Raw genomic sequence first — 57,671 nt, 5'->3', positions numbered from 1 at the left:
TTTCTTCCAAAGGTCAACTTTTCAACGTCAAGTGATTTAGCCCGTTCGTTTAATAAGGGTTCGTCACCGTCATAGACAAACACCCCATCTGGCCTAAGTCCATGGGTAATCTCCATTTTGGCATCCGCAATCTTAGCACGGGTTCCGAAAAACTCAATGTGAGCTTCCCCAATCATGGTAATGACGGCGATGTCAGGCTTAACTAGCTTACTTAAAAAGTCAAGTTGGCCGGGTCGATCCATCCCCATCTCTACCACCAAATATTCTGTGTTAGATTCCATGGAAAGGATCGTAATCGGGACTCCAATCTCATTATTAAAGTTAGCGTGCGTCTTAGTAACATTAAACTGAGTGGCAAGAATTGAAGCAATCATGTCTTTAGTAGTGGTCTTGCCATTACTTCCGGTAATTGCCACCACTTTAGGGTTAATCTTATTTAAATAGTGTCGACTGAGATCCTGTAGGGCCTTTAGTGTGTCATCGACTAAAATAACCGGAAAATCCTTCGGAACATCACTAATTCGACTTTGACTCCAAAACGTTGCGTTAGCCCCGTTTTTGATGGCACTAGCAATGAAATCGTGCCCATCATGATTCCCAGTGAGTGGAACAAAAAGATCATGCGGTTTTAATTTCCGACTATCAAACGAAACTCCCGTTATTTCAACGTTTTCGTATTTTTTTGAATTCAAGTCACCATTAACGGATTTTGCAACCTCTAAAAGGTTCATTTTCATAACAAAAACTCCTCTTAATTCGATGTAAATGCATTTAAAGTATATCAGAAAAAAATCAATAAAAAAGCGACTCAGCTGGTTTAAACCAAATCGTTTAATTCTCCCTCATCATCAACGTCTCTTTGAAGTTCCCACGTTTTAGTGGAAATATCATAAGTAATTTGACCAACTTTAAAGGCTCCACTTTTCAACTGGTCATAAGAGTTCCAAATTACCTTTGGAGATCGTTTTTTGTGTCTCATTAAGGGAATCTCAAGCTTTGGTCTCTTCATAACTATCATATCACACGGAATAATAACTCCCGTAATTCCCAGTTTTAACAACTTGGTCATGGTACGTTCGTCGATATCCCTAAACGGCACTGACTTTACGAACATTCGTCTACTGTTCCACTGCTTTTTTAGATGCCGTTTAATGCAGACAGCTAAAATTTGATTAATGGCACTAAAATGACGCATGTATACCTTTGTAAAGCCAGTGGATTCACCCAAAAACACAAATTGATTCTTCAATTTAACCGAAAATGGACTCGTTTGATTGAGTGGGATACCCATGTGACTCAAGTACAATAAATCTGCGATTTCATCCTCATTTAAAGAATCCAGATCCTCCCGGTTTCTAAAATCAACCCATTTCTTGGTACTAATTTTATTGTTAATCATGTACTCTCTAATTTCATTTTGACCGGTAATTAAATCAAATTTAGTGGACATATTGAAATCATTTGCGTAACGATAATCATCATTTAATAAAATAATATTTTGGGGATCGTTCTTAATTCCGTTTAAAAAATCCAACGGAAGAATTCCCCAACTGTAGGCAAAATTCTTAACTGGATTAACCTGAAAATACACTGTGTTAATTAACATATTTGTCTTGCTCCAATCCTTATTACCCCTTTCACCATAAAATAAGATTTTAATAACCATTTTTCCAACTCACGTCATTTTCTTACGTTATAATTAGCATTCATTTTTATATATATGAAGTTCAATTACTGTTAATATAGTAATAACGATTTAAATTTCGGGAGTGTGGATTATGAAAAAAACTAACGTTTTATTTGTCTGCTTGGGGAACATATGTCGATCTCCCATGGCAGAAGCAATGTTTAAAAAAATGCTTATAAATAAAGGACTTTCAAATCATTATTCAGTAAGTTCAGCTGCCACCGAAAACGATGAAGCGGGTAGTCGTCCTCATCCTGGTGCTCAAAAAACCATGGACGCTCATCACTTAGATTATAGTGGGAAACAATCCCACCCAATCACCGCTTACGACATCGATCATGCTGATTACATTATTACCATGGATGACTACAATATCAGTGATCTTAAAAAGATGATCCCCAAAAGTCAATGGAATAAGCTTCATTTATGCATGGACATTGTTCCCGGTAAAAAGGGAGTCAACATCGTTGATCCTTGGTATACCCATCGATTTGAGGATACCTATCAAATGCTGGATCAATCTTTGCCCTTGTGGCTAAAGTACATGCAAGAACATCATAACAGCAAACAGGAAGGAAGCGAATCATTTGAATCAGAATAAAGCCCCAATCTCTGATCCGGTTCCTTCAGAAATATGGCACAAAAACCTAGTAGCACTATGGTTTGGGATGTTCATGAATGGATTAGGTTTTAGTGAAGTCATGCCTTTTCTCTCCTTGTTCATCGCTACCCTAGGCCACTATAATTCTAGTCAACTAAGTATCTATAGTGGGCTTGCTTTCTCAGCCTCTTTCATTGTTACCGCCGTCGTCTCTCCCATTTGGGGATCTTTGGCTGACAGATACGGACGAAAAGTGATGCTTTTACGAGCATCACTTGGAATGGCAATCTGTCTAATATTGATGGGCTTTGTTACTGCTGTTTGGCAGTTAATTGCCCTTCGATTTATTCAAGGAATCTTCTCTGGATACATGAGCAATGCCAACGCCTTACTTGCGACTCAGGTACCAAAGCGAGAAAGTGGGAAAGCCCTTGGAATTTTAACCACCGGCAACGTCTCAGGAACCCTTTTTGGTCCCTTCATTGGCGGAATCTTAGCTTCTGTCTTTAGTTATCGTCTTACCTTCTTCATTACTGGTGGTTTACTCATTTCCGTCTTTTTTGTCACGCTATTTTTCGTTAAAGAACACTTTAAACCGGTTGCAAAAGAAGATAACCTATCTACCAAACAGGTTATTTTCGAACTTTCAAACGTCAAACTGATTTTTGGAATGTTCTTGACCACCCTGATTATTCAAGCCTCTAATTTCTCCATTTCACCCATTCTGTCACTGTACGTCAAAGAAATCATGCACAATAGTCCTCAAGTCACCTTCTACAGTGGAATTGTTGCCGCAGTTCCGGGGATTGCCACGCTTTTTGCCGCCCCCAAACTGGGAGCATTAGGCGATCGAATCGGGACCTCCAAGATTATGCTAGGCGGTTTCATCTTTGCCATCTTGGTCTACATCCCCATGGCGTTTGTAACCAACGTCTGGGAATTAATGGGACTCAGATTCCTAATTGGAATCTCCAACGCCTGTATGTTACCTGCCGTTCAAACCATTTTGGCTAAAAACACCCCATCTAACGTTACTGGTCGGATTTTTAGCTGGAACCAGTCCATGCAAGCAGCTGGAAACTGTATCGGACCCATCATCGGCTCCATTGTTTCTTCTTTGTTTGATTACTCAAGTGTGTTCATTTCAACCGCGATCCTTGTCTTCATTAACTTCTTGTTAGTATTAAACGAAACCAGAAACGAACAGAAGACCGTAAACTAAATTTAGACAAAAAAAGAGCCAACTAAAAGTTGGCTCTTTTTATTTATTATTATTTGTCGGCAAGACCATATTTCTTGTTGAAACGATCGACCGCACCATCTGCTTGGTTGAACTTTTGCTTACCAGTGTAGAATGGATGTGAATCAGATGAAATTTCAACTCGGATTAATGGGTAAGTGTTGCCGTCGTCCATTTTGACGGTTTCATCAGAGGTTGCAGTTGAACCAGTAATGAACTTAAATCCAGTACTTGAATCTTGAAAAACAACTTGATGAAAATCTGGATGAATTCCTTTTTTCATAATATTTCGCTCCTTTTGCCCTAAACACAGTTCAGAGATTGATTATCGAATATAACATCAACCATAATAGCTTAACATTATTTTTTGACGTACGCAATAGGACCCAGGCGTTAGTCGTCCTGGTCAATCATCTGGACGTTAGCGTGTAGATTGGTTAATTTATTAGTAATATTATCATATCCGCGTAAAATATTGTCCGCATTTTCAATGACGGTCTTACCACTAGCCATCAGCCCAGCAATGACCAAGGATGCCCCAGCGCGGATCTCTCCGGCTTGAACGGTTGTCCCATGGAGGTTCTCACTCTTACTGATAATAATTGAATTATCAGTTGGATTGACCTTGATATTAGCCCCCATCTTCTGGAGCTGGGCAATGTGATTCTGACGTTCCGGATAAATCGTATCGTGAATCACACTATCCTCGTCTGCTTTAAACAGCATGGGGGTAATTGGTTGTTGTAAATCCGTTGCAAATCCTGGAAATGGTGCCGTTTTAATCTCGATACCATTTAATTTCCCAGTCTTTGGAACATAAATACTGTCTTCGCCAACTTCTAATTGAACGCCGGCTTCAATCAACTTAGCTGTGTAGGCTTGTAAATGCTCAGGAATTACGTTCTTAACGTTAATTCCCTTCCCAACAGCGGCGGCTAACGTCAAGTATGTCCCCGCTTCAATTCGATCAGGGATAATCGTATGCGTCGCCTTGGCCTGGAGATGATCAACGCCTTGAATCCTGATGACGTCGGTCCCAGCTCCTCTGATCTTAGCTCCCATACTATTCAAAAACGATGCAATATCAATGATTTCCGGTTCTTTAGCGGCATTACTAATGGTAGTAACCCCATCAGCCTTTACCGCTGCTAGAATCGTGTTGATCGTCGCTCCAACCGAGACCATGTCAAAGAAAATTGAAGCCCCATGAAGTCCATTTTCCGTTGCATTAATATCGACCGAATCATCACTTTCATTGACTTCTGCACCCAAGGCCTTAAAGGCGCGAATGTGCTGGTCAATTGGCCGTGGTCCAATATTGTCTCCACCAGGGAAACTAATCGTGGCACGATGAAACTTGCCAAGAAGCGCTCCCATAAAATAATAGGAAGCACGTAGACTTTTAATTGCTTTACCGGGCAACTCACCCTCAAGTATATTAGTTGGATCAATGTTTAAGACACCATCTGAAAAATCAGATGTTACGTTCATCGACTGGAGGATTAGCATGAGATTATGCACATCCAGGATATCGGGAACCATGTCAAGTTCCACTGGACTATCCGCCAAAATAGCGGCCGGTATCAAAGCGACCGTACTATTCTTAGCTCCGCCAACGGTAACGTCGCCATATAGAGGATGTCCTCCTGATATTTTTAGTATCGTCATAATTGGTAATCCTCACTTATATCATATCTTTTAATAATAATCATAGGAAAGTTTTCACCAAAACACAATACAAAATCAGAAATTATTTTATTAAGATTATAAAGAAGCCTGGTTACTTCTTGTGATTATGCATGTGTTCTTTGTCGGAAGCGGCGACAAACGCCTTGAATAATCCCTCGGGACGATTTGGACGTGATAAAAATTCGGGATGGTATTGTGCTGCAACGTAGAAGTGATTATCAGGAACTTCGACCACTTCAACCAAGTGATCATCTGGTGAGGTCCCAGAAATAACTAAGCCAGCATCTTCCAGGTCTTTTCTAAATTTATTATTGAATTCATAACGATGACGATGACGCTCTGAGATTTCCCTTTTGTTGTCGTATGCACCGGCGGCTTTACTCCCTGCTTTTAACTTAGTCTTATAAGCACCCAAGCGTTGAGTTCCACCAGCATCAGTAACATCATTTTGATCGGCCATGAGATCAATCACATTGTGCTTAGTTTGCGGATCAAATTCAGTTGAGTTGGCATCCTTATAACCCACAACGTCTCTAGCATATTCGATGGTAGCAATCTGCATTCCAAGGCAAACACCTAAATAAGGAACATCATTTTCTCTAGCATATCGAGCGGCTTGAATCATTCCTTCGACCCCTCGATTACCAAATCCACCAGGAACCAAGATTCCGTCCATTCCCTTTAACTTCTTAGAAACGTTGTCTCTGTTAATCGTACCCGCATCAACCATGTGAATGTTAACTTTATCGTCAGCAGCATAACCGGCATGTTTTAAAGCTTCATTGACGGACAAATAAGCATCGTTTAGATCAACATACTTACCAACAATGGCAATGTTAACCTCACCCTTGAGATTTCTGATGTGCTTCTCCATCTTCTTCCAGTCTTTCATGTCAGCCTCTGGAGCTTTAACGTTAAAGTGCTTTAAAATCTCATCGTCCATGTCCTGTTTTTGAAAACTAAGCGGGATTTGGTACAAGTTAGGAGCATCGATGGACTCGATGATATCCTTAACCGGAACATCACAGAACATGGCAATTTTTTTCTTCATCTCATCACTAACTGGCTTCTCAGCACGAAGAACCAACATATCGGGTTGAATGCCAATTCCCCTCAATTCTTTAACACTGTGCTGGGTTGGTTTGGTTTTCATTTCCTTTGCGGCGTGCAGGTACGGAACAAGCGTAACGTGAATATAAAAAGTATTCTCATCACCGACTTCATGTTTCATCTGACGGATGGCTTCCAAAAACGGTAGGGACTCGATGTCTCCAACCGTTCCACCAATTTCTGAAATAACGATATCAGCGTCCGTGCTTTGAGCGGCACTCATAATCTTTTGTTTAATCATTCCAGTAATGTGAGGGATGACCTGAACGGTTCTCCCAAGATAATCTCCGTGACGTTCTTTTCTTAAAACTTCTTCATAGATTTTACCGGTCGTAAAGTTAGAGTACTTGTTTAAATTGTTATCAATAAAACGTTCGTAATGACCTAAATCAAGATCAGTTTCAGCACCATCATCGGTAACAAAGACTTCTCCGTGTTGATAAGGATTCATTGTTCCCGGATCAATGTTGATATATGGATCAAATTTTTGGATCGTAACGTTAAAGCCACGATTCTTCAATAATCTTCCGATTGAAGCCGAAACAATTCCCTTTCCTAAGGAAGAAACTACTCCACCGGTTACAAAAATATACTTAGTCATGCTTAACTCCTCCATCAAATTTAGGTTACAATATAAAAAAGCTCCCCATTCATTGAATAGGGAGCGGTTACTTATTCGAAATACTTCACATGTCTGTAAAGTGCCCAAATAGTATGTTAAGTGATTCTACATAATTAGTCAAGTTTAATCATTGTCGTCGTCATCATCTTTTTTATCGTCATCGTCATCTGGATTGACCTCTGAGAGGTCGCCTTCAACACCATCATCATCGTCAATGGCGTCATCATCAGTATCAGGATTTTCTTCATCAAGATCCTTATGATACTTATCCTTGTCGTCAGGGGTATCATCAAAATCATCCTGATCTTCTGGATCATCGTTATCATAGTCGATCACGTCATCATCGTCAGCTGCATCAGCCATAAAAGCATTCACCTTACGATGCTTTTTGGGAGTATTACCGTTGTCTTCTTCACCTTCATTGATGGTGGCTTCGTTAATGGATTCATATGGATACCAAGTACGAAGACCCCAAACGTTATTGCCAAGGGAAATAAAACTCCCATCAACATTAAGGTCTGTATAGAATTGAGGTAAACGATCACGAATTACTTGGTTGCTGTCCCCCAAGTATTTTTGTACTTCGTTGGTTAAATCAACGAATGACATGGTTTTACCAGCATCAGCTAAAATTGCATGAGCCACTTCAACCATTGATAATTCGCTTTTATCTTGCTTGTCTAATTCTTTAAGTTCCAATTCGACCACGCCTTTCTAGATTCCTAACAGACTAATAATACTAGTTTAACATTTAAATTGCAATTTGACTCGATAGTCGCCGACTTTCTGTCCGTCGGTGTACAACTCATAGTTAATCTCAATCATTTGCCATCCGTTTTTATCATCTCTAGATTGCTTAATGCTAGTGGTATGTGCCCCAATTTTCAAATTACCAAATGGCGTTCGGTACAAGTCCTCGATTGTTTCGTTCGGTTTAAAATGAAGTTCAAGATGATTTTTGCCAGCACGAGTTAACCGAATCGCATTTTTTCCAATCCGGTAGGTGACAGGAACGTCCGGTTGTCCGTCAACGTGTTCAACGTAACGTAAATAACGATAGCCGTTGAGCATAACTAGTTGCCCATTTTCTTTAAAATGATGGTGTTCGACGTTTTCGTCCTGTTTTATTTCGATTGCAATCTCAACTTGAACTTTTTCGATCTTTTCGTTTTCTGTCAAAAATATCACCTCACAAATTTGATTTTACGCCGTTAGCAATGGAAATGCACTAACTTTGAGTTTGTCATGACGTTTATTTTTATTTCAGTTATAATGAAGAGAGATTAGTATAAGTGGAGGTCTTTTATTGAAGTATTACAATCAACCATTGAAATATGACAAAGTTTTTCGTGACCCAGTTCTGGGTCACGTTTACGTTGAACACCAAGTAATTCTTGATCTCATTAATACGCCTGAATTTCAACGTCTAAGACGAATCAAGCAGTTAGGAACTACTTCATTAACCTTTCACGGAGCAGAACACACCCGATTTAGCCACTCTTTAGGAGTGTATGAAATTACTAGACGAATTTGTGATAATTTTAAGCGAAATTATCCGTCTAAAAAAGCGGGTGATGGCTTATGGGACGATTCAGAACGAATTGTGGCCCTGTGTGCCGCTCTACTTCACGACGTTGGTCATGGAGCTTATTCACATACGTTTGAACACATTTTTCACACCAATCACGAACAGATTACCCAGCAAATCATCACTTCAAACGAAACGGAAATTAACCACGTCTTAAGTGAGGTCGGTCCCGATTTTCCCGAACGCGTCGCCAGTGTCATTAACAAGACCTATGACAATCCGCAAGTCGTCCAAATGATTTCAAGTCAAGTTGATGCCGATCGGATGGACTACCTTCTAAGCGATTCATATTACACCGGAGCACAATACGGTAATTTTGATTTGGATCGGATTCTTCAGGTGATGCGTCCGTACTCTGGTGGGATTTGTTTTTGGGCAAGTGGTTTACATGCGATTGAGTACTACATTGTTTGTCGTTTTCAAATGTATCAACAAGTATACTTCCATCCCGTCTCACGTTCGATGGAGGTTATTTTAAGTCACCTACTGATGCGGGCAAAAGAATTAGCGTTACAACCTAAGAGCACCTTTAAGCCTAGTCTTTTAATGCCAATCTTTTCTAATAACTACTCCCTAGATGATTATTTACAAATTGACGATGGGGTGCTTAACACCTACTTCGTCATGTGGCGAAAGTCGGAAGATCCGATTCTATCTGACCTCGCCAAACGTTTCTTAAATCGGCGTCCCTTTAAATCCGCTAAATACAATGATCAGACGGAATTTTTAATCCCTAAGCTACAAAAGATCATTGAAAAAGCCGGATTTAATCCAAAGTACTACACTGCCACTGACAACAGTTTTGATCAGCCCTATGATGTCTACAATCCCAAAAGTAAACATCAAAACGCCCAGATTGAACTGATGGAAAATGATGGTAATTTGGTAGAACTCTCTCAAACTAGTGACCTAGTTCGTGCCATTACCGGAAAACTAATTGGTGACAAGCGTTTTTTCTTTCCACGTGAAATGCTTAAGCCAACAAAAAACGTTGAACTTTTTCAACCTTTATACGATGAATTTCAAAAATACATTGATAATGACAACCTTATAATTCCAAAGGAGAACTAACATGGATATCAAATTAATTGCCATCGATATCGACGGCACCCTATTAAACGAAAAAAATCAATTAGCAAAAGCAACCATCGAAGCTATTACTAAAGCCTGCAATCAAGGCATAAAAGTGGTTCTTTGTACTGGTCGCCCCATTACTGGCGTAAAGCCATACCTTGATAAGCTCGGAATTGACGGAGACGATGAATACGCCATCACTTATAATGGTGCCCTAGTCGAAACGGTTAGTGGCAAAGTGTTAATCAAAGAAACGGTTAAGTATGATGACTTTTTAGAAATTGAAATGATGTCACGAGAAATGGGAGTTCACTTCCAAATCGAAACGGTTGATTCCATTACCACTACCGATCGTGATATTAGTCCCTTTTCCGTTGAAGAAAGCCATCTTGTTTCGATGCCCATCAAATATCGAACTCCTGGCGAAATCACCCGTGACGTCAACATTTACAAACTGATGTACGTCGATTATCCGGACAAGATTACCAAAGCAAAGGGCAATCTACCAAAATCAATCTACGACCGAATGAGTGTCGTTCAGAGTTCACCGGTCTTTCTTGAGTTTATGAACTCAAATTCAAGCAAAGGCAATGCCTTACAGGATCTTTCCGAAAAGCTTGGTTTAAAGCCAGATAACGTCATGGCCATTGGCGATCAAGGGAATGATATTTCGATGATCAAGTTTGCGGGACTGGGAGTGTCCATGGGTAACGGAATCGATGAAGTTAAAAAGAACGCCCAATTTGTTACTAAACCTAATTCAGAAGATGGGGTAGCATACGCCATCAATAAGTACGTTAATCAATAACAAACGAGCGCAAAAAAATAATCTTAGCATTTTAAGCTAAGATTATTTTTTTATCCATTACTTTTTTTCATCATCCTTACCATAGTCAAACCGATGACTAAACAGCGGACTAACGGGACGATTTTCGTTAATTCTAGTAATTGCGTCTCCAATTAATGGTGCAACTGAAATTTGTTTGATCTTGTCAATTTTTTTATAATCGGGTAACTGAATGGAATCAGTCACAACCAGTTTCTTAATTGGCGAAGCTTCGATTCTTTCGGTTGCTGGCCCTGATAAGACGGGATGGGTACAACATGCATAAACTTCTGAAGCACCAGCATCCATTAAGGCTTGCGCACCTTTCGTAATGGTTCCAGCTGTATCAATCATATCGTCAATCATAATACAACGCTTCCCCTTTACATCCCCAATGATGTTCATAACTTGAGCAACGTTGGCTTTTGGGCGACGCTTATCAATAATAGCAATTGGAGCCTTTAAAAACTCAGCCATGGCACGAGCTCGACTCACCCCACCATGATCAGGCGAAACAACTACCGCGTCTTTTGCGAGTCCGTTCTTGATGAAGTAGTCAGCAAGGAGCGGTGCCCCCATCAAATGATCAACGGGAACATCAAAGAATCCTTGAATTTGAGCAGCATGTAAATCAAGGGCTACCAAACGTGTGATTCCATCTTTTTCCAGCATGTCTGCCACTAACTTAGCGGTAATTGGTTCACGACTTCGTGCTTTTCGATCTTGTCTAGCGTAACCATAGTATGGAATAACCACGTTAATGGTTTTGGCACTTGCTCTTCTTAAAGCATCGATCATGATTAATAATTCCATTAAATTATCATTAACGGGATCAGAAGTTGATTGGATAATATAAACGTTATCGCCACGAATGCTTTCTTCAATATTAATTTGAATCTCACCATCGCTAAAGCGACTGACGGAAGCTTTTCCCAAGGGAACTCCCACTCGTTTAGCAATCTTTTCTGCAAGCGGACGATTTGAATTTAAAGAAAAAATCTTTAATTTTGGATCAGCATACTTTTCAGCCATTATAACCCCCACATTTTTTTCCTACCTAATCAATTCCATTATATTATTTTCAGAAAACAATTTCACTATTTAGCTCAAATTAATTAGCGCCTTTAAAGGGAAGTTTTTTATAATAACCCGGCTTGTTAGTCTGGCGCTCTCTAGCAATTCCCATGTCGTACTGATCCATGTCGTCGGTAATGGTCGAACCAGCCGCAATAAAGGTATGATCAGCGATGTGGACTGGGGCAATCAAGTTGGAATTACTTCCAATAAAAGAATCATCACCAACCGTTGTGGTGTGCTTATGGGCTCCATCGTAATTCGCAAAAATCACTCCGCAACCAATATTAATGTGTTTACCAAGTTTAGCATTGCCAACATAAGTCAGATGACCCATCTTGGTTCCCTCACCAATGGTGGCACTTTTAACCTCACAGAAGTTACCAATGTGAACATTCTTTTCAATCTTAGCGCCTGGTCTTAAATGACTATCGGGTCCGATATCAGAGCCGGACATCATCTCAGAATCTTCAATTACCGAAGAGAAGACCTTAACGTTATCATGAATTTTACTACCAGAAATTTTAGAGTGGGCACCAATGATACAGTTACTACCGATTTCCGTCCCATTTTGAAGTTGAACTCCTGGTTCAATAATGGTATCCTGACCAATTTTAATGTCACTATCAATATAGGTATCATCGGGATTAACAATCGTAACACCATTTTGCATGTGCTGACGATTAATCCGGGCTTGCATAATTTGAGTGGCACGGGCCTGAGCGACCCGATCGTTTACACCCATCGATTCATTAAAGTTCGCCATCTTGTAGGCAGCAATTGTGTGACCTTCATTTTTTAAAACTTCAATGGCATCAGTTAAATAATATTCACCCTGAGCGTTATCGTTATTAATCTTGTGCAAAGCCTCAAATAACGAATGATTATCAAACACGTAAACCCCAGTGTTAATCTCATGAATGCCCTGCTCTTCCGGCGTAGCATCCTTTTGCTCCACGATCTTTTCTACAATCCCAATGTCATTTCTAACAATCCGGCCATAACCAGTCGGATCAGGAGCTTTAGACGTCAAAATGGTTGCGGTGGCCTTTTTTTGTTCGTGATACTCAAAGAGTTGCTTAAGAGTAGAGGAGGTAAATAATGGAGTATCACCACTAATAACTAACGTCTCACCATCTGAGTTCTTTAAAAGTCCTTCAGCTCGTGCAACGGCATCGCCAGTCCCAAGTTGTTTATCTTGGACGACGTACTCACAACGATTGCCAAGTTCGTTTTCCACATCTTCAGCACCGTAACCAACAATCGTGATGATGTTATCCATATCTAACTTGGATACCTGCGTCAAAACATGGTCAACCATTGATTTCCCACAAATTCGGTGGAGAACTTTATATAACTTGGACTTCATCCGGGTGCCCTTACCAGCCGCTAAAATAATCGTATTCTTTGAACTCATTTTTGTTCCCCTTGTAATTAATTTTTAATTTGTACTCCCAAAAATTTTTTGGGCATAATTGCCAGGTTTAATCTCAATCTGATCATCTTTAATATCCATTTTAAGTAATGAAGTAAAATCAGTAACCTTTCTGTGACCTGGGTCATCGGTTTCAACGAAAACCGTACTGCCCACTAGATGACAATCGAACTCATCAATCAGGGACGTCAGACCAGAAATCGTTCCACCACCACGCAAAAAATCATCAACAATCAAAACGTTAGAACCTGGCTTCAGGCTTCTTTTTGAGATGGTCATTCGTTTAACTTCTTGACTAGATGCGGAAACGTAGTTAACACTCACGGTTGACCCCTCAGTAATTTGAGAGTCGTGCCTAGCAATTACCAGTGGCACATTTAAATACGTGGCAGAAGCTTCGGCAACTGGAATTCCTCTCGTTGCCACCGTTAGTACTGCGTCAACTTTCTGAAACAGGTATTGGGTGGCAATGATCCGCCCAATGGTTTTCAACTTCTCCGGTTGGCCTAAAATATCGGACATATAAACATAACCACCGGGAAGATAACGATCGTTATCATTTAGGATGTCAGAGACCTCTTTAATAAACTGATCAGCCGCCTCTTTTAAAATGTATGGCGTAAATTTGGCGCCCCCAGAAGCTCCGGGAACGGTCTCAACCAGACCAATCCCACGTTGTTGAAATGCTTGCTTCACAATGGCTAAGTCCTCACTAATGGAAGATTTAGCAGAATTGTAGCGCTTAGCGAAAAAAGTTAATGGTACTAATGTATGAGGACGGTTTAATAGATAGTTTGTCATATCTACTAATCGTTCACTTCTTTTAAATTTCATGCTTTCACCTCGTCATAAATTGGCACACAAGGAAATTTTAGCATAAATGTTCGTGTTTTACTTCACTTTATCGAAAAAAGAGTAAAAAAAGAGGAACTAAATCAAATTAGCCCTCCCTAAAGTGATTATAAATCAGTGATCCAAAGTAAATGGCAACCTCAATAACAGCAATAAAGAAACTGACCGGCCAGTTCGTGTAGTATCCAAGCGTTAATCCAGCCCAAACTCCGATCAAACCAAAAACAATGGCCAGTCCAATCATTTTTCCGACTGAATGGGCAAAGTATTTAGCACTCGCAGCTGGCAAAGTCAAAAGGATAAAAATCAAAAGTGCCCCGACAATTTGAGCAGCCACGGAGACACTTAAGGCCAGCATCACTAGGAAAATCAATGAGAGGATTCCACTTGGAATTTTCTGGGCTCTGGCTCCCACTGCATCAAACGAATCAAACTTTAAGTCCCGATAAATACATAGGGTCACGATTAACACAATCACCGATAACCAAATCATCTGATGGACTTCAGAAGCACTGATTCCAACAATACTTCCGAATAGGATATTAGTGGCGTAACTAGCACTACTGTTTGAAAGGGCTAGAAATAAGACTCCTAGTCCAATAAAGAGGGCCGAAACAGCACTGATGGTATCTTCTCGTCTTTCGGCAACGGAACCAGCACTCATTCTCCCAACTAGAACCGAACTAATGGTGGTAAAGAGTAGCATCCCGTTTAACGGACTAATTCCCACAAACATTCCAAAGGAAGCTCCAGCAAACCCAATCTCAGATAAAGTGTGGGTCAGAAACGGCATGTTTCTTGAAACGACAAACACCCCGATGACCCCACAGACCACCGCAATGATGGTACTGGCTAAAAAGGCATTACGCATAAATTCAAAACTAAACATCGGCTTGCCCCTTCCAAAATTCTTCAACATTTAAGTTCTTAATTGGTCCAAATTCATAATTATCAGGACGCAAAAACAAGTATTCGTTAGCGAACTTCTTTGCTAGCGGAATGTCATGCGTAACAAAAATTACGGTTAACCCTCTTTTTACGTTTAGGTCGGAAACCACATTAAGCAGGTTCTCCTTGGCCTCTGGGTCAAGACTTGCCGTCGATTCATCCAAAATCAAAAGATCGGGTTTCACTACCAGCGCCTGTGCCAGATAAGCTCGCTGTTTTTCCCCACCGGAAGTTCTTCCTAATGGTTCTTTGGCAATATCAGTTAGGTTAGTCTCAGTTAGGACCTGATTTAACGTTTCACGATCTTTTCTTGAAAGCCATGGTAGTTTAAACCCACTAAAAGCTAGAGCAACAAAATCTTTTACCGACAACGGATATTCGGTATCAATATTTCTAAACTGGGGCACATACCCAATCTTGACCTGAGAACGATCCGGGATAAACTGAACCTTTCCACTGGTGGGCTTCAATTGACCAAGAATCACTTTGATCAAGGTGGTCTTCCCTACTCCATTCTGGCCTACAATGCTTAAAAAACTACCACGTTTCACGTTAAAGCTCAAATCACTTAAAACGTGTTTATCCGCAAAATTAACGGTTAAATTTTCTATCTTTAAAACTAAGTCATCCATCTTTAAACTCCTACCATTTCGAGCTTCAATAGTACTAACGAAGCTTACTAACTAATCAATAGTTCTCAACTAATATAACACTGTTATCTTAAGACATGCAACTAACAGCTCGGGGAAATCATGGATTATCTTGACTAATTTAAATACCCACATCATCTTACTAACTACTAATAATATAAAGCAAAAAAAAAGACCTTTCGGTCAATTCATTAAACAAAGTTAATCTCGATGTTCTTGGTTAAAATATCAGTATAACTGTATGATACTTGTCCTAACTTCTCGTCTGGATCAAGTGTAATTAAAAATACAGCGGGAAATGTCTCAGCCAGAACCCCATCATATTCGTTAGTTCGTTTTCTTCCGGCTTGTGCAGTTACATGGATTTCCTGTCCAATGTGATTATCTAGAAATAATTTAATCTTAGATAGACTAGTTGGCATTATCAATCACCTCGCGTATTACTATTATACATTAAAATCAATATAATGTAAAGGTAATGGATGAATAGCCTGTTATGCCAGCAATCCACTTATGTGAAACTGATTTGCCATTTTCACAAATTGATCAACCGATAACTGTTCGGGACGGTCTGACTTATTAATGCCTAACCGTTTTAAATCCTGTTCAATTTGTTCTTTTACCTCAGGTTTCTTTCCAAAAATACCCTGCAAATTATTCCAGAGTGTCTTTCTTCGGTGCATGAAACATCCATGCGCAAAGCCAAAGAAAGCTTTTTCATCGTAAGAAATCACCTTTTTATCTGTTTTCGGGGTTAACTTGACCACCGCAGAATCAACTTTTGGTGAGGGAATAAAGGACTTGGCCGATACGTTAATTGCAATCTCAACATTTTCTAGATACTGAGTGATAACCGTCAAAGCCCCATAGTCGCGATTGCCCGGCTTTGCGCTAATTCGTTCTGCCACTTCTTTTTGCATCATCAACACCGTTGAATCAAATTTAACGTTGCCCTTTAAAATATCCATCAAGATTGGTTTGGTGACATAGTAAGGTAAATTAGCCACAACTTTTAGGTGGTGTTTTCCATCAAAGTTTTCTTTAATTAATTTTGGCAGATTAGCCTTCAAGAAGTCTTCATTAATAATTTTAATGTTGTCATAGGGACTGAGAGTCTCATCTAAGATTGGGAGAAGATTCTCGTCAATTTCAAAGGCCATTACGGCGTGAGCTGATTGAGCAATTTGTTCAGTTAACGCCCCAATGCCAGGTCCAATTTCAATTACATCATCGGCTTCTGATATTTGGGCAACTGCAACGATTTCTTTTAAAACTCCGAGATCATTCAAGAAATTTTGCCCCAAGCTTTTTTTCGCGTTTAAACGGTATCGGTTCAAGATGGCCTGGGTCCGAGCTGGACTGCCGATTGCGGGAACTTTACTCATCTAATCCCTCCTTATCATCAACTTGTTTTAGTGCATCGTTAAACTGTTTTTTGGTAATCCCAAACATTCGCAATCTTTTTTGCATTTGTTTAGCGTTAACATACCCCAAATGAAGCAATTCACCAAGTTCCAGTCGGCGTTCCTTAGCTTCTTTCGTTCCTACTAAACCAGCTTGAATCAAATCCTGCTTGCTAATGACTTCTGGATTCTCATCGCTTTCGGTGTACACTTCAGACAAGGCATTCCGAATTGCTTCTGGACTAGCATGCTCAACCCCAAGGGATCCCTTCTGTGTATCAGGAACTGCTTCCGACTTTTTCAAAAAGGCATGCTTTGCTTCTGGAATCTCATCTGAAATTATTTTTCTGATTTTTTCCCCAGAAAAATCTGGATCAGTAAAAACGATGATTCCACGAGTTTGTGCCAACCGATCAATTAGATCGAGGGTCTCATCCGAAATCGCAGAGCCCCGGGTTTCAATCGTATCAGCATCAACCGCCCGTTGAATTTGTTTGGTGTCATCTTTTCCTTCAACCACAATTACTTCTTTAATTCTTTTCATTTTAATTATCCAATCCAAATAATCGATTCGTATTTTCGTACGTCGCCTTTGCGACCACATCAGGATCAATGTCTTTAAATCTGGCAACTGCTTCTAGGGTATACAAAGAATAAGCCGGTTCATTTTGTCGTCCGCGAAACGGCTCAGGTGTCAAATATGGGGCATCCGTCTCCACTAGAATCTTATCCAGCGGAGTTAAACGAGCGGCTTCATGAACCTCTTTGGTTTTCTTGAAGCTCACGACCCCACTGTATGAAACCACCATCCCTAAATCAACGAATTTCTTCATCCATTCACTATCTCCGTTAAAACTGTGGATAATGCCACCGACTTCACCAATATTTTCATCTTTTAAAATCCGATAAACATCCTCAAAGGCATCCCGGTTATGAACTGAGATTGGTAAATGCATGTTTTTGGCAATTTCAATTTGTCGCCGAAAGACTCGTTCTTGCACGTCTTTCGGTGTGACATCTTGAAAATAATCCATTCCAATCTCACCCACAGCGACAACTTGCGGATTTTCTAGTTGCTTTTCGAGCAGTTCTTCCTGCTCGTGATTGTAATTCATAGCGTCTTCTGGATGCCATCCAATAATTGAATACAGATTGTCGTACTGAGCTGAAAGCTCCAAGGAACGCTCATTTAGCTCAGTATTGGACCCGACGTTAGCCATTCTAACAACACCAAGTCTTTTGGCGTGTCGAACGTAGCCCTCAATATCATTTTGGAATGGTTGATCGTTTAAATGAGTGTGGGAATCAAATATTTTCATTGACTATTCCTTTCATAATCGAAAAAGTTTCACTAATCATTGACTAGTGAAACTTTTTTACTACTCTAAAGTACTGCCATTATCTAAAGTTTGGTCAACAGTTGCTACTTTAATTGAACCGTCTTTTTGTTCAACGGACAAAATCATTCCCTGACTTAACTCACCACGAAGTTTCTTTGGCTTTAAGTTAGCGACAATGATCACTTTTTTACCAATTAATTGTTTAAAATCTGGATACCACTTGGCAATTCCAGAAACAATCTGACGGTCACCGTCATCGCCAGCATCAAGTTGAAACTTAAGTAATTTATCAGCATTTTCAACTTTAGATACATTTTTAATTTCTGCGACCTTTAATTCAACTTTTTCAAAATCACTAAAATCCAAATTCTTTTTCTCTGATTTTAAAATTGTCTTTTCTGGGTCAAAGGTATTTTTTTGGTCAGCACGTTTCATTGCTGAACGACCCTTGGTTTTGTCAGATTGAGTCATCTGATCCTTAATGAATTTAACTTCAACGTCGCGATCTAAACGAGGGAAAATTGGTTCACCATTCTCAATTACCTTTTGTTTTTCAGGAAGTCCAGAAAGAGCGGCATTTTTTATGTCAAACCCATCCATCTGATCAAGACCTAACTGACGATACATCTCATTCGCCGCATTTGGCATAATTGGACTTACTAAGATCGCAATCAAGCGCAGACTGGCAACCAAATGACTCATGACGTTTGCTAATTTAGCTTGGTCATCTGCGTCATCCTTGTTCTTAGCCAAGGTCCATGGCTCAGTCTGATCGATGTACTTGTTGGTTTGAGAAACTAATTTCCAAATCTCAGCCAAGGCATCAGATAAATGAGTGTCATTCATTAACCGTTTAAATTCTGAAACGGTTGTTTTAGCAATTTTTTGTAAATCAACACTCGGTTGATCATTGGAATCGTGATATGAAGGTGTTACGCCATCTTCGTATTTATTGACCATTGCAATCGTTCGGTTCAACAAGTTACCAAGGTCGTTAGCTAGGTCATAGTTAACCCGATCAACAAAGTCTTCAGGAGTAAAAATCCCGTCACTTGCAAACGGAATCGCTCTAATCAGATAGTATCTGGTAGCGTCTAATCCATAACGATCGATTAACGTCTCAGGATAAATTACGTTGCCCTTTGACTTGGACATCTTTCCGTCTTTCATGGTCAGCCAGCCGTGGCCATAAATTTTCTTTGGCAGTGGGAGACCAAGGGCGTGAAGAATAATTGGCCAATAAATGGTATGGAAACGAACGATTTCTTTCCCAACCATCTGTAGATCAGCTGGCCAAAATTTCTTAAACAACTCGTCATTATCACTGTCATAACCAAGGGCAGTGATATAGTTTGACAAAGCATCAATCCATACGTAAACCACGTGCTTAGGATTTGACTTAACGGGAACTCCCCACTTAAAGGTGGTTCTCGAAACCGCTAAGTCATCCAAACCTGGTTTTAAGAAGTTGTTAACCATTTCGTTCATTCTAGAATGCGGCTCAATGAAGTCAGGATGCTCTTTGTAGTAATTCATTAACCAATCAGAATATTTACTCATCTTAAAGAAGTAACACTCTTCGTTAACAAGTTGAACTTCGTGTCCAGATGGGGCTTTTCCGCCAATCACGTTGCCTTCAGCATCACGATAAACCTCTGCTAATTGTGATTCGGTAAAGTATTCTTCGTCTGAAACCGAGTACCACCCCGAATACTGTCCAAGATAGATGTCGCCTTGGTCTTGTAACGTTTGAAATATTTTTTGCACGGCTTTTACGTGCTTATCATCAGTGGTTCTAATGAAATCGTCGTTAGAAATATCTAAATTAGCCCACAAGTCAGATATTTGAGTAGCCATCTTATCAACGTAACTTTTAGGATCAACACCCAACTTTTCTGCTTTTTGTTCAATTTTTAGTCCGTGTTCATCGGTTCCGGTTAAATAAAACACGTCGTAGCCAGATTCCCGCTTAAAACGAGCCAGTGCGTCACAGGCAACCGTCGTATAAGCGTTCCCGATGTGTAACCTTCCTGATGGATAATAAATTGGTGTTGTAATGTAATATGTTGGTTTTTCAGCCATCCCAATTCGCTCCTTTATTCCTATCGTACAAATTAAATCGTACCAATATTATACTACTTTTGCCCCTTAAAACAGATCGAGTTGCATGGGAGCTAACCCACCAAAGTTCAATCCTAAAATCTTTTTTAACTGAAGGGCATTGTCAGCCGCATCATGACCGGAATTGTTGTTAAAAATGACGCAAACTACCTTAGCTTTTTGGCGTAGATCATCAACAACTTCGGCAAAATGCTTTAATTCATCTTCGTTATAACGGTACAGAGTCCGTTTCTTACGCCACTGGGAGCTCTTTTCAAACCAGCCCTTTTGGTTTTGACCGTGCAGTCGAAGCATGACGAAATTTTTATCCGTAACAACAGGTTCAAAGGGCACGCCATCTGACAGGTTATGGGGCTCGTCAGCGATCACTTCACTCATTTTGAGGCTCTTTAGATAATCGTGGACATCATTTGAGATTTCATCACCATACCAGCTAGGATTTCGAAACTCAACTGAGATGGGTAAACTTCCCATCCACTCACGAACTAGTCGAAGGTACCTAATGTTATCGTTGTTTAAATGGAAGTACGGCGGAAATTGAAATAAAACGGATGCCAACTGGTTACTATCAACCAGTGAAGCAACCATCTCACCATACCGCATAAATTGCTCCCTTCTAACCTGCTCATTATCTTCACCAAACTGTGGCAAATGATGTTTGGTCATCAAATAATTGGCCTTTAAGATGAATTGAAAATTGTTTGGAACCTGCTTTTGCCAATTCTCCACCGTCTTAATTTTAGGGATGCCGTAAAACGGATTATCAACTTCAACAACGGGAAAATGTTCCGCATATTCTGATAAAGTAACTTTGCGATCTTCCCCATTAATCAGTGATGGATGATCAGACCAGGTTGTCAGTCCAATTAAAATCACGTTACCACCTATACTTTCAGTTTATCAAAGAAATCAACGGCATCTTCTTGCACCATGGTGAACGGAAACGGAAAATTAAGTGCCTCTTGGTTAATCGCAATCACATCGGCACTGGGATTACGGTAATCAAGTAATCCGGCAAACGGATAAACTCGCATTGAAGTCCCGACGATCACAATTAGATCACTTTGACTCATCAATCGAACACTATTTTCAATTGTTTGAGGATTAATTCCCTCACCATATAAAACAATGTTAGGGCGCAAAATTCCACCACAGTTTTGATGATACATACTCTTCATATATTCCTGATAATCAACGTGTTTGCCACATTTTTGGCAGTAAATATCATAGAGGTTGCCGTGAAACTCATTCAGGTTCTTTGCGTCAGCTTTTTCGTACAGATTATCAACGTTCTGAGTGATAATACTAGCCCGATTTTGACGGGTTAATTCCGCCTGCTTTTTGTGAATAACGTTGGGTTGAGCATCTGGATAGTACATGTTCTTTTTGACGTACTCGTAAAATACCTCAGGTTCATTTACTAAGCAGTCGTGACTCAAGTAATATTCCGCTGGTTTACTGCTCTTGTCATTCGTATACAATCCGCCCTTAGAACGATAATCGGGAATTCCAGAAGGGGTAGAGATTCCGGCTCCCGTTAAAAATACGATGTTTTTAGCATTATCAAACTTTTCTTGAATATTATCTTGATTCATATTGTCACCTTATCTCAATAAATATGGAATCCGTAAGTCTTGATACAACTCTTTAACCGTCTTTGAATATAGTTCTTTGAAATAGTCTTCACTTGCCTTTTTACCAGATGGACCACTTGTCACAAACGAATTTTGGTCATCCGATTTGGTAAAGCCCACGTACGCTCTTTTGTTAGTCTTGGTCTCCTTTAATTCTGAGTGATAAAGGTTAAAAACCTGTTTCACTTGCAAACCGAGTTGGCGCTTTGAGAAGACCGCCGTTAGCATCACAAAATCATTTAATTGTAAGGCTGGTAGTCCCCAATTCTTCATCTGTTTATCAAAATCACGGTATAGTTTGACCACATCGCGTCTGAGGGTAAATGGTGAGTCCACCGGCTTCTCTGTAAGCATTGTGTAGAGTTCCTTAGCGGCCTTTAAAGAAATGGGAAAACTCGTTTGAAATACGTCTTCGTACTGATCAAAGTGGTCGCCAAGAAAAATCATGGCATCCAAAATGGTCACTAATCGTAATGGCATTTCATCGTCGACCTTCCCAGACTCAGGGGTAATCGTCTGTCTAACACCCTTAACATATTCTTTTTCAACCGCTTCATCAACTAAACCGTGCTTTCGCTGTTCAGCATACACGACAAAGTGACATACATCATCGTACAACTCAGTTCCCATGTACATTAACTGTTCATCAAGTTGCTTATCCCCACTAGTAAGGGGAAAGTAAATCTGTGGAAAACCACGGAGTGTCATTAACAAGTGTAACAACTCATGAGTAGCAGTAAAATCCGGCTCAGTCAGATCTCTAATCTGCACGTAAAGTCGATCACCATCTTGCACGACTTGCGCTTGGTCATGTCGCACATAACCGGACTTTAAGTTGCCAATAAATTGAACCTCAACGTCACCTGGAAAAAAGTGACTGACTTCGTTAATTAAGCCTTGCGTCGTCTTACTTAATTGCACATTATCATTATTTTCGGCCATCTGATCCAAACTTCCCTTCTATAATTTGTTTTGCGTTTTCTAAGTTTCTTTGATTTGTTGGTAATTTCTTTAATGCGTTAATCACCATGTCCAAGTTCTTACTGGAAGCTCCAGCAGACATGGCGAGTGATTTCATCTGAAGGTTCATGTGACCCCGTTGAATCCCATCGGTTACAAGCGCCTTTAGGGCTGCCAGATTTTGTGCTAGTCCCACGGAAGCAATCACCTCCATGAACTCCATGGCGGAGTTAACGTTTAAAATTTGATAGTTAATCCTACTCATTGAAAAGAGCCGAGTTGTACCACCAATGATTCCTGAGGGTACCGGAATGATAATTTCTCCCTTTAATCCGTCAGGAGTAACTCGCCATTGACTAACCCCACGATACTGACCATCCCTTGCGGCATAGGAATGAACCGCACTTTCAACGGCGCGCCAGTCATTACCAGTGGCAACGAGAACCGCATCAATCCCATTCATGATACCCTTATTGTGAGTTGCGGCCCGTTTTGGGTACTTATTTGCAATTAATGAGGCTTCTGCGATTTTTTCAGCAACGTTTTTTCCGTCCAATTGACCTCGTTTTAGGGCCCGAAACGGAACGGTTCCTGATGCTGTAACCAAATTTTTATCCCCATAATTCGATAAAATACTCATTAAAGATGATTGACTAGTGTTGATTTCAATGTATGTCGAAAGAGCCTCAAGCATCGAATTCATGATGTTAGCCCCCATCGCATCACCGACATCAACGAACAGTTCAATCACCAGATAATGATCGTAAAGAGGTGAGACGGTCAAATCGTGTATACCACCGTATTTATCAATTGTGGGATGAGCATCGTGTGCAACCTGCATTAATTTAACGCGATGATTTTCAACCCATTCGGTAAATTGAACTGGATCCGAGACTCCTAAAATGACTTCACCAGTCAAGATGCGACTCTGAGACTTTGCCTGAATGCCGCCACCAACACGGAGCATGTTGGCGCCGTTACTAGCGGCCGCAATGACCGAGGGTTCTTCAATCACCATCGGAATTAAATGTTCGACTCCGTTAATTACAAAGTTAGTTGCAACCCCCTCTGGCAATCCGTAGTCAGTAAGGTAGTTTTCAATCATGTGGCTACTAGCGTCTACGAAGTGACTTTCAATCACATCAAGTTGTGTTCGATCAAGATCGGCAAATTTGGCAACCTGCTGTAACCGTTTTTGATATGATTTTTTATAAAATCCATTAAAATCGTTCAAAATGACACCTATTTTCTAAAATGAGGACTATTCTCAATGTATTCATTAATCAGTCCCTCACGCACGCCACCGTTTGAGAAAATGACCCGCTTGGAATCAATAAAATGCATCATGACAGTTAAACAAAGGGAACCACCAATGATGACGTCGGCACGGTCGTTTTCAAGCCCATTAATCTTTTGACGCTCAGCCAAAGTCTTACTCAGAAACATTTCCATCGTACTGTTGACCTGTTTTCTGGTTAACTGAAAATTTTGGATGTGATCAACATGGCTTAAATGTTGGTACTGCCGATTAATTCTTGCAATTGCGCGGGCCGCTCCACCAATCAAAACAATCGGATAATGAAGGGGCTTCTTAATCCAAGGAATCCGACTATACACTTCGATAACGTAAGACTCAGCCGCAAATAAATCAGCTGGAGTCACCTGGTTAATCAAATGAAATTGTTCCGAAATTTTTACTGCCCCAATGGGAACGCTGATACAATGGATATCTTTTTGGTTTCTAACCTGAATAATTTCAACACTAGCACCACCAACATCCATCAAGAGATAATCTTTAACCGCCAATCGATCAGAGATTCCTAGATAATCATAGTAAGCTTCTTCCTTGCCGGTTAACACGCGAATCTTAATGTGAAGCTGCTTATAAACATTGTGTAAAAAATCCTTTTGATTTTGAGCTTGGCGCACCGCTGCCGTAGCAATGGCACGAACCACAACGTTTTTATACTTTGAATACTCTGACTTAAAGGATCGAAGCGCCGAGATCGTACGATTCATTGCAGTTATCTGTAAAATGTTATTTTGTCCGATTCCCTCAGACAATCTCGTATCGTTCTTAACGCGTTTAATCTCATGATAACTTCCATCGGAATCGATGCAATAAATTGCCATTCTGACTGAGTTTGAACCGATATCAATGATAACAAAGTTCTCCATTCGATTCTCCTCCTCAAGTATTTATTCATATTTGGTGCTATGACAATTTATCTACTTAAAATAATTAATCCCCATGGCATCGCGAACTTCTTCAAGGGTGTTTTCTGCAACAATGTTAGCCGCGTCGCTTCCGTCTTTTAAGACCCTGTATACATACTCAGGATCCTTAGCTAACTTTTCTCGACGTTGTCGAATTGGCTTGAGTTCATCTTGCAAAACTTCGTTTAAATACAACTTAATTTTAACATCTCCAAGACCACCGTGTTGATATTGCTTTTTAAGTTCACTAACTTTTTGCTTGTCGTGAGCGAAAATATCCAGATACGTAAAGACCGTGTTTCCTTCAACTTGACCTGGGTCATCAACGTGAACGTGCTCTGGATCCGTGTACATGGACATCACTTTTTTCTTAATGGTATCGGCATCGTCAGCAAGGTAAATGGCATTATTAAGTGACTTACTCATTTTGGCATTTCCGTCGAGGCCGGGAATGCGCCCCCTGCCTTTCGGTGGAAAGAAACCTTGTGGTTCAACCAATACGTTCTTGTGATAGGCACTATTAAAGCTTCTAACAATCTCCCTAGTCTGTTCGATCATTGGCTCTTGATCTTCTCCGACCGGAACCACGGTTGCCTTAAAGGCAGTGATATCAGCAGCTTGACTGACCGGATAAATGAAGAAACCAGCTGGTACACTTTCACCAAAATTTTTCTGTTTAATCTCAGTTTTAACGGTCGGATTTCGTTTCAGTCGGGAAACCGTTACTAAATTAAGATAAATCATGGTCAGTTCATTTAAGGCTGGGATCTGGGATTGGACAAAGATCGTTGATTGATTTGGATCAAGTCCGACCGCTAGATAGTCCAAGGCTACCTGCAATAGACTGTTTTGAATCTTCTTTGGATCACGAGCGTTATCGGTCAAGGCCTGCATGTCAGCAATCATGATGAATGGATCGTAGTTACCCGAATTCTGCAACTCTAAACGGCTCATTAACGAACCAACGTAGTGTCCAATGTGAAGTTTTCCGGTCGGACGATCACCAGTTAATACAATTTCTTTTTTTGCCATCGTAATTTTCCTTTCTTTAATAAAAAACGTCCTATTGAATAATCAATAGGACGCCTTGCACGTGGTACCACCTAAATTGCAGAGATTTCTCTGCCACTTAAACTATAAGGTTGTTACCCATTATCCAGTTCGTGTCGTCTGACTAATCTCAGTAAACATAGCCTCTCTGTTATTTGACTTCACTACTTACTAAACTAAATACATATTAACTTCATTTTATGCGATTTATGACGGGTTGTCAAAGCACGAAAAAATTGACAGTACCGGCTTTTCAAATTAGAATTATTCACGAATTAAAAGGAGGAGTATGCACTTGAATAAGGATGAAAAAAACAAAGAGCAAGAGCGGGTCACCTGGGTTGGTTCCCAATTGGACGAAAAAATCCAAGATACCCAAACCGAATACCAAAAAGCCAAGGCAGAAACTCAACGAGTTCAAAAAGACTACGGGACTAACACATCCGCAAATTATTTGGAAGCTGATGACCGAATCGAAACCAGCGCTGACCTACAACAACAGCGAAGTTTAACTAACAAAGTGGTTGAGGATCAAGCCATTGTTGAGGGCCAACTAGCCACTTACCAGGATCTTAAAAAATCACCTTACTTTGGTCGAATTGACATCTCTGACGAGGGCTTTTCTGACGTTGATCACCTATACATTGGAAAGGCGTCTTTCATCGACAAAAACGGTGAATTCTTAATCTATGATTGGCGAGCTCCCATTTCAAGTGTCTACTATAATGGTACGCTTGGAAAAGTCACTTATGACACTCCCAATGGAAAACAAGCCACTGACCTTCTAAAGAAGCGTCAATTCCAGATTAAAGACGGCAAGATCATCAACATGTTTGATACCAACGAAACGGTTGGCGACGAACTCTTGCAGAGTGCTTTAAGTGATGAAAACAACGAAAAGATGCAGAACATTGTAGCCACCATTCAGCACGAACAAAATGACATTATTAGAGATACCACCAGTAATCTGTTGGTCGTTCAGGGAGTAGCTGGATCAGGAAAGACCTCAGCACTCTTACAACGGATTGCTTTTCTGTTATATCACAGTCGGGACTCTTTAAATGCTGACCAAATCCTACTCTTTTCTCCGAATCTTCTTTTTAGTAACTACATTAAGGATGTGCTGCCAAGTTTAGGGGAACGTAATATGCGTCAGGTTACGTTAGCTGAATTTTTTGCCCACCGACTTGAGGGCATGAAAGTTCAGACCCTTTTTCAACGTTACGAAGCTTCTGATCATGATTCTGATTCTAAACTTCGCGAATTCAAAAATAGTCAGAACTTCATCGATCAGATTGAAAACTACGTCCAAACTCTCACTTCTGATCAAATCAAGTTCGATGATATTCACTTTAATGGTGAAGTTTACTTTTCTAAAAAGGAAATTCGTGAAATTTACGCTAGCTTGCCTACCGGAATGAATAGCAGTGAAAAACTTCTGCAAACGAAGAACCGCTTAATCAAGAGACTGAAGAACCGTATTCACGATGAAACTAAGAAAAAATGGGTCGCTGACATTATCGACACCATGAGCGAAGAGCAGTACCACAATCTTCTGGGAGAAAAACACTTAAATGACTTTGAGGAACTAGACGATGAACGAAACTACATTGCCACGCGACTAGTTAAAGATCGACTTAGTACCGTGTACGATGCCATCTACAACGATGAGTTTTTCGATCCATACGTTCAATACGCCGATTTTCTTGACCACGTTAAGTTGCCTGAAAATGTTGAACCAGATGCTTTTAAACAAAGCAAAAATGATTTCCTAAATCACATTGAATTTCACCAAATTGGTTTGGACGACACTGCCCCCCTGCTGTACTTGAGGGATCGTTTCAGTGGGGAAAATAAAAACGTTAACATTAAATACCTCTTCGTCGACGAGATTCAGGACTACTCAATTGCCCAGATTATGTATCTCAAGCTCATTTTTCCGAGAGCTAAGTTCAACCTGATTGGTGATAGTGAACAGGCCATCTTCAAGGATGTCGAGTCAGCCCAAACGTTACTGGACAAGCTTAATGATGCCATTCCTAGTAAACATTCGCGACTAATTCAGCTGAATCGTTCATACCGCTCAACCTATCCCATCACGTCCTTTGCCAAATCATTACTACCAGATGGGAATAACATCGAGGCCTTCAACCGAAATGGGGAAAAGCCCGAGTTAATCGTGAAGGACAATTTTAATGAACTAACAAGTTCCTTATTTGACGTTATCAACGACCAACTTCAAAAACACGAAACCGTCGCGGTCATTACTAGAGATGCCACATCGGCCAAACAAGTTTATCAAAAGGTCAACGCTCACTACGATGCTACATTATTAAAAGATAGTGACCGAGATATGACCTCACCAGTTGTTGTACTTCCCGTCTACCTGGCCAAGGGACTCGAATTTGATTCGGTCATTGCCTGGGACGTCTCAAAAAAGAATTACCCTGATCAGCACTCACTCGGAGTCCTTTACACAATTCTGACCCGCGCCATGCATTCGCTAACCCTGTTGTGTAACGGCGAGGTTTCGCCGTTGATTCCCAAACAAGCCATCAGTGACAATTTAATTAAAGTCAGCAAAAATTCAACGGCCGAATAAAAAAGAACTACTCAACTAAAATGAGTAGTTCTTTTCCGTGTAGATTATATTAAAAGTAACCTACGTTTATGACGGCCACTAATAAGCAGCAGACACGGCACTCGCCATATTTTCTATAATCACTATAGATGATTTTACTTATATTTGTCAATACAAAAGCTAATATTATAAAATAATTCATTAAATTCATTTCCTTTATAATATTGACTAAAATGTCTACGGAACCTATTAGTCCATTCATTTAAATCATTTATTCTATAATTATGAGAAGATTCACTACAAAGTTTTTTATGAAGTCTCAAAGCAAGGGCTAAACTTAATATGAATGGACGTCTAATTTCATTTCGACCAAATCCATCATGTCCTAAAGAAGTGACAATTGGATATGGTATATTTTTGTTTTCAAAATACCTAATTCTCTTATTGATCAATTGACGATTATGTGCACAATAATTTCTCAATCTATTTACGTATTTAAAAGAATAGTTTAAGGATTTTAAAGTTTCATTATGGGGATGTTTCTCTGATAAATATTTAATAAATCCCCTTAACTTTCCAAAGCTCCCAAGTTCAAGAACTATCCAAATTGGTGGATTTTCAAAATACTGTTCATATTCTCGATTTACTTTAAAATTTCCATTTCGATCAAAATAAGAAACACAAGAGAATATTTTTCTTTTCAATTCTTCAGGATCATTGTCTCTAGATAAAACTTTTTGAACAATATTATACCCATCTTCGGAATTATCATTAGTACAAATACGTAAAATAAACGTTTTTGTAAAATGTTCTATATCTAAACATAACTTTAACAAAACATAGCGTAATTCCATATCTAAAGTTGAAATATCCTCTAACATTGGAAAACTTTTAATTTCTGTTCCAAAACACTTAGTAAATGATATTAGTTTAAAGAAATAATTCTTATTTTTTAAAAAATTCAATGCATTTCCTTCTTCATCGGAAGAAATATTTACACCATGGCTTTTAAGCCAAGATATTTGTTCTTCATAACTAAGTTTTTTATCAAGATCCATTTAATTCCGCCTAACAATAAATATACAAATTCTAACATTATTTTTAATAGTACTAATATTAAGCAATTAATTCAATACTAATAATACTGTCTTCCTTCAAATTAAACATTTACTACTAAGCCATTCCCGGGAGTCGAACCCGGCACCTTTTCCTTACCATGGAAATGCTCTACCTACTGAGCTAGAATGGCATTCCTATTTTACCACACCAAAAATGGTACACTAGGATAGAATTCATAAAGATTAGAAAAGGACGATAATATGAAACGACATTTTAAACTTTCCCTCCTAGTCACTTGTCTCGTACTACTGATGATTCCACTCACAGCCTGTCACAAATCGGCAGCCCATGACCCAAAGAAAATTCAGGTTGTAAGTTCCGTTAACTTCTATGGGGACGCGGCCCAACAAGTCGTTGGAAAGTACGGTCACAACACGTCCATCATCAATTCAGACGTTGATCCACACGACTTTGAACCAACAACTAACAACGCGAAAGAAGTTGCCAAGGCAAACGTGGTCATCTCAAATGGAATTGGTTATGACGATTGGATGAACGAATTAATTCACAACGCTGGAAACGATCATCAACAAGACGTGAACGTTGGCAAATTGATGCATAAAAAAGATGGCGACAACGAACACATTTGGTATAAACCAACTACCATGGACCATTTGGTTGATCATCTAGTTACCGTCTACAGTAAGATTGATCCAGATCACCGTGGATATTTTGAGGAAAATGCGCAAACATACAAAAATGAATGGGGCCAAACGCAACGGTTAATCAAGCAGTTATCAAAGAATTCGCACGGTCAATCAGTTGCTACCAGCGAACCCGTATTTGACTACTCACTTTCAGCTCTTGGTTACAAACTTAAGGACTACGGGTTCTCAAATGCGATCGAAAAGGGCGTCGATCCTTCAGTCAGTGACATTTCTAACCTGCAAAGTGACATGCGCAACCATAAGATTGCTTTCTTTGTTAATAACACTCAATCCGATAGCCCGGTGGTAACGCAAATGGTTAAGTACGCTAAAACACATCATGTTCCCATCCTAAACGTATCGGAGACCGCTCCAAAGGGGCAAAATTACATGCAGTGGATGAACAATCAGTACCGCGAACTTGAAAAAATTCAAAAACAACAATAAAAAATGATGCTCAAAATTTGAGCATCATTTTTTATCTAGTTAACCTTTAAAGCTTGTTCCATTGCCTTTTGTTCCATCTGATTTTTAGCTTTGTTCTGCATTTGCGCCTTAAATTCATTCTCAGCTTGTTTTTGCAGCTTAGCTTGGTCCTTTGGTGACATCTTTGGATTTTCGGCCATAGCTTGTTGTATCTTAGCTGCTACAAACTGTTTCCCAGAAGCAGCCATCTGTTGCTGAGCTTCAGGACCTTGTTGTGACTGCTTCATTTGAGCAGCCTCTTGTTTCATGGCCTTCCCAAATGCTTTAGCTTGTTCAGGTGTGAATACCATGTAACCTGATTTTACGTGGAAGGTATTCGTACGTTTAATAAAGGCTTCTTTTTGAGCAAACATGAAGAAGACTTTGTAAAATTTATTTTTGTAGACCCAATCTTGTTGCTTCGTAACCAGTTTGTTTGAATCGCCACCTGGTTTGATTTCATTCGTAGTGTCAATCGCAGGTGTTACGGTTGGCTTCTTTTGATTTGCATTCTTTTTGTAGATCACAACTTTATCATTAGTCTGACCAATCTTCTTATACAATATCATGTTGGCTTGATTGTTCACTGATGTAAACGAAGTGGTCTTAACCGTGGTCTTCTTTTCCATCCCAAAGTGATTGTGGTAATTGGCAATCATTAGACCAATCGTAATGATAATCAAAGCAGCAAATATAAGGCCTAAAGAGGTCGCCACTTTTTTATTAGCAATCAAATTCCACGTTAAGAAAAAGGCAATTACAAAAATAATTAGTAAGATAAATATCATTATTTTTTACCTCCCTTTTCAAAAACAGGATCTTCAGTAACATGACCCTTTTTCAACGCAAACGTCAAAAGAAAGGCAATTAATGAGATTAAGAATGCGACTCCAAAGGCTGCCATGTATCCTTTCAAATTAGCGTTAATTGCTCCAGCTCGATATGCCAATGGATTAATTTTAAGTAAGTGTTTTGCTGGCATATTATTGGTAGTAACGTTGGCTAGAATTGAAATCATAACGGCCGTTGAAATTGATCCACAAACCTGTCTAAAGGTATTGTTAGCAGCAGTTCCATGTCCCATTTCAGAAACTGGAAGAGCATTCATTCCAGATGTCGTTACTGGCATCATGGACATTGCCACCCCAAACATTCTAATCGCATACAAAATAACAACGTAAATGGTTGGAGTATCCTTTGTTAAAAACAAAAATGGAAAAGTTCCAACCGTCAATAAGAACAATCCACCCATTGCTAAACGACGGGCTCCAAACTTATCGAATAGTCTTCCAGTAATTGGGCTCATAAATCCGGTTAAAAGTGCTCCGGGTAATAGAGTCAATCCGGAATGAAAAGCACTCATCCCTCTAACAATTTGTAAGTAGAGAGGTAAGACCATTTCAACTCCGACCATTCCCATGAAGACCACCGCACTGACAATGGTTCCAAGTCGAAATTCACGTGATTTGAAAACATTTAAATTCAAGAACGGGTTCTTCATGACCAGTTGACGCCATCCAAAGAGAATAATAAAAATGACTCCAATAATTAATCCCCAAATGACAGTTGGACTGCCCCAACCGTCATTTCCAACTGACGAGAATCCATAAAGTAAACTACCAAAACCAATGGTAGACAAAACTAATGAGAGATAATCTAGCTTACTTTTCTTAGTTGGAAGAACTGGTTTAACAAAAAACAGTCCTAAAACAATGACTATGGCAACAATGGGAGCAATAATCCCAAACAAATTTCGCCAAGATGAAGTATCAATCACCCATCCAGACAACGTTGGTCCAATGGCAGGCGCTAAACCAACGACGATTCCAGCAAGTCCCATGGCAGTGCCCCGTTTTTCTGCTGGAAAAATTGACAACATGATAGTCTGAAGTAATGGCATGGCAATACCAACTCCAACACCTTGAATCAAACGTGATCCAAATAAAAACCAGAAGCTTGGAGCTATCCATGACCCCACCGTTCCAATCTCAAAGATGATCATTGCTGATAAGTACAGCCATTTAGTGTTAAAACGTCCACTCAACCAGGCACTAACCGGAATCAAAATTCCGTTAACCATCATAAATCCGGTGGTTAACCACTGAACGGTCGAGGTATTAACATTAAAGGCACGCATTAATGTAGGAAAAGCCGTTGACAAAATGGTTTGGTTTAAAACCGTACAGAAGGTTCCAACCAAAAGAATAATGACAAACATGGTTCGATTATACTTTTTGCCATTCGCATCAACAGCAGGAATATTATGCATTATATATGCCCCTTTCAAAAGCTTAATTAATTAATATTTGCTCAAAATTACAACACCAACTACTATACAACCATCCGATGTTTATGTCAATTTAATTGACACGTTCATTATTTTACATATAATTAGTATTGTATTATTTAATGAATTCATCGAGTTTGATTAAGCATAGAAAGTAGGTAAACCCTTGGAAAATGAGAATGATCAAGAAGTAGCTGACCTCAACGGACGACTCGGAAAAATCATCAAAAAAAATAACATTTCGGTTGGCATTGGTGATATTTCCAAATGCTCCGGTCTTTCCCAAAGTAAGATTCGCTACTGGGAGCAGCGAGGATACATTACTTCTTTACCAGTTCATAAAAATCAAAACAAGCGATATAGCATTTATACCTTAGTAACCGTTTTATTAATCAAATCCTATCTAGAGTCCGGATTTACTCTAGCCACGGCAGTAGATAAGGCAAAACGTCACGAAGAAATCAGTAAAGTCTTTAAAAAATTAATCCTTGATCGGGTTCAATACGTTAAAACTAAAAATGACGACTACTGCATTAATATGGGACCTCTTTCAGACGACCCCAGTAAATCGGTCATTATCAAAGTAAGCGATCGTGGTAGTAAAATCACACTAATGGATACAAAAAAGACACTTCCTAATTAATTAGGAGGTGTCTTTTGGTTTAGATTAAATTACTTATTTTCGCCTAATTTAACCTTGTCTAAAATGTTTAAGTCAGAGTCAATATCATAAACAATTGGTTGACCAGTAGCAATCTCAACGTTCATGATGTCTTCATCAGAGATTCCTTCAATGTACTTAGTTAAAGCACGAAGAGAGTTACCATGGGCAGCAACGATCACATTCTTGTTGTCTAACAATTTAGGAGCAATGTGATCTTGCCAGAATGGAATAACTCGTTCCAAAGTAACCTTTAGGTTCTCACCACCAGGGATCGCCTTTGGATCTAAGTCAGCGTAACGACGATCTTTGGCAGCTGAGCCTTCATCATTTGCGTCCAAAAGTGGAGGCAAAACATCGTATGAACGACGCCAGATGTGAACTTGTTCCTTACCGAATTTTTCAGCAGCTTCCGCCTTATTTTGGCCTTGAAGTGCACCATAGTGACGTTCGTTTAAACGCCAAGACTTCAAAACTGGAATCCATAATTGGTCACTTTCATCCAACACATAATTTAAAGTCTTGATGGCACGCTTTAAAACTGAAGTGTAAGCTTGGTCAAATTGAATGCCTGCTTCAGCAATTAATTTACCTGCATTTTTAGCCTGCTTAACTCCTTCTTCACTTAAGTCAACGTCAACCCAACCAGTGAATTGGTTCGATAAGTTCCATTCACTTTGGCCGTGTCTAACAAATACTAATTTAGCCATTGTAATTACCCCTCTTTTGTTTTTATACTAACTCATTTTACATCATTTAAAACTTTTTTTCACTAACTTACTGATCTTACTAAACCAACCTGGTTTTCGATTTCTCGCCACTTCATCAACGTTTTGGACTCCCAAGACGTCCAGTAAAAAGGTGAAAACAGGAACCGAAACAATTAAACCCCACGTTCCAAAGATGTGTTCACCAACCAGGAGGACCACGAACGTAAAGAAGATTGGTAGTTCGGTCTTAGCCGACATGAACTTGGGGTTTAACACGTATGCTTCAAGTAGATGAACCAACATAATGATAATGAAGATGTATACCACGTATCTAAATCCGCCTACAGTATAACCAATCAAGGTTAGGGGGATTAACGAAATGATAACCCCAGCCACCGGAATGAGGCTCAAGAAGAAAATCATGACAGCTAAGATCAAAAGCTGTGGAATTTGCATGATCCATAAACAAATCGTGGTAATCGTCGTGTTACAGATTGCGATAAAGAATTGGGCTTCAATCACGACCCCAAAGGTTTTGACGAAAGTCTTCGCGAAAAACAGGATATCCGAGAAGAACCACCCAAAGGTACTGGTTAAAAACTTCTTAGAAAAGCGCTTCACCTGCTTAAGTTCCAAGGTAAAAAAGAAACTCAAAAGTAGTGACAGGAACATAGCAATCCCAGTTGAACCAATGCTTGTAATGTAACTCCAAATCAGGTTCATACTTCCCTTAATCTGGTTTGGTACATTAAAGTTCTTTAGTAACCATAAAACCCACGAACGTAATTCTGGGTTTTTAATCGAATGGGGACTTTCATAAAAGGTAATTAGCGTCTTGGTTATTTCAACTCCCTGCTCAGCAATCTGGGGGAGGTACAGGACACTTACCAGTACAATGGCTCCCACAATTAATAAGTAAATCACAATGACCAAGATTGGAATCGGAATCTTAATCCGGGCCCGAATCCAAAGTACTAGCTTGGTTATTAATAACGTAAAGATAAAGGTCAAAAGAATGGTGGTCATCATTGAGCGACAGAGATACAGAACAACGACAATTAACAACAAGACCACTGCCCGTCTTAATTTTGTGTTATTTAAAAATTTTTGCCACCAATTGGTTAAATTCTCCATTTTGGTTTTAATACATCCCCTCTCCATCCATAATTCGTATTTAACACTTTACTCAAATCAATTTTAATAGTAGTACGTAATATTTTTATTATAGCATCTAATGTAATTTGTTAAAATTCATGTCAGTCTATTTTACGAGTTTCACAAAAAAAGGTTATAATGGCCATATAACTATTGAATTAAAGAGAGGTTTTTATATGCTTGAAAAGACGTTTTACAGTGAATTTATCAAACACAGTTTTAATATTCCATTAAAGGTAACATACTGGGATGGTTCTACCAAGACTTATGGTAAGGGTGAGCCTAAAGCTCACATTACCATCCACAAGGCAATTCCAATTAAAGATATTACCAGTAATGCTTCAATCGCTTTAGGTGAAGCATACATGGATGGTGTAATCACTGTTGAAGGGATTTCTTTAGAAGATTTAGTTGCAGCAGCCTACCTGGATAGCAGCAGTTTCTTACACAACAAGAAATTCATTAAGTGGCTACCAAAGTCTTCTCATTCAGAAGCGGCAAGTAAAAAAGATGTGCAAAAGCATTATGACATCGGAAATGAATTCTACAAAATTTGGCTGGATAAGACCATGACCTATTCATGTGGTTACTGGGAAAGTCCAGAAGATAGCCTGTACGATGCTCAGATGAATAAAGTTCATCACATCATCAAGAAACTAAACCCACAGCCTGGTGGTACTCTTTTAGATATCGGTTGTGGTTGGGGTACTTTAATGTTAGTTGCCGCTAAAGAATACGACCTAAAGGTTACTGGTGTAACTCTTAGTCAGGAACAATGCGACTACGTTAACGAACAGATCAAAAAATACGGTCTTGAAGACGTCGCTGAAGTCCGCCTTCAAGATTACCGTGAACTACCAAAGTCAGAAAAGTGGGATTACATCACGTCTGTTGGAATGTTTGAACACGTTGGGAAAGAAAATCTTGATGAATACTTCAAGGTTGTTTCAGACCACTTAGCGAAAAACGGAAACGCCCTCATCCATGGAATTACCAGACAACAAGGTGGTGCGATCAATGGTTGGTTAAATAAGTGGATCTTCCCTGGTGGTTACATCCCTGGTTTGACCGAAAACTTAGACCATATTATTGATAATGGCATGCAAATCTACGATCTTGAATCACTAAGAAGACACTACCAGAAGACTACGGAAACATGGGATAAAAACTTCAATGCGCACCGAAAAGAAATTGAAAACATGTTTGACGAACGTTTCTGCCGCATGTGGGACTTGTACCTTCAAGCCTGTGCCGCTTCATTTAAGGTTGGAAATATCGATGTCATGCAGTACCTCATTTCAAAGGGACCGGCTGGTGCATCACTTCCAATGACCCGTGACTACATGTACAAATAACTTAATATAATAGATAGTAAAAGACGTAACTTCATCAATTAAAGTTACGTCTTTTTGTTATCAAATATTCATTAAAGGACAAACGTTAACAGAAACACCGCCGCTAGTCCTGTCATCACTGAAACTAGCATAGATCGGGTCCAGTAAGCAATCCCAATTACCAACACGGCAGCGATTAACTCTGGTCCCTGACCACTAATCGAAAAGGCATATGACTGATTAATAAAAATATCCTTTACTACCAGTGAAGTAAACAGACAAATTGGTACAAATTCCATCCATTCGGTAAACCACTTTGGAATTTTGCGCTTTCTAAAAAATGCTAATGGTATAAATCTTGGAGCTAAAGCAACCAAAAAACACAGCAATATTAACAGAAAGTGTTGCATCGCATCCCATTTCATAACAATTCTCCCAACTTATTCCTTCGGTGTCCCCGCAGGGTTTTTAAACGTCTTAAGAAAAATACTTTTCTTGTTGGTCTTCCGTTTTCGACTCCGAAAGTATTTATCAAGCAAGAAACCGATGAACGATGCAACTAACGTCGCCGCAACTAATCCCAGTGTTGATTTAGTTAACACTAAGAAGAAGATCGCAAGGCCAGCAGCAAAAAGTGCAATAAACACTTTTAGCAAATCCTTTAACTGCATCACAATCATATACAAGAAGAGCGCTGTGAGTGCGAAATGCACCACGGTTAGATCAATTGTAAGAGCTGACCCAATTAAACTCCCCACTAAGTTACTAATGGTCCAGAAAAATAACGTAAAGTGTTCCACCTGTAACGCATCCTTCGGGGTCCATTTCTTGTCAGTTGAAAACTTTAAATAGTTCACAGCGTAATTTTCGTCATTTAAAGAACAGGCAAAAAAGAACGTAAAGAGCGTGTTCTGCCCGTGAAGATACTTAGAAAGACTCGATCCTAATAATGCGTATCTCAGCTCTAGGAAAAACAGCATCAACACAATCGTTAGAAGTGGTGAATTAATGGTTAACATGGATGCGATCAAAAATTGGGCACCACCGGAAAAAACCAGTAGTGATACCAAAATCGTGTTAAACGTGTTAAATCCCGCGGCGTGTAGCAAAATCCCACACGCCAAACCAATTGGAATGTAACTCAAGTCTAAGGGAAACGAGACCTTGAAATTGGCTTTCCAAGTAGGTTCATTAGGATTCGGTACTAATTTTGTCAATTGAAATCCTCCACTTGATTTCTTGAATAAATAACCTAAAAAATTAATTAACTTTTTGCGTACATTGTTCATTATAAGAAAAAATGGCAAAATAACAAACCATAATTTTGTTCTAATGGTAATTATCAGAAAAATTCCACAATTTCACGGAACAATCTCGAAAAGAAGCCAACCTTATCAACGCTTTGGCAGGTAACGATTGGTGCTTTTCCACCATCATGATTTAAAAATTCCACCTTCTGATTTTTAAATCCAACCTGATTCGTTCCAACTTCCTGATTTTTAAGCACAGGAGCTGATACCGCGTTATCTTTAGCATGCTTTGAATCAAGTATAATTTGGTCGCTAAATTCATTTGGTTGAGAAACCTTGCCCCACAGGGTAACTGGTTTGCTCATCTTGACTTTAACCGTCCGTTTTTTCCCGTTAATCACCCTTAGATGATTCTCGGTAAATTGATCGTTATCATACTCCATGGGGCGATAATTCTTGATTACGTGTTCCATTAAGTTCTTAGTAACGATAAACCGTTGATTAGGCTTAGCACCCATAACTACTGTGATAATGCGGTGACCATGGTGATTATCTAAAGTCCCCGCGAAGTTTTCGCCCGCTTTCTTAGAAGTTCCCGTTTTTAGACCATCAACGTTTAAGGCTGGATCGTAATATCGTTGTCCCTTCAACATTTCGTTAGAGGTCTTGACAACTTCTTGCGGTTTTTGGTCGGTATCACCAAAGGTATACTGCGTTTTCTTAGTGGTTTTTAGAACATCAGGATACTGCGAAATAATTTTGGAAGAGATGATTGCCGTGTCTTTTGCTGACATTTCATTTTCAGAATCGCCAGTCACCCTTGGTAAATTCATCGGTGCAACCTGTTTGTTAGTCAGACCACAGGCATTATAGAATTTGGCGTCTTTAATTCCCAATTCTTTGGCAGTTATTCGCATGGTTTTGGCAAAATTCTCACTGTTACCAGAGATTTTATCACCAAGCGCCATCGCACTCGCGTTAGCTGAACCAATCAGGGCCGTTGAATAGAGCGCCCTTACCGTGTATTTCTTACGGGCCTCTAATTTAACGTTGGTGAACCCTTTTTTGGTACTTAATTTGGCAACTGCAGGTGAAATATCCACCTTAGTGTCCCATTTCAATTGATGATCATGAACTCGTTTTTGAACTATGTATGCGGTGAGTAACTTACTCATCGAGGCTGCCGGTAGGTTTCTAGCAGCGTTTTTTTGATAAATAATCTGTCCTGATTTAGCGTCCACTGCAATGGCAGCTTTACTATCGATTTCGTTCGAGTTGGCCTTTGCCAAGGTCTCTGGAATCATTAAAACGAGCGCTAACGTCATGATTAAAAATGAAACGAGAAATTGATGACCACTATGATTACTTTTCTTGGTTTGCATTTTTCTCTCCTATCACATGTTTATTTTTCCGTAATGGATGCTTAACATCTAACGGAAGGTAAATCTTAAACGCGGTTAATTTTTTCGTTGAAGAAACGTTAATATAACCTCCCTGATTGGTGACAATCTCACGAACAATGGCAAGTCCTAGGCCAGTTCCACCAGTTTTGGTGTTTCGTGACTCCTCAACCCGGTAAAAACGATCAAAGATGTGATCTAGTGACCCTTTAGGGATCTGTTCGCCATCGTTTGAAACGATAATTTCAACTCCTTCACTACTAAATGGCTTAGCAGAAAGATAGATGTGACGTCCACCCTTTCCATACTTAAAAGCATTCGAAATCAGATTATTAAATACCCGACCTAACGACTCCGCATTGGCTTTGATCGAAATATCGTGCTTGAGTGGCTTCATCTCAATCGTCATCTTGTGCTTAGATGCATCAAGTTTAAATGAGGTCTGAAGCTGCTCTAATAGCGCATTCACATCAATGTTATCAATTTTTTGCGAAGGCTTAGACTTATCACCCGCTTTAGCATACTCAAAAAGCCGATCCACTAATTGTTTCATTTGTTGCGCCTTTAAATAAGCAATATGTGAATACTTTAAAATGTCGTCTTCATTTTGATACTGACCGTCTTCAATGAGACCAAGGTATCCCAGAATTGAAGTTAGTGGCGTTCTTAAATCATGACTAACGCTAGTGACCAATTTGTCCTTTGAAGCTTCCACCTCTCGCTCATCATTCATGGATTCAATGACACTATCAACAAGCGCGTTGATACTTTGAATGACTCGCTCGGTATCTCCCTTTAATTCAAAGGGAATTCGATGGTCAAAATGCCCGTTCGCAATGTAATGCAATTCCGAAATAATGTGGCGGAGTTGCATTTGATGATAGCGCCGAATCAACCGCCAGTAAATAATAATGACATCGATTACGCCCATAGCAATGATGAAGAGATTCTCCCAGCTAAGTAGTCGAAAATGCATCGGGCCAAAGGTTACCGATTGCTTAATGATGAAGATTCCGTCCCTTAGACCCGGGTTACTCTCGATTGATTCAGTGATAATCACGGTAATCGCCAAGTTTAAAAGGAGTAATAATATTAAAGTAACTACTCCTTCAACAAATAATTCAGTTTTTTCTTTCGTCGTTAATTTCAAACTCAAGATTCCTCTTATTATTTATGCTTCCACTTTGTAGCCGACGCCCCAAACGGTTTGAATCACTTTTTCACCGCCAGTGGCTTCTTCAATCTTGTCACGTAAATGACTGACGTGGACCATGACGGTTTTAGCTGAAATGATACTTTCTTGTTTCCAAACGCGCTCAAAAATCTCATCAGCTGAAAAGACCCGGTTAGGATGGCTGGCAAGAAGGTACAAAATACCAAATTCCAGAGCGGTTAACTGGATTTCTTTGCCGTCTTCCGTCTTAACTTCGTGTGAATCCTTATTGATAGTCAGTGGACCCACGTTTAAAATGTCAGGCTTGTCCTTAGTGACATCGTTTTGACTTCTTCTAAGCAGGGAACGAACCCGTGCCATGATTTCCAATGGGTTAAATGGCTTGGTGACGTAATCATCAGCTCCAGAAACCAATCCCTGAATTTTATCCATATCAGCCGTTTTAGCGGACAACACAATGATCGGAATCTGGGAATCTTTGCGAATCTCTTTAATAACATCAATCCCACTCATTTCCGGCATCATGATGTCTAAAATTACCAAGCCGATGTCTGGTTCAGTACGTAAAAGTGAGAGGGCATCACTACCGTTATAGGCTGAGATTGGTTCGTAACCTTCGTTTTTAATGTAGATTTCTAATAATTGTGCGATTTCTTTATCGTCATCAACAACTAAAATTTTCATTTTAATTACCTCGAATTCACTGTTTTCTTTCAGTTTATCAGATTGAAAACAGAGATTAACCAAAATTGTTTTAATATTATAAACATTTAAACTTTCACATCAAAAAAATCGTAGACCAGTTGATCCACGATTCATTAATTAATTTCGGTTCCCGGTAAATAGTCCATTGGTAATTGGGAAACGATGACGCATGTACAAAATTCCCGCAATTCCAATTACACCAATCACTGCATCAACAATCGGACTGGTAATCGGGTTAATCACTCTTGGAATATACGTTCCACCAAAGAAGACTAGCATCCAAATGGCGAACAATAGGACCATCATCAAAGCTCGAATGATGCCATTATATTTATGTTTTACTCCCGGAGCAAACAAGTTGGTCATAAGTGGCATCCCCGCACCAGCAACAATCGAGGAAACGAAGATTCCAGTAATTCCCATTACACCACCTTTTGATGCTTGCGAGGAATTAATGAAGAACATGGCTGCGTACAAGAAACAGAACAGAACCAAAAACCACAAAAAGTTGTACGTGGCATCAATCACGTAGGTGATGGGCGTCATCTTTTGGGGTTTCTTTGGTGGATGAACCGTGACTTGCACCTTTTGAGAAACCGTTCCATACAGATTCTTTGCGGTCACCCCACTCTTTTGGGCCTTTTTTAGTTCATTTACCATCGTACTGATTTGAGCAGCTTGTTTTTCTGGTTCCAATTTGGTTTCCGAAAGTTCCTGCTTAAATTTATACATGTATTCAGCATTTCTCTTGGTCAAACCAACGTGATCAAATTGTTCTCGTTCAGCAATCTTAGTGTTTGAGTGATATTGATGCTGTTTTGCTTTAGCATTTCGTTTTCGATTATCTTCCTCGCTCATAATTTCCTCCTAGACGTTGAACCTAAATTCTGCAATGTCTCCATCATGCATGACGTAATCCTTACCTTCAACCCGCAATTTCCCGGCCTCTTTAACGGCATTTTCACTTCCGTATTTATCTAGGTCTTCAAAGGACATAATCTCAGCTCGAATAAAGCCCCGTTCAAAATCAGAATGGATAATTCCAGCGGCTTGAGGTGCTTTAGTGCCCTTTTTAAAGGTCCAGGCTTTGGTCTCTTTGCCACCTGCAGTAAAGAAGGTTTCCAGTCCAAGTAATTTGTATGAAGCACGAATCAACTTATTTAGACCAGGCTCACTAACCCCCTCAGCCTCAAGAAAGTCAGCTTTATCATCATCACCTAGTTCAGCGATTTCCTGCTCGGTTTCTGCCGCAATTCCAATTGCCTGCGCACCGTGTTTTTGAGCATAGTCTTTAACCATTTTAAAGTACTTGTCACTTTCTGGATCCGCCATCGATTCTTCGCTGATGTTAGCGACATACAAAACGGGTTTAGAAGTCAAAAGAAACAATCCCTTAACGATCTTCTGCTCGTCTTCATCAAAATCAATATCGCGGACAGCTCCGCCATCTTCAAGCACCGGTTTAATCTTGTTTAAAACATCCAGTTCTTCCTTGGCTTCATCTGAGCCCTTTGCTGCTCTTTGAACTTTTCCAATTCGTTTATCAACGGCATCTAAATCAGCAATTCCAAGTTCGACGTTGATCGTTTCAATATCGCCAATGGGGTCAACGGTTCCCGTAACTGAGGTGATATTGTCATCATCAAAAGCCCGAACGACGTGGACAATGGCGTCCACTTGACGAATGTTTTCAAGAAACTTGTTTCCAAGCCCTTCACCTTTACTAGCACCCTTTACAATCCCCGCAATATCGGTAAATTCAAAAGTAGTTGGTACCACCTTTTTAGCCGGGATTAACTCCTGAATCCGGTCCAGCCGTTTATCTGGCACTTCTACCATTCCTACGTTTGGATCAATCGTTGCGAAAGGATAGTTAGCCATTTCAGCACCAGCTTTTGTAATGGCATTAAAAAGTGTTGACTTACCAACGTTCGGCAACCCAACGATTCCCGCTGTTAAAGACATCCTGCTTACCTCTTTTAATTAATTTCTTCGTGTTTTTCTAGTATTTTCTTCAAACGTTTCTCAAATTGTCGTCGACTGATCATCACAATGTGACCACATCCCATGCACTGAACCTTAATGTCAGCACCCATTCGAATGATTTCCCATCGATTGGTGCCGCAGGGATGCTGTTTCTTCATTTCAACGATATCATGCATTTCATACATAAAAATATCCTCCCTAGTCGAGATGAATATCCAATAGGTCTAAAATTCGGTTCAAATCTTCGTTTGACATGTAATCAATCTGGATTTGTCCCTTACCAAGCTTAGAATTGGTCTCATTAATCAAAACTTTAGTTCCAAATTTATCTTGAAGCTGGTCCTCGCTCTCCTTAATGTAGGGAGACTTGGACTTTTTCACTGGTCGTTTACTCTTGGTTGAGTGAGCCTTATTAGCCTTGGCAATTAACTTTTCTAACTGTCTAACCGTGAGGGTTTCATCCTTAGCCTTAGCAGCTAAATTCAAAAGTTGTGATTTTTCTTTGACTGATAAAAGGGCCCGGGCCTGCCCCATTGAAAGTTGCTTTTTTTGCAGCATATCCTTAACGGATTGTGGCAACCCCAGCAAACGAAGATAATTGGCAATGTAAGGGCGGCTCTTGCCTAAGCGTTCTGAAACTTGTGCTTGCGTTAAATTCAGTTTCGTCATTAAAGTATCGTACGCTTGAGCTTCTTCTAGTGGATTAAGGTCCTCACGCTGCAAGTTTTCCATTACAGCGATTTCCATCATTTGCTCTTCGGTAGCATCACGAATGATTGCTGGAATTTTGGCCTTCCCAGCAGCTTTAGATGCCCGAAATCGACGTTCACCAGCAATAATCTGGTAATTATGATTATCAACATCGTGGCGCACAATAATTGGCTGAAAAACTCCTGATTCTTTAATGGACTGGGTTAAATCGTCAAGAGCCTTCTGATCAAATTTCTTTCTTGGTTGATAAGGATTAGGCGAAATTTCGGTTAGGTCAAGATCAACAACTGCTTCGTCATTACTATTAACGTCATTGTCCTTAAACAATGCTTCAATTCCACGTCCTAATCCCTTACTATTTTTGTTGGTCATGGGCAGCTAACACTTCCTTTGTCAATTCCATGTATACTTTGGCACCTTTTGATTTGGCATCATAGTCAATGATCGGCAGTCCATGACTGGGAGCTTCCGATAAACGAACGTTTCTGGGGATGACGGTGGTGTACACCTTATCCTTAAAAAACTTTCTAACCTCACCATTGACTTGTGCTCCAAGATTAGTACGGGAATCAAACATAGTCAATAACACTCCCTCAATCTTGAGGTTGGGATTAAAGTGTTTCTGTACCAAACCAATGGTATTAAGTAATTGGCTCAGTCCCTCTAAGGCGTAATACTCAGACTGAACCGGGATCAAAATCGAATCACTGGCAGTAAAAGCGTTAATCGTGATTAATCCTAAGGAAGGTGGGCAATCAATTAAAATGTAATCGTACTTGTCAGAGACACTCTCAAGTGCCGTTTTCAATCGAGTCTCACGCGCCATCATGGGGGTCAACTCAATCTCTGCTCCAGATAATTGAATGGTAGCAGGAACAATATCGAGATTTTGATGAGCTGAATGTAGAATAACGTCTTCGATCGGCTCTTCATTAACTAAAACATCATAAATATCTTTATTAATTTTTTGCTTACTAAGACCAACGCCACTAGTGGCATTTCCCTGGGCATCGGCATCAACCAGCAGGACTTTCTTGCCCTTTGTGGCTAGGTCAGCCCCCAGATTAACAGCAGTCGTGGTCTTACCAACGCCACCCTTTTGATTTGCAAGCGATATAACGGTTCCCATGTTGTTCCCTCCTTCTTACTTGATCGGATCCTTATTTGGAGTTCCAGCTTTTCTTGGATACTTCTTTGGTGTCTTGGTGACTTTATCAATGACAATTATATTTCTTACTTCATCGTTTTCCGGTAATTTAAACTCAAAGTCACTTTCGACTTTACCACCTAAAGTTGTAATTGCCTTCTGAGCTCCCTTCAGTTCTTCAGGAGCCCTAGCGGCCTTTAACGCAATTAACTTGCCGCCGATCTTAACCAGTGGGAGGCACAACTCAGACATCACACTCAACCGCGCCAGTGCCCGTGCGGTTGCAAAATCAAATTGTTCGCGATCATTTGACCGCTTTCCACCAAATTCCTCGGCACGAGCATGAACAAGGCGCACGTCAGTCAATCCCAGTTCACTAACTAGTTGTTTCAAAAAAACAATCCGCTTATTAAGTGAGTCCACGATGGTGACCCCTAAATCGGGATTAATAATCTTAAGTGGGATTGACGGAAACCCTGCCCCCGCACCAACGTCTACAATTGACCTTGATTCTCTAAGCTCTGGTATGTAAAAAACGGGAGTAAGTGAATCGTAAAAGTGCTTTAAATACACGTCGTCACGTTCAACGATGGTCGTCAAATTCACCTTTTGATTATAGGACACTAAGAGTTCGTAGTACTTTTTAAACTGTTCTACTTGAAAGTCCGATAGTGAGACATTGTGTTTTAACAATGCCGCTTTAAATTGTTCTGGATTCATTTACTTCTCCTATGTAAAACAAACAATTGGAAACTAATTAAAGTTAAACCAATTTAAATTAGACCCTTTATTCATTATAACGAAAATTTAAAGATTTCGTTACCAAAAAAAGGAAAAAAGTCACCGAGAAATTTACCCCGTTCCGTTTAATCTGGCATCTTTTGAACTTCAGACTCAAACCAGTCATTAAACGCTTGGGCGTCAATGTCAACGGCAACCTTAGCATTGGTTTGACCATGATGATAAGCACCACGAATATCACCAACGGTGGCGCCATTGGCGGGTCCACTAGTTTGAATATCAATCCACATCTCTTCAGTAGTAAGTAATTCTGGGTGTAACAGGTAGAAAATCGTATTAACATCGTGCATGGCCACGCCTGCATTACTTTGATCCCCATCACTAGTGATAATGGCAGAGAGCATCTCTCCCGCTCGATTCATTTTCTTAATTTCAGCTAAAGTTTCGTTAGTAAGAAGAGCCTTCTTGGTCACATCAAGTCCAATCATCACAATTGAAACACCACTTTGATACATTATTTTGGCCGCATCAGGGTCAGTAAAGACGTTAAACTCAGCGGCACTGGTCATGTTACCACGTCCAAGTGCTCCGCCCATGGCAACAATCCGCACTAACTTGGCTTTTACTTCTGGATATTCAGACAGTAGGAGAGCAACGTTGGTATAAGATCCCGTTGCGACCAACGTGACTGGTTCTTCACTGTCCATAATGTGGTCATGAAGGGCTTTCACCGCGGTCATTTTCAATGGCTCTGGCAGTTCACCCGTAAAATCATAACCACGCATCCCAGATTCACCATGAATCCGAGCTGCATCTTCAAACGGCTTTATTAAGGGATTTGCGGCCCCACTAGCGACTTTGACCCGCTCACCATCATGAAAAAAATTAATAATTTTAAGGGCATTAATCGTCGTTTTATCAACCGTTACGTTTCCAGCGACGGTGGTCACCAAGTCCACATCCAGTTTTGGCTCATTGAGTGCCACTGACAAAGCTGCTGCATCATCAATTCCTGGGTCCATGTCCATAATAATTTTTTGCATAATATCCCTCCGTTTTAAATCCGTCGTTATTAGTCAAGTTTACCACACGCATAATTGAATTAGCTGCTTCAGCTTAAAAGCAATCAAAAAAGAGACGGCCTAAGCTGTCTCTTTTTTTAAGTATGGAAGTAAACTTATTGATGGTCGTTTTACTCGATCAAGGATTCCTAATCCATCTAGAACCGTTCCGCCAATCACACTTACTTTATTAACATCTTCAATGTGGCGATCAGTTGATTGGTTATCATACAACATTACTGGTAAAATCTTGTAAGTCGATAATCCATCCTGGGTTTGTGAATCACCAACCCGACTTGAGGTAACAATCAACAAGTCATCATCCTCTAAAGAATCCATCAATTCTGATAACATGACATCAACTTTCCTTAGTTCTGAAGAGAATTGATCCAAATTACCTTCCATAGCGGAGGTCTGAAGATCTGGAACTTGAACGTAAATAAAACCGCTCCGAACCTTTTCCAGCTGATGATTTAATTCAACAAAAGCAGAGGTATTATCGGGTACCTGAATCCGTCTGGAAAAGTCCTGAACCTGAAGATATTCCACAAACCGGGAAATGATCACGGAACTTTTTTCCGCTTTATAAACCTCTTCAAAGACGCTTGACACACGTGAATTAACGGCACAATCAAACATTTCTCGCAGTCCGGACGCGGGTCGATTAACAACGGAATTAGTTCGAACTAATCCGTAAGCGCCCTCGGGATTGACTTCATCTGATGAAGAACGCTCCCCATCAAAAAAGATGTTAAAAAGGCCCAACCGCCGAAGCGATGGTAAATCTGACTTTGAGGATTGATTCAAAACGTGTGAAAGGATGTTATCGCTTGAAGCATTAAGTTGTTCTGCTTCATTGTCCGAGCGTAATCCGAGTGATGCTAAATCCACAACAATTACCCTTTTATAACTCACGTTTTCATCTCCCATGCGACTTAATAAAATTTAATTATATTCTATAATGCAATAATAAAATGCCCATGTCAATTGACTTAGCAGTAAAATGATAGTATCACAATTCACAACCGAGGTTTAAAAAATGAAATCAATTAATGAAGACAACATCATATTATTAGGTGACTCGTTAACTCGTGGTTTTGACGGAGAAAAAGATTTAGTGCACAATTGGCCCTATTATTTAGGTCAATTTTTACCATTTAACTTCATCAAAAACGCGGGCCAGAATGCCGGTACCATTACCGGAAATTGTGAGCTGGACTTAACCTATCAGGTTAACCACAACAATTTTGGTGACTACGACATCGCCACGATCTTTTACGGTACCAACGATTTTGCTCACCGCTACGATACTTTAGAAGTCGTTAAAAGGATGTTAAATGAAAACATCCAGCAAATCAAGATCGAAAATCCGTCCATTCAAATTCTGGGAATCCTTCCATTGAACCGCTTCGATGGTGGCACCGATAACTACAACATTGAGGGACTCGCCCACTACACGTTTGGACAGCTCCTTTGCGGCTTAACCACCGTCTACCGCCAAAATAACATTCCATACCTAAACTGGCGTAAGGTGGCACCGACCATTGTCGACGACGATAATTATAGAACAAGACTGCATGACCATCGTCTTCACCCTAATTCGACTACTTACAAAATGATGGCCGAAATCATTGCCAAATTTATTAAAGCAAACGTCAACTAAAAGGAGCCATAATTGGTTTCCTTTTTTATTTAACCTCATCCAGACCCTTAAGTTTGAGTTGATTATTAACATCTTGCTTAATATCAGCCCGATAATTGGTCGTTTTTGACGCTTTTTGGCCCTGATCGTTAGTTGAATCAGTTTGAACCGCAAAGTCAACGGTGGCTTTCCCCTCACCAGTACTTGTAACCTTTTTAACGTTTACCTTAATTTGAAGATTTTTAACATCTGGTTCATGATCCTTTTTCGCAATCGTAATCATCTGATTATAGGCTGGGTTACTTTTTCCTCCAACAAAGTTTTGGTCGTACTGAACTTGATCAGCTGACTTTTCGTCAAAAACATCATGGTTCAGTGGCTCCCACACGGCTTTAAGCAGACCAGTTGCTGCCTTTTTATCAACGAGCTTTTTAAACGGGAGTTTGATCTCAGAGTGATTATTCTTCATCCCGAGGTACTGAACATCACTTTTCATTGGTTTGCCGTCAACACTCAGAGTGGCCCAGATTGATGAATCATCACCAATGGGTAAATTATTGACCTTCGCCTTGCCGTTTTCACCAATTTGAGCAACCGGATGATTGTCAACGTAGACGATGGCGTTTGGGACACTTTGAAGCCCAAACGAAACCACGTTAAACGTCAGGTGCGCCATATCAGATGACTTCATCAGACTAAACTGACCGGAAGTCTTAAGCTGTTTACCACCAGCCGTGGCAGTCGCCTCAATCTGATGAACTCCCGGGATGAGTGACTTCACGTTCAGCTCCCCATTACCATCCGTTTTACCTGCCTTGTTTCCATCAATTGTCACGTTGGCTTCTGAAAGATTGGTCTTAATTTTAGGATCAATTGGTTTAACTACCAGTTGATAACGTGGAAATACCAGGAAATTCTTCCCCGTTTGTTTATAAACCAAGTTGTTTTCAGCCACTTTCTCACCGTTAATCTGCATCTTGAGCCGATTAACTGCTTCGGAATTTTGATCGAAATCGTTAACAAGGGGTTGAAGGGCCTCTTCACTTGGAGTACCCGTTTGCCCGTCAATTTTGATTCCAGCAATCACCTGCTTTTGTTCGTGATTACGCAGAGCATTCACCAAGCGGTCACCACTGGCTTTTTTTGAATAATACTTTGTCCCGGAAACTCCGACCACAATCACGATGATAATTTCCAACACGAGTAAAAAGGCCAAGAATTTATGTGATTTACGTTTTTCTGTCAATCTAATTTCCATCCTTTTATAATATTGAGGAAATCATAACATACACCAAACAAAAAGAAACGTAGCACAGAATGCTCGTTTCTTTTCTAAATTACTATTAATCGTTATCGGTACTATCCGATACTTTCTTAACTGACTGGTTACTCTTGATGATAAACGGAAGATCATCAGAATCATCACTGCCAGGATTTTTGACCAAGATGGCATTGTACTCAAAGGTCTGATGACGAACTGAACTATTGTCATCGTCGTCATTGTTATCGAAAGTATAATCAACCTGATAAGTGACTTGCGTCTCCCCACTATCATAAGGTGCTACCGATTCGGTCCTTTCACTAGTTTCAAATGACTCAATTTTATCGTTGTCATTATAACTTTTGACCATCTTAAGCATATCCTGACAAGCGGGACTACCATTTCCACCGTCAAAGAAATGGGAAATATCAACGTCGTTACCGGCACCACTCACCTGAGTCCAGAGCGGATTCAAGACCTGATCAGCCTGATCTTTCGTGGCAATCCCATCAAACTTCGGTTCAATCGTGTTGTTATTATCACTGTCTTTTAAATTATAAGGTTTACTCTGAATTAATTTACCGGACTTGCCCTTCATCTGAACTTGAACGTTCATGTTCGTACTAAATGGGTAGTCAGAAAGCTTAAAGCTCCCATTGTCACCAATCGTTCCAACCTTCTTGTTTTGAATCAACACGTCTGATCCTGGTTGCCCCTTTACGGTGAAGGTGATAATTCGAAGTGGTAAAAACGCTGAACTGGCACCATCAATCCAGTCGAATTGACCATTATTGTGCAATTCACGGCCATTGACTTTTCCGGCAGTGGTAATGTTATAAAGGCCTGGTGCAAGTGGCCCAATCTTCTTAGCCTTTTGACTGCCCGTGTTGCTGGTAATTTGCTTGCCGTTCACACTCAACGAGACGCCATTCAGGTTAGTGGAAATACTAGAATAAACGGGTTTGACCATCAGTTTATACTTAGGGAAAACTAACCAGGTGTTACCCTCCTGCTTAAATTGCAGGTTGTCGGTCACCGGATTATCGTTATCGCGCATGAACTGACTCCTAAGCTTTGATAACTGGTCCTTATTACTAGCATAATAATTAATGGTTGGCTTCATCGCTTTCCCACTAATCTTAAAGTTCGGGTCGTTTGTTTCCGACACATTGGCTAAATTCTTTTCCTGATCATTCTTAATTGCTGAGATGACTCGGTCGACTTGATTAGCTTTTGAATAGTAATTCTTTCCAAAGAAGTAACCACCGATAAGTACCACTACCAAGACCACCACAATTACCCAAATCACTTTAGTAAGTGGTTTCATCTTCTTTTGCTTTCGCGGACGATTAACGTTACTTGTCTGACGCAGGGGCCGACTCCCTGATGTCTTGCGACTTGGTCCTGCTTGACCTTTTGGTGATCCATTAGGAGTTAGTTTATACCCACAATTGGGGCAGAACTCATCATTTGCATTAATTCGGTGTCCACAATTGGGACAAAAAGACGCTTCTTCACTCATTTTGACTCCTCCTAGTATCCTTGCCCAAAGTTAGCAGCAAAGTTGTTAATGATCTCTTGAGTCAGCGTTTGAAGTTGAGAGCCCAGGCTATTACCCAAAATAGCTACTAGGACAGCGGAAATGATTGCCACGATAACCGTTACAATCAATAAAACATAGAAACTATCAATCGACCCAAAATTCTTAGAAAAGAGCATTTCATAAATTAACGCCCAACCCGAAATGGTGATGGCCAAGTCGACCACGTAGAGACCAATTAAAAATAAAATTCCAGCGGGCATCACGGCTGATAGAAGCAAACCCACTAACAGTAAAATAATTCCAACGTTTAAAAATTTACCGTACTCATTCGTATAATCACTAAGGCTCATATTGTTGTTCATAATGAAGTGAACTCCGACATAGCCTAAAATCCAAGCTAACAGACCGATTACGGCAATAATCAGTCCTAGTCCCATAACACTCGTGTTAATGACGCCATCCATCTTATGAATAAGTGAGTATGGAACTGATTCAGAGGCCAGTCCACTCTTCATTCTCATTGCTAAAATAAACGAAACTAGCCAGGTCAAAACGGCAAAGATTCCAAGCGAGATATATCCCAGATACTTCTCACTAACAACCTCATATTTGACTGGATGTTTAATTGATTCAATGAAATAATTAAACATGCTGGTTAATCCGTTAGAAACGTCAGCCTGTGAATTACGGGGATGTTGCTGCTTTTTTGCTTCATTATGTACCTTGTTACTGCTTGTTTGACTGTTGCCAGTCAACTTAGTTCCACACTTGACACAAAACTTTGCGCCCGGCTTGTTATTAAAATGACAATTAGGACATTCATTCATACTAGTTCCTCCAATTAAATAAATATTAAGATTTTCTTACGTTTACATTATCACATACTGATTAGCTCAATCAAAGGGCTAAGGCACATAAATAAAAAAATCAATTAATTGCGGCACGGGATATCGGTCACTCAACAATTCCCGTTCACCAATTTCCTCAGTGTTCGTGAATTTTGATGAACTATAATCCTATTATTTGATTATTCAACTTATTTAATTATAATTATTATAAGATAATAAAGGAGGCGTGCTTATGATTCATTGTACTGGAAACGATGTTTTTATAAATGATCAAAAACTATACAATACCGTGCAAATGGAGATGCAGGATTCTCATAACTTTTACGAATTTGCTGTCCACATTGCTTATGCCCTAGAGGGTAAAATGGCTGTTAATGACATTGCCAAAATCGTGGAGGCCGCTAGTAACAACCACTTAAAGGTCACCGAAACCATTAACGTTTGTCCTAAAGCTCTTCAAGAAGCACTCAAAAAATCACAGTACCTATAAGAAATTCCTTAGCTTGGATGGGCTAAGGAATTTTTTTGGTTTCAGGTGATGTTATCTAAAACTCATTTGAAGTAATATGATTAGTATCACTGATTAAACTTCAAACTACTATTAATGGAGAAAAAATGAAAAACAAACGCAACGTTCTACGAAACATTAACGATCTCATCTGTGGCATTGCCCTGGTAATTGCCATCATGTTCGCCCACTTCAATATTTTACTAATCACGGTCTTAATCGTTTTTATTGATGAACTCTTATGGGGCATGTTCGGCAAAAACAAGAAGACTACGTGGTATTTAATTGCCGCGATTATTGGTTTAATTGGTGCCATCGGTTACAACTTCATCTAAAATAAAAAAATACTAGGACAATGTCCTAGTATTTTTGAACTAATTTAAATTAGCATTTTTTCATTTCAGTTTGGCTGACCCACTGATGGTTAACGTATTCTTTGCCACCATTAGTTGGATTGAAGGTTACAGCATAGGCAGGACCGTCACAAACTTTAACAATCTTCCCCTGAGCACCTTTCATGCCGGGCATGTGGTCAGCTTCAACGGTGACTTTTTCGCCCTTTTTCAAGGTAGCACCTTGTTTATCAGCCTTAAGTTGGTCTTTTGTAACGAACTCATGATTTTTAACTTCAGCCTTACCATCGGTTGGCTTGTAATCGATGACATAAAGTGGTGAATCATATGCTCCGGTAACTTTAGCCTTAGCACCTTTCATCCCTTTCATGTGGTTAGCTGATAGTTTAACTTCAGAACCAACCTTAAACTTAGGATTTTTAGCGGCAGCTAAGTCAGTGGGAAGATTCATCTTATGCTTCATTGGCATATTCATGTCCATTGACTTATCGCCCTTGGTTTCCTTCATGTCTTTTTTACTCATTGTTTTTTCGCTACTGCTACTCGACATATTTGATGACGAACTGGACTTAGAACTACTCTTGCTTTCTCCACAACCAGTAAGTACCAATCCCACACTAGCTACGGCAGCTAACGTAAATAATGTTTTCTTCATTTTCATCTTTGAAGAGCTCCCTTGATATTTTTATGATGTTTCAACTGCTAAGATAGCACCGTCGACACCAAAAAGTTACTAAAATGACTTACCGTAAGTATATTTTAAGATTCTTATAGATTCCTTCAAAATTAAGTAATATGTTTGCACATTTAACCCTAAAAGTTCATGCTAAATATATATAATCTTATGTTTGTGAGGTGAAAATTAATGGGTACAGAAAGTTTAATCATTTCAATTATTGCATTAGTTGTGATTTTGATCATTCTAATCGCTCTAGCATGGTTGTTCTACAAGTTCCTCGGTGGTAGAGACAAGGCAGCCTGGAAATCATCAATGCAAATGGCATTCACAATTGCCTTTGGAATCATCGTTGCATTCATCGTAATGGGATTGTTCAAGATGATCGTCGCAGCCATTGCAGCCATGATCGGTATGCAAGGCGGAATGATGTAATTTACTAAAATAATGCCACTTGGCATTATTTTTTTATTATCACGGTCAATTCAAGAGGAACAACAATAATGAGAGTAAGTATTTTGCAACACACTTCTGATGAGGGACCCGGAGCAATCTCCGACTGGATTCATCACAACCATTACCAGATGTTCGTTTATCATCCTTCTCAGTTTAAGGTGCTACCAGACGCTGCTACAACCGACATGTTAGTAATCTTAGGCGGCCCAATGAGCGTCAACGACGACACAAACTGGATCAAATCCGAACGAGAACTAATCAAACGGGTGATTAGCCAAAGAAAACCAGTCTTTGGCGCCTGCTTTGGTGCCCAACAAATGGCCAAAGTTCTAGGAGCTTCCGTCTTTGACTCGCACACTAAGGAAGTTGGGTTTGCTCCCGTCTACTTAAAAACAAAACTCATCTCCGGATTATCCAACCAACTAGAAGTGCTCCACTGGCATGAGGAAACGTTTCAGATTCCAGATGGTGCCTCGTTATTGTACTCAAGTGATCAACTCGTTAATCAGGGATTTGTAAAGGATAACCTCGTTGGCCTCCAGTTTCACCTTGAACCCAACCACGACAACGTCACCGAAATGGCAATTAACGACTACCCTTACCTTACTGGGTCCGTTTTAAGTCAGTCTAAAAACACCATCATTAACCACCCAATTTCAAAACAGAACCATCGCGATTTATTCAAGATTTTGGATTACATCGCAAACAAATAGCACCCACCTAGAAAAAGTGGATGCTTTTTTGATTTTATTTAAAAGCAAAGTACTTAGAAACAAAGTAATTAATCACAATGGCCATGATTTGTGTTCCAACCACACAGATAAAACTGTTAAACAACGTGGGACTCCCAATCAACCCGTGAACAACGGGAAGTTGGAACAACCAAGCCGAATAGTTTAAGTGATCTAAAAATAAAATCTTAATGAAAAATTGCGGAAACTTATCGATCATTACGTAAGTCATCAAAAAGTCGAGGACTAAAACAAACAATCGTCCCGAAACAAAGTTAACGATCTGAGCCTGAAGTGTCTTGGACTGCGTTCCACTGTTAAAAACAAAGTACTTGTTCACCACAAAAGCAAACGCAATCGACAGAACTTGGGCAATTAAGACCGGGGTAAAATCACTGGTAAAAATCTTCATCGAAACGAATCGACTGACAAAGTAAACCAGGGTGGTCATGGCTCCCCAAAACAAGTATTCAATTTTTTCATCAAAAACTAATCTTTTTACGATATCTAAGTAGTTAGTAGTATTAGCGTCGTTTGTATCATTCATGATATGCATCAAACCCTTTCCTAGTCATTTTATCACAATCAATTAAGTTATAAATTTGTGATTTCCTTAAAACTTAATCTTTTCGGTCGTGTTAAAATAAAACCAATCATTAACGAAGGGAAGGGACGTCATGGATTTAAGCACGTTTATCTGGCTCATCATAATGATGGTGGTCGTTTTCGTAGTGGTAACCATCATTACCGTCTTAGTGAGTCTTCATCGCGCCAAAAAACGACAGGAAAAAGAGAACCGACATTCTGATTCCAAGTAGCTTAGTTACGTGAAAACGTTAAAGTTACGATTATCAGCCATAAAACTGTATAATGAGTGAAGAAAGAGAAGCGTGATTTCTAATCGGGATGGTGCCATGAATCACATTGTTTTAGTGACTGAAAAATTATCATTAGCACTTAGTTTCAACCAAACCTTTAATGACAATGGGTACTTTGTCGACGATTTATACGATGTTTCAAGCTTACTATCATCCATTCAAAAGTACGAAGAACAGGCCATTATTTGGGACCTAAGTACCGTTGCAACTCAAAAGTTGATCGAACTTATCCCTAAAATCCGCCAAACGGCCTCACTTCCAATTCTCGCTCTGGGAGAAAAAAAGGACGAGGGCATCGTTGATCAATTATTTAAAGTTGGCATCGATGACTACATCATTCAACCATACAACGCTGACGAAGTCATGCTCCGGATGAAACATCGCGCCCGTTTCTACCAAGACGAAAATAATAGTCTAAAGCAGGAAAAAAATAAGAAGGTCAAACCACGATTTCACTTTTCTGACATCGACGTTGATTTAGATCAGAAGGTTGCTACCAAAAATGGTACTTCGCTCCGACTAACGCCTAAGGAATTCAAGCTTTTAGAGTACTTTCTGACTCACCCTAAACGGATCCTGAGTCGTGAACAAATCCTAAACGGCGTTTGGAACGATCTTTACATTGACCAGTCCTCGCGGATGCTTGAAATGCACATCAGCCATTTAAGGGACAAGATTGAACCTAATCCCAAAGACCCCGTCTTAATCAAAACGATCCGTGGCTTTGGTTATGAATTTGAAGCGAAATTAAATAAACCATAATAAATGACATCCAAACCATTAACGGGCTTGGATGTCATTTTATTTGTTTTTCATTTCATTATTTTGAATTTTGACCACCTGCTGATAGGCATTATCCATCCACTCCAAGTAGTTTTTATCTTCAGGAATCGTTTCGGTCAATTTTACAACCGGCACATCATGATCCTTAGCTAATTTGACGAGGTTCTTGACCATTTTACTGTCAGCCTGCGTGTTATCAACAAAGAAAGCAATCCGATGGTGAGTGATATCATCCCTGATGTTTTGAATACTCTTAGGTGACGGGTCAATCTCCTTCTCGGTCGCATTGGCAAAATCAGGGTCATTTACCTTGTATCCCATGTACTGAAGGGCATCATCGAAAACCGGTTCACTGACGTCGACCTTGCGATTTAACTGGTAATCGTTCAGATTATCTCGTGCCTTTTCCGCCTGCTGCTTAACTGGTTCATATTCTTTTAAATACCGCTTGGCATTATCATGAAAATAACGTTTGTGATTCGGTTGTTTTTCACTATAGACGTCTGCCAGTCGGTAGACGAGCTTACTAACGGTGTCAGGATCATACCAAATGTGCTCGTTATCTCCATCTTTTCGGTTCATCACCTTTGAAACGTTGACAACCGACGTCTGATCACTTCCATTCTTTACCAGCTTTTTCATCCAATCGTCGTATCCAATGCCATTTTCAACAACCACGTCTGCTCTTGCAACTTGATTCGCATCACTCGTTGAAGGATCAAAATCGTGTGGGTCAC

General features: G+C 39.8%; 62 protein-coding genes and 1 tRNA gene (2 of these 63 running past the window's edge). 15 read left to right on the top strand and 48 right to left on the bottom strand.

Annotation, left to right across the window (positions count from 1 at the left end; translation table 11 throughout):
- Both AC6UDC_RS06780 and AC6UDC_RS06775 read right to left on the bottom strand, forming a co-directional pair.
- Positions 1–737, bottom strand: partial view of a UDP-N-acetylmuramoyl-tripeptide--D-alanyl-D-alanine ligase gene (locus tag AC6UDC_RS06780; RefSeq protein WP_500707466.1) — the 5' portion only. The gene continues 640 nt to the left of window position 1, outside the view; only the first 737 of its 1,377 coding nucleotides appear in the window; its start codon is at positions 735–737; the stop codon falls past the left edge of the window.
- Positions 738–817: 80 nt separating this feature from the next.
- Positions 818–1,606, bottom strand: coding sequence for a hypothetical protein (locus AC6UDC_RS06775; protein WP_500701207.1), 789 nt, complete (start codon positions 1,604–1,606; stop codon positions 818–820).
- Between the two features lie 172 nt (positions 1,607–1,778).
- On the opposite strand from AC6UDC_RS06775, the gene AC6UDC_RS06770 reads away from it, so the two are divergent.
- The gene (locus tag AC6UDC_RS06770; protein WP_500696918.1) at positions 1,779–2,288 is read left to right on the top strand and encodes a low molecular weight protein-tyrosine-phosphatase; all 510 of its coding nucleotides are present in this window, start codon (positions 1,779–1,781) and stop codon (positions 2,286–2,288) included.
- The gene (locus tag AC6UDC_RS06765; RefSeq protein WP_500699646.1) at positions 2,275–3,510 is read left to right on the top strand and encodes a multidrug efflux MFS transporter; all 1,236 of its coding nucleotides are present in this window, start codon (positions 2,275–2,277) and stop codon (positions 3,508–3,510) included. The genes AC6UDC_RS06770 and AC6UDC_RS06765 overlap by 14 nt, the downstream gene beginning before the upstream one ends.
- 49 nt (positions 3,511–3,559) lie before the next feature.
- Here AC6UDC_RS06765 and AC6UDC_RS06760 read toward each other — a convergent pair whose 3' ends face one another.
- The 5 genes from AC6UDC_RS06760 to AC6UDC_RS06740 all read right to left on the bottom strand — a co-directional run bounded on the left by AC6UDC_RS06760 (position 3,560) and on the right by AC6UDC_RS06740 (position 8,128).
- Positions 3,560–3,811, bottom strand: coding sequence for a type B 50S ribosomal protein L31 (locus tag AC6UDC_RS06760; protein ID WP_500693987.1), 252 nt, complete (start codon positions 3,809–3,811; stop codon positions 3,560–3,562).
- 110 nt (positions 3,812–3,921) lie between these two features.
- Positions 3,922–5,196, bottom strand: coding sequence for a UDP-N-acetylglucosamine 1-carboxyvinyltransferase (gene murA / locus AC6UDC_RS06755; protein WP_500693988.1), 1,275 nt, complete (start codon positions 5,194–5,196; stop codon positions 3,922–3,924).
- A 112-nt stretch (positions 5,197–5,308) separates the two neighbouring features.
- Positions 5,309–6,928: a CTP synthase gene (pyrG, locus tag AC6UDC_RS06750; protein ID WP_500707465.1), complete on the bottom strand. Its 1,620-nt coding sequence runs from the start codon at positions 6,926–6,928 to the stop codon at positions 5,309–5,311.
- Positions 6,929–7,072: 144 nt separating this feature from the next.
- Positions 7,073–7,648, bottom strand: coding sequence for a DNA-directed RNA polymerase subunit delta (gene rpoE, locus AC6UDC_RS06745; RefSeq protein WP_500695768.1), 576 nt, complete (start codon positions 7,646–7,648; stop codon positions 7,073–7,075).
- A 45-nt stretch (positions 7,649–7,693) separates the two neighbouring features.
- Entirely contained in the window at positions 7,694–8,128 is a 435-nt protein-coding gene (locus AC6UDC_RS06740) for a YwiB family protein (RefSeq protein ID WP_500695769.1), read from the bottom strand.
- Positions 8,129–8,255: 127 nt separating this feature from the next.
- Between AC6UDC_RS06740 and AC6UDC_RS06735 the strand changes: the two genes are divergently transcribed.
- Positions 8,256–9,608 (top strand): HD domain-containing protein, encoded by a 1,353-nt coding sequence (locus AC6UDC_RS06735; RefSeq protein ID WP_500707464.1) that lies wholly within the window; start codon positions 8,256–8,258, stop codon positions 9,606–9,608.
- Between the two features lies 1 nt (position 9,609).
- Positions 9,610–10,419 carry a sugar-phosphatase gene (gene yidA / locus AC6UDC_RS06730; RefSeq protein WP_500707463.1) on the top strand — a complete coding sequence of 270 codons (810 nt, stop codon included), beginning with the start codon at positions 9,610–9,612 and terminating at the stop codon, positions 10,417–10,419.
- A 57-nt stretch (positions 10,420–10,476) separates the two neighbouring features.
- Here the strand turns inward: yidA and AC6UDC_RS06725 are convergent, their stop codons facing one another.
- From AC6UDC_RS06725 to trpS, 16 genes are all read right to left on the bottom strand, one after another.
- On the bottom strand, positions 10,477–11,469 hold the full coding sequence (locus AC6UDC_RS06725; protein WP_500693994.1) for a ribose-phosphate diphosphokinase: 993 nt from the start codon (positions 11,467–11,469) through the stop codon (positions 10,477–10,479).
- A 79-nt stretch (positions 11,470–11,548) separates the two neighbouring features.
- Positions 11,549–12,928 (bottom strand): bifunctional UDP-N-acetylglucosamine diphosphorylase/glucosamine-1-phosphate N-acetyltransferase GlmU, encoded by a 1,380-nt coding sequence (glmU, locus tag AC6UDC_RS06720; protein WP_500701211.1) that lies wholly within the window; start codon positions 12,926–12,928, stop codon positions 11,549–11,551.
- Between the two features lie 24 nt (positions 12,929–12,952).
- Positions 12,953–13,780, bottom strand: a complete 828-nt coding sequence (purR, locus tag AC6UDC_RS06715) for a pur operon repressor (protein WP_500693996.1) — start codon at positions 13,778–13,780, stop codon at positions 12,953–12,955.
- A 106-nt stretch (positions 13,781–13,886) separates the two neighbouring features.
- Positions 13,887–14,687 carry a metal ABC transporter permease gene (locus AC6UDC_RS06710; RefSeq protein ID WP_500693997.1) on the bottom strand — a complete coding sequence of 267 codons (801 nt, stop codon included), beginning with the start codon at positions 14,685–14,687 and terminating at the stop codon, positions 13,887–13,889.
- Entirely contained in the window at positions 14,680–15,378 is a 699-nt protein-coding gene (locus tag AC6UDC_RS06705) for a metal ABC transporter ATP-binding protein (protein WP_500721915.1), read from the bottom strand. The genes AC6UDC_RS06710 and AC6UDC_RS06705 overlap by 8 nt, the downstream gene beginning before the upstream one ends.
- Before the next feature lie 209 nt (positions 15,379–15,587).
- Positions 15,588–15,818, bottom strand: coding sequence for a Veg family protein (locus AC6UDC_RS06700; protein WP_500693999.1), 231 nt, complete (start codon positions 15,816–15,818; stop codon positions 15,588–15,590).
- A gap of 72 nt (positions 15,819–15,890) precedes the next feature.
- Complete coding sequence (gene rsmA, locus AC6UDC_RS06695) at positions 15,891–16,781, bottom strand: 16S rRNA (adenine(1518)-N(6)/adenine(1519)-N(6))-dimethyltransferase RsmA (RefSeq protein ID WP_500721913.1); 891 nt, start codon at positions 16,779–16,781, stop codon at positions 15,891–15,893.
- Entirely contained in the window at positions 16,774–17,343 is a 570-nt protein-coding gene (gene rnmV / locus AC6UDC_RS06690) for a ribonuclease M5 (RefSeq protein WP_500709208.1), read from the bottom strand. The genes rsmA and rnmV overlap by 8 nt, the downstream gene beginning before the upstream one ends.
- Position 17,344: 1 nt before the next feature.
- Entirely contained in the window at positions 17,345–18,118 is a 774-nt protein-coding gene (locus AC6UDC_RS06685) for a TatD family hydrolase (RefSeq protein ID WP_500711353.1), read from the bottom strand.
- Between the two features lie 60 nt (positions 18,119–18,178).
- Positions 18,179–20,221, bottom strand: coding sequence for a methionine--tRNA ligase (gene metG, locus AC6UDC_RS06680; protein WP_500721911.1), 2,043 nt, complete (start codon positions 20,219–20,221; stop codon positions 18,179–18,181).
- Between the two features lie 66 nt (positions 20,222–20,287).
- The gene (locus AC6UDC_RS06675; protein ID WP_500721908.1) at positions 20,288–21,136 is read right to left on the bottom strand and encodes a DUF72 domain-containing protein; all 849 of its coding nucleotides are present in this window, start codon (positions 21,134–21,136) and stop codon (positions 20,288–20,290) included.
- An 8-nt stretch (positions 21,137–21,144) separates the two neighbouring features.
- Positions 21,145–21,855: an NAD-dependent protein deacylase gene (locus AC6UDC_RS06670; protein WP_500696929.1), complete on the bottom strand. Its 711-nt coding sequence runs from the start codon at positions 21,853–21,855 to the stop codon at positions 21,145–21,147.
- Between the two features lie 9 nt (positions 21,856–21,864).
- The gene (locus tag AC6UDC_RS06665) at positions 21,865–22,836 is read right to left on the bottom strand and encodes an IpaB/EvcA family protein (protein WP_500721905.1); all 972 of its coding nucleotides are present in this window, start codon (positions 22,834–22,836) and stop codon (positions 21,865–21,867) included.
- Complete coding sequence (locus tag AC6UDC_RS06660) at positions 22,823–24,088, bottom strand: hydroxymethylglutaryl-CoA reductase, degradative (RefSeq protein WP_500721901.1); 1,266 nt, start codon at positions 24,086–24,088, stop codon at positions 22,823–22,825. The genes AC6UDC_RS06665 and AC6UDC_RS06660 overlap by 14 nt, the downstream gene beginning before the upstream one ends.
- 8 nt (positions 24,089–24,096) lie before the next feature.
- A complete protein-coding gene (locus AC6UDC_RS06655; RefSeq protein WP_500694008.1) occupies positions 24,097–25,032 on the bottom strand; it encodes a Ppx/GppA phosphatase family protein in 936 nt (311 codons plus the stop codon).
- Between the two features lie 51 nt (positions 25,033–25,083).
- On the bottom strand, positions 25,084–26,103 hold the full coding sequence (gene trpS, locus AC6UDC_RS06650; RefSeq protein WP_500721898.1) for a tryptophan--tRNA ligase: 1,020 nt from the start codon (positions 26,101–26,103) through the stop codon (positions 25,084–25,086).
- Between the two features lie 307 nt (positions 26,104–26,410).
- Between trpS and helD the strand changes: the two genes are divergently transcribed.
- Positions 26,411–28,723 carry an RNA polymerase recycling motor HelD gene (gene helD / locus AC6UDC_RS06645; RefSeq protein ID WP_500721896.1) on the top strand — a complete coding sequence of 771 codons (2,313 nt, stop codon included), beginning with the start codon at positions 26,411–26,413 and terminating at the stop codon, positions 28,721–28,723.
- Positions 28,724–28,857: 134 nt separating this feature from the next.
- On the opposite strand, the gene AC6UDC_RS06640 is transcribed toward helD, so the two are convergent.
- Together AC6UDC_RS06640 and AC6UDC_RS06635 are read right to left on the bottom strand one after the other, a co-directional pair.
- On the bottom strand, positions 28,858–29,760 hold the full coding sequence (locus tag AC6UDC_RS06640) for an Abi family protein (protein WP_500721894.1): 903 nt from the start codon (positions 29,758–29,760) through the stop codon (positions 28,858–28,860).
- A 118-nt stretch (positions 29,761–29,878) separates the two neighbouring features.
- Positions 29,879–29,951, bottom strand: a tRNA-Thr gene (locus AC6UDC_RS06635).
- Positions 29,952–30,021: 70 nt separating this feature from the next.
- Between AC6UDC_RS06635 and AC6UDC_RS06630 the strand changes: the two genes are divergently transcribed.
- Entirely contained in the window at positions 30,022–30,915 is an 894-nt protein-coding gene (locus AC6UDC_RS06630; protein ID WP_500721892.1) for a metal ABC transporter solute-binding protein, Zn/Mn family, read from the top strand.
- Positions 30,916–30,950: 35 nt separating this feature from the next.
- Here the strand turns inward: AC6UDC_RS06630 and AC6UDC_RS06625 are convergent, their stop codons facing one another.
- Together AC6UDC_RS06625 and AC6UDC_RS06620 are read right to left on the bottom strand one after the other, a co-directional pair.
- The gene (locus tag AC6UDC_RS06625; protein ID WP_500706702.1) at positions 30,951–31,721 is read right to left on the bottom strand and encodes a DUF4811 domain-containing protein; all 771 of its coding nucleotides are present in this window, start codon (positions 31,719–31,721) and stop codon (positions 30,951–30,953) included.
- Positions 31,721–33,202, bottom strand: coding sequence for an MDR family MFS transporter (locus tag AC6UDC_RS06620; protein WP_500721891.1), 1,482 nt, complete (start codon positions 33,200–33,202; stop codon positions 31,721–31,723). Before AC6UDC_RS06620 ends, AC6UDC_RS06625 begins: the two co-directional genes overlap by 1 nt.
- A gap of 184 nt (positions 33,203–33,386) precedes the next feature.
- On the opposite strand from AC6UDC_RS06620, the gene AC6UDC_RS06615 reads away from it, so the two are divergent.
- Positions 33,387–33,863, top strand: a complete 477-nt coding sequence (locus AC6UDC_RS06615) for a MerR family transcriptional regulator (protein WP_500694014.1) — start codon at positions 33,387–33,389, stop codon at positions 33,861–33,863.
- Positions 33,864–33,892: 29 nt separating this feature from the next.
- Here AC6UDC_RS06615 and AC6UDC_RS06610 read toward each other — a convergent pair whose 3' ends face one another.
- Both AC6UDC_RS06610 and AC6UDC_RS06605 read right to left on the bottom strand, forming a co-directional pair.
- Entirely contained in the window at positions 33,893–34,591 is a 699-nt protein-coding gene (locus tag AC6UDC_RS06610; RefSeq protein WP_500694015.1) for a 2,3-diphosphoglycerate-dependent phosphoglycerate mutase, read from the bottom strand.
- A 42-nt stretch (positions 34,592–34,633) separates the two neighbouring features.
- Positions 34,634–35,725 carry an AI-2E family transporter gene (locus AC6UDC_RS06605; protein WP_500694016.1) on the bottom strand — a complete coding sequence of 364 codons (1,092 nt, stop codon included), beginning with the start codon at positions 35,723–35,725 and terminating at the stop codon, positions 34,634–34,636.
- 197 nt (positions 35,726–35,922) lie between these two features.
- Here AC6UDC_RS06605 and AC6UDC_RS06600 point away from each other — a divergent pair, with 197 nt between their 5' ends.
- Complete coding sequence (locus AC6UDC_RS06600; RefSeq protein ID WP_500694017.1) at positions 35,923–37,101, top strand: class I SAM-dependent methyltransferase; 1,179 nt, start codon at positions 35,923–35,925, stop codon at positions 37,099–37,101.
- 71 nt (positions 37,102–37,172) lie between these two features.
- Here AC6UDC_RS06600 and AC6UDC_RS06595 read toward each other — a convergent pair whose 3' ends face one another.
- From AC6UDC_RS06595 to AC6UDC_RS06535, 13 genes are all read right to left on the bottom strand, one after another.
- Positions 37,173–37,505 carry an AzlD domain-containing protein gene (locus AC6UDC_RS06595; RefSeq protein WP_500721888.1) on the bottom strand — a complete coding sequence of 111 codons (333 nt, stop codon included), beginning with the start codon at positions 37,503–37,505 and terminating at the stop codon, positions 37,173–37,175.
- A 15-nt stretch (positions 37,506–37,520) separates the two neighbouring features.
- Positions 37,521–38,297 (bottom strand): AzlC family ABC transporter permease, encoded by a 777-nt coding sequence (locus AC6UDC_RS06590; RefSeq protein WP_500696938.1) that lies wholly within the window; start codon positions 38,295–38,297, stop codon positions 37,521–37,523.
- Positions 38,298–38,422: 125 nt separating this feature from the next.
- Positions 38,423–39,712, bottom strand: coding sequence for a D-alanyl-D-alanine carboxypeptidase family protein (locus tag AC6UDC_RS06585; protein WP_500721886.1), 1,290 nt, complete (start codon positions 39,710–39,712; stop codon positions 38,423–38,425).
- On the bottom strand, positions 39,693–40,880 hold the full coding sequence (locus AC6UDC_RS06580; RefSeq protein ID WP_500695786.1) for a sensor histidine kinase: 1,188 nt from the start codon (positions 40,878–40,880) through the stop codon (positions 39,693–39,695). Before AC6UDC_RS06580 ends, AC6UDC_RS06585 begins: the two co-directional genes overlap by 20 nt.
- A gap of 21 nt (positions 40,881–40,901) precedes the next feature.
- Positions 40,902–41,588 carry a response regulator transcription factor CroR gene (gene croR / locus AC6UDC_RS06575; protein WP_500694021.1) on the bottom strand — a complete coding sequence of 229 codons (687 nt, stop codon included), beginning with the start codon at positions 41,586–41,588 and terminating at the stop codon, positions 40,902–40,904.
- Between the two features lie 138 nt (positions 41,589–41,726).
- Complete coding sequence (locus AC6UDC_RS06570) at positions 41,727–42,467, bottom strand: DUF1129 family protein (RefSeq protein WP_500721884.1); 741 nt, start codon at positions 42,465–42,467, stop codon at positions 41,727–41,729.
- A gap of 9 nt (positions 42,468–42,476) precedes the next feature.
- Entirely contained in the window at positions 42,477–43,574 is a 1,098-nt protein-coding gene (gene ychF / locus AC6UDC_RS06565; protein WP_500695788.1) for a redox-regulated ATPase YchF, read from the bottom strand.
- A 14-nt stretch (positions 43,575–43,588) separates the two neighbouring features.
- Positions 43,589–43,780, bottom strand: coding sequence for a DUF951 domain-containing protein (locus tag AC6UDC_RS06560; protein WP_500721882.1), 192 nt, complete (start codon positions 43,778–43,780; stop codon positions 43,589–43,591).
- A 13-nt stretch (positions 43,781–43,793) separates the two neighbouring features.
- Positions 43,794–44,678, bottom strand: a complete 885-nt coding sequence (locus AC6UDC_RS06555) for a ParB/RepB/Spo0J family partition protein (protein WP_500699623.1) — start codon at positions 44,676–44,678, stop codon at positions 43,794–43,796.
- A complete protein-coding gene (locus AC6UDC_RS06550; protein ID WP_500694026.1) occupies positions 44,662–45,435 on the bottom strand; it encodes a ParA family protein in 774 nt (257 codons plus the stop codon). Before AC6UDC_RS06550 ends, AC6UDC_RS06555 begins: the two co-directional genes overlap by 17 nt.
- A gap of 15 nt (positions 45,436–45,450) precedes the next feature.
- Entirely contained in the window at positions 45,451–46,173 is a 723-nt protein-coding gene (rsmG, locus tag AC6UDC_RS06545; RefSeq protein ID WP_500721880.1) for a 16S rRNA (guanine(527)-N(7))-methyltransferase RsmG, read from the bottom strand.
- A gap of 146 nt (positions 46,174–46,319) precedes the next feature.
- Positions 46,320–47,237: a ribonucleoside hydrolase RihC gene (gene rihC, locus AC6UDC_RS06540; protein ID WP_500721878.1), complete on the bottom strand. Its 918-nt coding sequence runs from the start codon at positions 47,235–47,237 to the stop codon at positions 46,320–46,322.
- A gap of 99 nt (positions 47,238–47,336) precedes the next feature.
- The gene (locus AC6UDC_RS06535) at positions 47,337–48,170 is read right to left on the bottom strand and encodes an alkaline phosphatase family protein (protein WP_500721876.1); all 834 of its coding nucleotides are present in this window, start codon (positions 48,168–48,170) and stop codon (positions 47,337–47,339) included.
- Positions 48,171–48,294: 124 nt separating this feature from the next.
- Here AC6UDC_RS06535 and AC6UDC_RS06530 point away from each other — a divergent pair, with 124 nt between their 5' ends.
- Positions 48,295–48,918: an SGNH/GDSL hydrolase family protein gene (locus AC6UDC_RS06530; RefSeq protein ID WP_500721874.1), complete on the top strand. Its 624-nt coding sequence runs from the start codon at positions 48,295–48,297 to the stop codon at positions 48,916–48,918.
- 25 nt (positions 48,919–48,943) lie between these two features.
- On the opposite strand, the gene AC6UDC_RS06525 is transcribed toward AC6UDC_RS06530, so the two are convergent.
- The 3 genes from AC6UDC_RS06525 to AC6UDC_RS06515 form a co-directional block, all read right to left on the bottom strand.
- A complete protein-coding gene (locus tag AC6UDC_RS06525; RefSeq protein WP_500721871.1) occupies positions 48,944–50,143 on the bottom strand; it encodes a zinc ribbon domain-containing protein in 1,200 nt (399 codons plus the stop codon).
- Between the two features lie 97 nt (positions 50,144–50,240).
- Positions 50,241–51,680: a zinc ribbon domain-containing protein gene (locus AC6UDC_RS06520; protein ID WP_500721868.1), complete on the bottom strand. Its 1,440-nt coding sequence runs from the start codon at positions 51,678–51,680 to the stop codon at positions 50,241–50,243.
- 11 nt (positions 51,681–51,691) lie between these two features.
- Positions 51,692–52,528 carry a DUF6574 domain-containing protein gene (locus AC6UDC_RS06515; protein ID WP_500721865.1) on the bottom strand — a complete coding sequence of 279 codons (837 nt, stop codon included), beginning with the start codon at positions 52,526–52,528 and terminating at the stop codon, positions 51,692–51,694.
- Between the two features lie 253 nt (positions 52,529–52,781).
- Between AC6UDC_RS06515 and AC6UDC_RS06510 the strand changes: the two genes are divergently transcribed.
- Both AC6UDC_RS06510 and AC6UDC_RS06505 read left to right on the top strand, forming a co-directional pair.
- Positions 52,782–53,039: a hypothetical protein gene (locus AC6UDC_RS06510; protein ID WP_500694034.1), complete on the top strand. Its 258-nt coding sequence runs from the start codon at positions 52,782–52,784 to the stop codon at positions 53,037–53,039.
- 125 nt (positions 53,040–53,164) lie between these two features.
- Positions 53,165–53,392 carry a hypothetical protein gene (locus AC6UDC_RS06505; protein ID WP_500694035.1) on the top strand — a complete coding sequence of 76 codons (228 nt, stop codon included), beginning with the start codon at positions 53,165–53,167 and terminating at the stop codon, positions 53,390–53,392.
- A gap of 49 nt (positions 53,393–53,441) precedes the next feature.
- On the opposite strand, the gene AC6UDC_RS06500 is transcribed toward AC6UDC_RS06505, so the two are convergent.
- Complete coding sequence (locus AC6UDC_RS06500) at positions 53,442–54,071, bottom strand: YdhK family protein (RefSeq protein ID WP_500721864.1); 630 nt, start codon at positions 54,069–54,071, stop codon at positions 53,442–53,444.
- 204 nt (positions 54,072–54,275) lie between these two features.
- Here AC6UDC_RS06500 and AC6UDC_RS06495 point away from each other — a divergent pair, with 204 nt between their 5' ends.
- Both AC6UDC_RS06495 and AC6UDC_RS06490 read left to right on the top strand, forming a co-directional pair.
- On the top strand, positions 54,276–54,521 hold the full coding sequence (locus AC6UDC_RS06495; RefSeq protein WP_500721862.1) for a hypothetical protein: 246 nt from the start codon (positions 54,276–54,278) through the stop codon (positions 54,519–54,521).
- Between the two features lie 68 nt (positions 54,522–54,589).
- A complete protein-coding gene (locus AC6UDC_RS06490; protein ID WP_500707441.1) occupies positions 54,590–55,255 on the top strand; it encodes a type 1 glutamine amidotransferase in 666 nt (221 codons plus the stop codon).
- A 34-nt stretch (positions 55,256–55,289) separates the two neighbouring features.
- Here AC6UDC_RS06490 and AC6UDC_RS06485 read toward each other — a convergent pair whose 3' ends face one another.
- Positions 55,290–55,829: a GtrA family protein gene (locus AC6UDC_RS06485; RefSeq protein ID WP_500694039.1), complete on the bottom strand. Its 540-nt coding sequence runs from the start codon at positions 55,827–55,829 to the stop codon at positions 55,290–55,292.
- Between the two features lie 121 nt (positions 55,830–55,950).
- Here AC6UDC_RS06485 and AC6UDC_RS06480 point away from each other — a divergent pair, with 121 nt between their 5' ends.
- Together AC6UDC_RS06480 and AC6UDC_RS06475 are read left to right on the top strand one after the other, a co-directional pair.
- The gene (locus AC6UDC_RS06480) at positions 55,951–56,091 is read left to right on the top strand and encodes a hypothetical protein (protein WP_500721859.1); all 141 of its coding nucleotides are present in this window, start codon (positions 55,951–55,953) and stop codon (positions 56,089–56,091) included.
- Between the two features lie 96 nt (positions 56,092–56,187).
- A complete protein-coding gene (locus AC6UDC_RS06475) occupies positions 56,188–56,913 on the top strand; it encodes a response regulator transcription factor (protein WP_500721856.1) in 726 nt (241 codons plus the stop codon).
- 39 nt (positions 56,914–56,952) lie between these two features.
- On the opposite strand, the gene AC6UDC_RS06470 is transcribed toward AC6UDC_RS06475, so the two are convergent.
- Positions 56,953–57,671 carry the 3' portion of a metal ABC transporter solute-binding protein, Zn/Mn family gene (locus AC6UDC_RS06470; RefSeq protein WP_500721852.1) on the bottom strand. It continues 202 nt past the right edge of the window, so the window shows 719 of its 921 coding nt (coding positions 203–921); the start codon falls outside the window, past its right edge; it ends in the stop codon at positions 56,953–56,955.

The organism is Fructilactobacillus sp. X7R7C1, assembly GCF_059901065.1.
This window is presented reverse-complemented; position numbering and strand designations above follow the sequence as displayed.

Coding starts and splice junctions, on each gene's coding strand:
- AC6UDC_RS06775 (WP_500701207.1), bottom strand. CDS start 1,606: ATGTTAATTAACACAGTGTATTTTCAGGTTAATCCAGTTAAGAATTTT.
- AC6UDC_RS06770 (WP_500696918.1), top strand. CDS start 1,779: ATGAAAAAAACTAACGTTTTATTTGTCTGCTTGGGGAACATATGTCGA.
- AC6UDC_RS06760 (WP_500693987.1), bottom strand. CDS start 3,811: ATGAAAAAAGGAATTCATCCAGATTTTCATCAAGTTGTTTTTCAAGAT.
- murA (WP_500693988.1), bottom strand. CDS start 5,196: ATGACGATACTAAAAATATCAGGAGGACATCCTCTATATGGCGACGTT.
- pyrG (WP_500707465.1), bottom strand. CDS start 6,928: ATGACTAAGTATATTTTTGTAACCGGTGGAGTAGTTTCTTCCTTAGGA.
- yidA (WP_500707463.1), top strand. CDS start 9,610: ATGGATATCAAATTAATTGCCATCGATATCGACGGCACCCTATTAAAC.
- AC6UDC_RS06725 (WP_500693994.1), bottom strand. CDS start 11,469: ATGGCTGAAAAGTATGCTGATCCAAAATTAAAGATTTTTTCTTTAAAT.
- glmU (WP_500701211.1), bottom strand. CDS start 12,928: ATGAGTTCAAAGAATACGATTATTTTAGCGGCTGGTAAGGGCACCCGG.
- purR (WP_500693996.1), bottom strand. CDS start 13,780: ATGAAATTTAAAAGAAGTGAACGATTAGTAGATATGACAAACTATCTA.
- AC6UDC_RS06710 (WP_500693997.1), bottom strand. CDS start 14,687: ATGTTTAGTTTTGAATTTATGCGTAATGCCTTTTTAGCCAGTACCATC.
- AC6UDC_RS06705 (WP_500721915.1), bottom strand. CDS start 15,378: ATGGATGACTTAGTTTTAAAGATAGAAAATTTAACCGTTAATTTTGCG.
- AC6UDC_RS06700 (WP_500693999.1), bottom strand. CDS start 15,818: ATGCCAACTAGTCTATCTAAGATTAAATTATTTCTAGATAATCACATT.
- rsmA (WP_500721913.1), bottom strand. CDS start 16,781: ATGAGTAAAGTTCCCGCAATCGGCAGTCCAGCTCGGACCCAGGCCATC.
- rnmV (WP_500709208.1), bottom strand. CDS start 17,343: ATGAAAAGAATTAAAGAAGTAATTGTGGTTGAAGGAAAAGATGACACC.
- AC6UDC_RS06685 (WP_500711353.1), bottom strand. CDS start 18,118: ATGAAAATATTTGATTCCCACACTCATTTAAACGATCAACCATTCCAA.
- metG (WP_500721911.1), bottom strand. CDS start 20,221: ATGGCTGAAAAACCAACATATTACATTACAACACCAATTTATTATCCA.
- AC6UDC_RS06670 (WP_500696929.1), bottom strand. CDS start 21,855: ATGAATCAAGATAATATTCAAGAAAAGTTTGATAATGCTAAAAACATC.
- AC6UDC_RS06665 (WP_500721905.1), bottom strand. CDS start 22,836: ATGGCCGAAAATAATGATAATGTGCAATTAAGTAAGACGACGCAAGGC.
- AC6UDC_RS06655 (WP_500694008.1), bottom strand. CDS start 25,032: ATGGAGAACTTTGTTATCATTGATATCGGTTCAAACTCAGTCAGAATG.
- trpS (WP_500721898.1), bottom strand. CDS start 26,103: ATGGCAAAAAAAGAAATTGTATTAACTGGTGATCGTCCGACCGGAAAA.
- helD (WP_500721896.1), top strand. CDS start 26,411: ATGCACTTGAATAAGGATGAAAAAAACAAAGAGCAAGAGCGGGTCACC.
- AC6UDC_RS06640 (WP_500721894.1), bottom strand. CDS start 29,760: ATGGATCTTGATAAAAAACTTAGTTATGAAGAACAAATATCTTGGCTT.
- AC6UDC_RS06630 (WP_500721892.1), top strand. CDS start 30,022: ATGAAACGACATTTTAAACTTTCCCTCCTAGTCACTTGTCTCGTACTA.
- AC6UDC_RS06625 (WP_500706702.1), bottom strand. CDS start 31,721: ATGATATTTATCTTACTAATTATTTTTGTAATTGCCTTTTTCTTAACG.
- AC6UDC_RS06620 (WP_500721891.1), bottom strand. CDS start 33,202: ATGCATAATATTCCTGCTGTTGATGCGAATGGCAAAAAGTATAATCGA.
- AC6UDC_RS06610 (WP_500694015.1), bottom strand. CDS start 34,591: ATGGCTAAATTAGTATTTGTTAGACACGGCCAAAGTGAATGGAACTTA.
- AC6UDC_RS06605 (WP_500694016.1), bottom strand. CDS start 35,725: ATGGAGAATTTAACCAATTGGTGGCAAAAATTTTTAAATAACACAAAA.
- AC6UDC_RS06600 (WP_500694017.1), top strand. CDS start 35,923: ATGCTTGAAAAGACGTTTTACAGTGAATTTATCAAACACAGTTTTAAT.
- AC6UDC_RS06595 (WP_500721888.1), bottom strand. CDS start 37,505: ATGAAATGGGATGCGATGCAACACTTTCTGTTAATATTGCTGTGTTTT.
- AC6UDC_RS06585 (WP_500721886.1), bottom strand. CDS start 39,712: ATGCAAACCAAGAAAAGTAATCATAGTGGTCATCAATTTCTCGTTTCA.
- croR (WP_500694021.1), bottom strand. CDS start 41,588: ATGAAAATTTTAGTTGTTGATGACGATAAAGAAATCGCACAATTATTA.
- AC6UDC_RS06570 (WP_500721884.1), bottom strand. CDS start 42,467: ATGAGCGAGGAAGATAATCGAAAACGAAATGCTAAAGCAAAACAGCAT.
- ychF (WP_500695788.1), bottom strand. CDS start 43,574: ATGTCTTTAACAGCGGGAATCGTTGGGTTGCCGAACGTTGGTAAGTCA.
- AC6UDC_RS06560 (WP_500721882.1), bottom strand. CDS start 43,780: ATGTATGAAATGCATGATATCGTTGAAATGAAGAAACAGCATCCCTGC.
- AC6UDC_RS06555 (WP_500699623.1), bottom strand. CDS start 44,678: ATGACCAACAAAAATAGTAAGGGATTAGGACGTGGAATTGAAGCATTG.
- AC6UDC_RS06550 (WP_500694026.1), bottom strand. CDS start 45,435: ATGGGAACCGTTATATCGCTTGCAAATCAAAAGGGTGGCGTTGGTAAG.
- rsmG (WP_500721880.1), bottom strand. CDS start 46,173: ATGAATCCAGAACAATTTAAAGCGGCATTGTTAAAACACAATGTCTCA.
- rihC (WP_500721878.1), bottom strand. CDS start 47,237: ATGCAAAAAATTATTATGGACATGGACCCAGGAATTGATGATGCAGCA.
- AC6UDC_RS06530 (WP_500721874.1), top strand. CDS start 48,295: ATGAAATCAATTAATGAAGACAACATCATATTATTAGGTGACTCGTTA.
- AC6UDC_RS06520 (WP_500721868.1), bottom strand. CDS start 51,680: ATGAGTGAAGAAGCGTCTTTTTGTCCCAATTGTGGACACCGAATTAAT.
- AC6UDC_RS06515 (WP_500721865.1), bottom strand. CDS start 52,528: ATGAATGAATGTCCTAATTGTCATTTTAATAACAAGCCGGGCGCAAAG.
- AC6UDC_RS06510 (WP_500694034.1), top strand. CDS start 52,782: ATGATTCATTGTACTGGAAACGATGTTTTTATAAATGATCAAAAACTA.
- AC6UDC_RS06505 (WP_500694035.1), top strand. CDS start 53,165: ATGAAAAACAAACGCAACGTTCTACGAAACATTAACGATCTCATCTGT.
- AC6UDC_RS06500 (WP_500721864.1), bottom strand. CDS start 54,071: ATGAAAATGAAGAAAACATTATTTACGTTAGCTGCCGTAGCTAGTGTG.
- AC6UDC_RS06495 (WP_500721862.1), top strand. CDS start 54,276: ATGGGTACAGAAAGTTTAATCATTTCAATTATTGCATTAGTTGTGATT.
- AC6UDC_RS06490 (WP_500707441.1), top strand. CDS start 54,590: ATGAGAGTAAGTATTTTGCAACACACTTCTGATGAGGGACCCGGAGCA.
- AC6UDC_RS06485 (WP_500694039.1), bottom strand. CDS start 55,829: ATGCATATCATGAATGATACAAACGACGCTAATACTACTAACTACTTA.
- AC6UDC_RS06480 (WP_500721859.1), top strand. CDS start 55,951: ATGGATTTAAGCACGTTTATCTGGCTCATCATAATGATGGTGGTCGTT.
- AC6UDC_RS06475 (WP_500721856.1), top strand. CDS start 56,188: ATGAATCACATTGTTTTAGTGACTGAAAAATTATCATTAGCACTTAGT.